At 41.1% G+C, this 57,671-nt stretch carries 53 protein-coding genes and 2 pseudogenes (2 of these 55 running past the window's edge); 17 read left to right on the top strand and 38 right to left on the bottom strand.

What is annotated here, in order from left to right; translation table 11 throughout:
* From gmd to cpxR, 23 genes are all read right to left on the bottom strand, one after another.
* A protein-coding gene (gene gmd, locus AAC852_RS13590; RefSeq protein WP_340621467.1) for a GDP-mannose 4,6-dehydratase crosses the window boundary here: on the bottom strand, positions 1–805 show its 5' portion. It extends 314 nt beyond the left edge of the window; 805 of the gene's 1,119 nt are visible here — the first part of the coding sequence; the start codon lies at positions 803–805; the stop codon falls past the left edge of the window.
* A 22-nt stretch (positions 806–827) separates the two neighbouring features.
* On the bottom strand, positions 828–1,817 hold the full coding sequence (locus AAC852_RS13585; RefSeq protein ID WP_340621466.1) for a WaaS/CpsH family glycosyltransferase: 990 nt from the start codon (positions 1,815–1,817) through the stop codon (positions 828–830).
* Between the two features lie 6 nt (positions 1,818–1,823).
* Complete coding sequence (locus AAC852_RS13580) at positions 1,824–2,957, bottom strand: NAD-dependent epimerase/dehydratase family protein (RefSeq protein WP_340621465.1); 1,134 nt, start codon at positions 2,955–2,957, stop codon at positions 1,824–1,826.
* A 22-nt stretch (positions 2,958–2,979) separates the two neighbouring features.
* Entirely contained in the window at positions 2,980–3,540 is a 561-nt protein-coding gene (locus AAC852_RS13575; RefSeq protein ID WP_340621464.1) for an acyltransferase, read from the bottom strand.
* Entirely contained in the window at positions 3,537–3,854 is a 318-nt protein-coding gene (locus AAC852_RS13570) for a glycosyltransferase (RefSeq protein WP_340621483.1), read from the bottom strand. The genes AAC852_RS13575 and AAC852_RS13570 overlap by 4 nt, the downstream gene beginning before the upstream one ends.
* On the bottom strand, positions 3,839–4,645 hold the full coding sequence (locus AAC852_RS13565) for a glycosyltransferase family protein (RefSeq protein ID WP_340621463.1): 807 nt from the start codon (positions 4,643–4,645) through the stop codon (positions 3,839–3,841). The genes AAC852_RS13570 and AAC852_RS13565 overlap by 16 nt, the downstream gene beginning before the upstream one ends.
* 4 nt (positions 4,646–4,649) lie before the next feature.
* Positions 4,650–5,930 (bottom strand): hypothetical protein, encoded by a 1,281-nt coding sequence (locus AAC852_RS13560; RefSeq protein WP_340621462.1) that lies wholly within the window; start codon positions 5,928–5,930, stop codon positions 4,650–4,652.
* Positions 5,915–6,103, bottom strand: coding sequence for a hypothetical protein (locus tag AAC852_RS13555; protein ID WP_340621461.1), 189 nt, complete (start codon positions 6,101–6,103; stop codon positions 5,915–5,917). Before AAC852_RS13555 ends, AAC852_RS13560 begins: the two co-directional genes overlap by 16 nt.
* Positions 6,104–6,126: 23 nt before the next feature.
* A complete protein-coding gene (locus AAC852_RS13550) occupies positions 6,127–6,459 on the bottom strand; it encodes a glycosyltransferase (protein WP_340621460.1) in 333 nt (110 codons plus the stop codon).
* Between the two features lie 323 nt (positions 6,460–6,782).
* Entirely contained in the window at positions 6,783–7,736 is a 954-nt protein-coding gene (locus AAC852_RS13545; RefSeq protein ID WP_340621459.1) for a glycosyltransferase family 2 protein, read from the bottom strand.
* A gap of 284 nt (positions 7,737–8,020) precedes the next feature.
* Positions 8,021–9,031, bottom strand: coding sequence for an MATE family efflux transporter (locus AAC852_RS13540; protein ID WP_340621458.1), 1,011 nt, complete (start codon positions 9,029–9,031; stop codon positions 8,021–8,023).
* Positions 9,032–9,353: 322 nt separating this feature from the next.
* A complete protein-coding gene (locus AAC852_RS13535) occupies positions 9,354–10,316 on the bottom strand; it encodes a GDP-mannose 4,6-dehydratase (protein ID WP_340621457.1) in 963 nt (320 codons plus the stop codon).
* Positions 10,313–11,170: an NAD-dependent epimerase/dehydratase family protein gene (locus AAC852_RS13530; protein WP_340621456.1), complete on the bottom strand. Its 858-nt coding sequence runs from the start codon at positions 11,168–11,170 to the stop codon at positions 10,313–10,315. Before AAC852_RS13530 ends, AAC852_RS13535 begins: the two co-directional genes overlap by 4 nt.
* Before the next feature lie 31 nt (positions 11,171–11,201).
* On the bottom strand, positions 11,202–12,515 hold the full coding sequence (gene rfbH / locus AAC852_RS13525) for a lipopolysaccharide biosynthesis protein RfbH (RefSeq protein WP_340621455.1): 1,314 nt from the start codon (positions 12,513–12,515) through the stop codon (positions 11,202–11,204).
* Positions 12,516–12,656: 141 nt separating this feature from the next.
* Positions 12,657–13,709 (bottom strand): CDP-glucose 4,6-dehydratase, encoded by a 1,053-nt coding sequence (rfbG, locus tag AAC852_RS13520; protein ID WP_340621482.1) that lies wholly within the window; start codon positions 13,707–13,709, stop codon positions 12,657–12,659.
* 5 nt (positions 13,710–13,714) lie between these two features.
* Positions 13,715–14,488: a glucose-1-phosphate cytidylyltransferase gene (gene rfbF, locus AAC852_RS13515; protein ID WP_187649995.1), complete on the bottom strand. Its 774-nt coding sequence runs from the start codon at positions 14,486–14,488 to the stop codon at positions 13,715–13,717.
* A gap of 11 nt (positions 14,489–14,499) precedes the next feature.
* Positions 14,500–15,477, bottom strand: coding sequence for an FAD-binding oxidoreductase (locus AAC852_RS13510; protein WP_340621454.1), 978 nt, complete (start codon positions 15,475–15,477; stop codon positions 14,500–14,502).
* A gap of 2 nt (positions 15,478–15,479) precedes the next feature.
* Entirely contained in the window at positions 15,480–16,028 is a 549-nt protein-coding gene (gene rfbC / locus AAC852_RS13505; RefSeq protein WP_340621453.1) for a dTDP-4-dehydrorhamnose 3,5-epimerase, read from the bottom strand.
* Between the two features lie 44 nt (positions 16,029–16,072).
* The gene (rfbA, locus tag AAC852_RS13500; protein ID WP_047682694.1) at positions 16,073–16,963 is read right to left on the bottom strand and encodes a glucose-1-phosphate thymidylyltransferase RfbA; all 891 of its coding nucleotides are present in this window, start codon (positions 16,961–16,963) and stop codon (positions 16,073–16,075) included.
* A 47-nt stretch (positions 16,964–17,010) separates the two neighbouring features.
* On the bottom strand, positions 17,011–17,901 hold the full coding sequence (gene rfbD, locus AAC852_RS13495; protein WP_340621452.1) for a dTDP-4-dehydrorhamnose reductase: 891 nt from the start codon (positions 17,899–17,901) through the stop codon (positions 17,011–17,013).
* Positions 17,901–18,989, bottom strand: a complete 1,089-nt coding sequence (gene rfbB / locus AAC852_RS13490; RefSeq protein WP_340621451.1) for a dTDP-glucose 4,6-dehydratase — start codon at positions 18,987–18,989, stop codon at positions 17,901–17,903. Before rfbB ends, rfbD begins: the two co-directional genes overlap by 1 nt.
* A 298-nt stretch (positions 18,990–19,287) precedes the next feature.
* Positions 19,288–20,658 (bottom strand): envelope stress sensor histidine kinase CpxA, encoded by a 1,371-nt coding sequence (gene cpxA, locus AAC852_RS13485; protein WP_340621450.1) that lies wholly within the window; start codon positions 20,656–20,658, stop codon positions 19,288–19,290.
* Positions 20,655–21,347 carry an envelope stress response regulator transcription factor CpxR gene (cpxR, locus tag AAC852_RS13480; RefSeq protein ID WP_047682683.1) on the bottom strand — a complete coding sequence of 231 codons (693 nt, stop codon included), beginning with the start codon at positions 21,345–21,347 and terminating at the stop codon, positions 20,655–20,657. Before cpxR ends, cpxA begins: the two co-directional genes overlap by 4 nt.
* Before the next feature lie 152 nt (positions 21,348–21,499).
* On the opposite strand from cpxR, the gene AAC852_RS13475 reads away from it, so the two are divergent.
* The 5 genes from AAC852_RS13475 to AAC852_RS13455 all read left to right on the top strand — a co-directional run bounded on the left by AAC852_RS13475 (position 21,500) and on the right by AAC852_RS13455 (position 26,578).
* Positions 21,500–21,985, top strand: coding sequence for a Spy/CpxP family protein refolding chaperone (locus AAC852_RS13475; protein WP_340621449.1), 486 nt, complete (start codon positions 21,500–21,502; stop codon positions 21,983–21,985).
* A 361-nt stretch (positions 21,986–22,346) separates the two neighbouring features.
* A complete protein-coding gene (locus tag AAC852_RS13470) occupies positions 22,347–22,988 on the top strand; it encodes a lysophospholipid acyltransferase family protein (RefSeq protein WP_340621448.1) in 642 nt (213 codons plus the stop codon).
* Positions 22,988–23,929, top strand: coding sequence for a phosphatidate cytidylyltransferase (locus AAC852_RS13465; RefSeq protein WP_422824299.1), 942 nt, complete (start codon positions 22,988–22,990; stop codon positions 23,927–23,929). The genes AAC852_RS13470 and AAC852_RS13465 overlap by 1 nt, the downstream gene beginning before the upstream one ends.
* 419 nt (positions 23,930–24,348) lie before the next feature.
* Positions 24,349–25,326 (top strand): 6-phosphofructokinase, encoded by a 978-nt coding sequence (pfkA, locus tag AAC852_RS13460; RefSeq protein WP_340621481.1) that lies wholly within the window; start codon positions 24,349–24,351, stop codon positions 25,324–25,326.
* A 268-nt stretch (positions 25,327–25,594) separates the two neighbouring features.
* Positions 25,595–26,578 (top strand): sulfate ABC transporter substrate-binding protein, encoded by a 984-nt coding sequence (locus AAC852_RS13455; RefSeq protein ID WP_340621480.1) that lies wholly within the window; start codon positions 25,595–25,597, stop codon positions 26,576–26,578.
* An 83-nt stretch (positions 26,579–26,661) separates the two neighbouring features.
* Here AAC852_RS13455 and tpiA read toward each other — a convergent pair whose 3' ends face one another.
* Both tpiA and AAC852_RS13445 read right to left on the bottom strand, forming a co-directional pair.
* Entirely contained in the window at positions 26,662–27,429 is a 768-nt protein-coding gene (tpiA, locus tag AAC852_RS13450; RefSeq protein WP_340621446.1) for a triose-phosphate isomerase, read from the bottom strand.
* A gap of 132 nt (positions 27,430–27,561) precedes the next feature.
* On the bottom strand, positions 27,562–28,182 hold the full coding sequence (locus tag AAC852_RS13445) for a DUF1454 family protein (protein ID WP_340621445.1): 621 nt from the start codon (positions 28,180–28,182) through the stop codon (positions 27,562–27,564).
* A gap of 86 nt (positions 28,183–28,268) precedes the next feature.
* On the opposite strand from AAC852_RS13445, the gene AAC852_RS13440 reads away from it, so the two are divergent.
* Complete coding sequence (locus AAC852_RS13440; protein ID WP_340621444.1) at positions 28,269–28,715, top strand: DUF805 domain-containing protein; 447 nt, start codon at positions 28,269–28,271, stop codon at positions 28,713–28,715.
* Between the two features lie 123 nt (positions 28,716–28,838).
* Here AAC852_RS13440 and fpr read toward each other — a convergent pair whose 3' ends face one another.
* Positions 28,839–29,585: a ferredoxin--NADP(+) reductase gene (gene fpr / locus AAC852_RS13435; RefSeq protein WP_340621443.1), complete on the bottom strand. Its 747-nt coding sequence runs from the start codon at positions 29,583–29,585 to the stop codon at positions 28,839–28,841.
* A gap of 394 nt (positions 29,586–29,979) precedes the next feature.
* Here fpr and emrD point away from each other — a divergent pair, with 394 nt between their 5' ends.
* A complete protein-coding gene (gene emrD, locus AAC852_RS13430; RefSeq protein WP_340621442.1) occupies positions 29,980–31,167 on the top strand; it encodes a multidrug efflux MFS transporter EmrD in 1,188 nt (395 codons plus the stop codon).
* Between the two features lie 139 nt (positions 31,168–31,306).
* Here the strand turns inward: emrD and glpK are convergent.
* A pseudogene (glpK, locus tag AAC852_RS13425) lies at positions 31,307–32,829 on the bottom strand (glycerol kinase GlpK).
* A gap of 70 nt (positions 32,830–32,899) precedes the next feature.
* Positions 32,900–33,697: an MIP/aquaporin family protein gene (locus AAC852_RS13420; protein ID WP_340621441.1), complete on the bottom strand. Its 798-nt coding sequence runs from the start codon at positions 33,695–33,697 to the stop codon at positions 32,900–32,902.
* A gap of 325 nt (positions 33,698–34,022) precedes the next feature.
* On the opposite strand from AAC852_RS13420, the gene zapB reads away from it, so the two are divergent.
* Positions 34,023–34,265, top strand: a complete 243-nt coding sequence (gene zapB, locus AAC852_RS13415; protein ID WP_340621440.1) for a cell division protein ZapB — start codon at positions 34,023–34,025, stop codon at positions 34,263–34,265.
* Positions 34,266–34,363: 98 nt separating this feature from the next.
* Here the strand turns inward: zapB and rraA are convergent, their stop codons facing one another.
* From rraA to priA, 7 genes are all read right to left on the bottom strand, one after another.
* Positions 34,364–34,870, bottom strand: a complete 507-nt coding sequence (rraA, locus tag AAC852_RS13410) for a ribonuclease E activity regulator RraA (RefSeq protein WP_340621439.1) — start codon at positions 34,868–34,870, stop codon at positions 34,364–34,366.
* Between the two features lie 108 nt (positions 34,871–34,978).
* A complete protein-coding gene (locus AAC852_RS13405; protein WP_340621438.1) occupies positions 34,979–35,896 on the bottom strand; it encodes a 1,4-dihydroxy-2-naphthoate polyprenyltransferase in 918 nt (305 codons plus the stop codon).
* 109 nt (positions 35,897–36,005) lie between these two features.
* Positions 36,006–37,337: an HslU--HslV peptidase ATPase subunit gene (hslU, locus tag AAC852_RS13400; RefSeq protein WP_340621437.1), complete on the bottom strand. Its 1,332-nt coding sequence runs from the start codon at positions 37,335–37,337 to the stop codon at positions 36,006–36,008.
* An 11-nt stretch (positions 37,338–37,348) separates the two neighbouring features.
* The gene (hslV, locus tag AAC852_RS13395; protein ID WP_047682640.1) at positions 37,349–37,879 is read right to left on the bottom strand and encodes an ATP-dependent protease subunit HslV; all 531 of its coding nucleotides are present in this window, start codon (positions 37,877–37,879) and stop codon (positions 37,349–37,351) included.
* Positions 37,880–38,007: 128 nt separating this feature from the next.
* Positions 38,008–38,871 (bottom strand): cell division protein FtsN, encoded by an 864-nt coding sequence (gene ftsN, locus AAC852_RS13390; protein ID WP_340621436.1) that lies wholly within the window; start codon positions 38,869–38,871, stop codon positions 38,008–38,010.
* Between the two features lie 74 nt (positions 38,872–38,945).
* Positions 38,946–39,971, bottom strand: a complete 1,026-nt coding sequence (cytR, locus tag AAC852_RS13385) for a DNA-binding transcriptional regulator CytR (protein WP_340621435.1) — start codon at positions 39,969–39,971, stop codon at positions 38,946–38,948.
* 307 nt (positions 39,972–40,278) lie between these two features.
* On the bottom strand, positions 40,279–42,477 hold the full coding sequence (priA, locus tag AAC852_RS13380) for a primosomal protein N' (protein ID WP_340621434.1): 2,199 nt from the start codon (positions 42,475–42,477) through the stop codon (positions 40,279–40,281).
* Positions 42,478–42,699: 222 nt separating this feature from the next.
* Between priA and rpmE the strand changes: the two genes are divergently transcribed.
* Positions 42,700–42,915, top strand: a complete 216-nt coding sequence (rpmE, locus tag AAC852_RS13375; RefSeq protein ID WP_340621479.1) for a 50S ribosomal protein L31 — start codon at positions 42,700–42,702, stop codon at positions 42,913–42,915.
* A 112-nt stretch (positions 42,916–43,027) separates the two neighbouring features.
* On the opposite strand, the gene metJ is transcribed toward rpmE, so the two are convergent.
* The gene (metJ, locus tag AAC852_RS13370) at positions 43,028–43,345 is read right to left on the bottom strand and encodes a met regulon transcriptional regulator MetJ (RefSeq protein WP_340621433.1); all 318 of its coding nucleotides are present in this window, start codon (positions 43,343–43,345) and stop codon (positions 43,028–43,030) included.
* Between the two features lie 297 nt (positions 43,346–43,642).
* Here metJ and metB point away from each other — a divergent pair, with 297 nt between their 5' ends.
* The 3 genes from metB (at position 43,643) to ppc (ending at position 50,053) form a co-directional block, all read left to right on the top strand.
* The gene (gene metB / locus AAC852_RS13365) at positions 43,643–44,803 is read left to right on the top strand and encodes a cystathionine gamma-synthase (protein WP_047682625.1); all 1,161 of its coding nucleotides are present in this window, start codon (positions 43,643–43,645) and stop codon (positions 44,801–44,803) included.
* 2 nt (positions 44,804–44,805) lie between these two features.
* Positions 44,806–47,244: a bifunctional aspartate kinase/homoserine dehydrogenase II gene (locus tag AAC852_RS13360; RefSeq protein WP_340621432.1), complete on the top strand. Its 2,439-nt coding sequence runs from the start codon at positions 44,806–44,808 to the stop codon at positions 47,242–47,244.
* 172 nt (positions 47,245–47,416) lie between these two features.
* Entirely contained in the window at positions 47,417–50,053 is a 2,637-nt protein-coding gene (ppc, locus tag AAC852_RS13355) for a phosphoenolpyruvate carboxylase (protein WP_340621431.1), read from the top strand.
* 147 nt (positions 50,054–50,200) lie between these two features.
* Here the strand turns inward: ppc and metF are convergent.
* Positions 50,201–51,087: pseudogene (gene metF / locus AAC852_RS13350) on the bottom strand (methylenetetrahydrofolate reductase).
* Positions 51,088–51,428: 341 nt separating this feature from the next.
* Here metF and AAC852_RS13345 point away from each other — a divergent pair.
* Positions 51,429–52,238, top strand: a complete 810-nt coding sequence (locus tag AAC852_RS13345) for a DUF3800 domain-containing protein (protein ID WP_340621430.1) — start codon at positions 51,429–51,431, stop codon at positions 52,236–52,238.
* 147 nt (positions 52,239–52,385) lie between these two features.
* Here the strand turns inward: AAC852_RS13345 and argE are convergent, their stop codons facing one another.
* Positions 52,386–53,543, bottom strand: coding sequence for an acetylornithine deacetylase (gene argE / locus AAC852_RS13340; RefSeq protein ID WP_340621429.1), 1,158 nt, complete (start codon positions 53,541–53,543; stop codon positions 52,386–52,388).
* A gap of 129 nt (positions 53,544–53,672) precedes the next feature.
* On the opposite strand from argE, the gene argC reads away from it, so the two are divergent.
* The 4 genes from argC to argH all read left to right on the top strand — a co-directional run.
* A complete protein-coding gene (argC, locus tag AAC852_RS13335; RefSeq protein WP_340621428.1) occupies positions 53,673–54,677 on the top strand; it encodes an N-acetyl-gamma-glutamyl-phosphate reductase in 1,005 nt (334 codons plus the stop codon).
* A gap of 39 nt (positions 54,678–54,716) precedes the next feature.
* Entirely contained in the window at positions 54,717–55,490 is a 774-nt protein-coding gene (gene argB, locus AAC852_RS13330; RefSeq protein WP_340621427.1) for an acetylglutamate kinase, read from the top strand.
* 64 nt (positions 55,491–55,554) lie between these two features.
* The gene (locus AAC852_RS13325; RefSeq protein ID WP_340621426.1) at positions 55,555–56,781 is read left to right on the top strand and encodes an argininosuccinate synthase; all 1,227 of its coding nucleotides are present in this window, start codon (positions 55,555–55,557) and stop codon (positions 56,779–56,781) included.
* A 34-nt stretch (positions 56,782–56,815) separates the two neighbouring features.
* Positions 56,816–57,671, top strand: the 5' portion of a protein-coding gene (gene argH / locus AAC852_RS13320; RefSeq protein WP_340621425.1) for an argininosuccinate lyase. Its footprint extends 524 nt past the window's final position; only the first 856 of its 1,380 coding nucleotides appear in the window; it begins with the start codon at positions 56,816–56,818; the stop codon falls past the right edge of the window.

Genomic DNA, 57,671 nt, shown 5'->3' with positions numbered 1-57,671 from the left:
TTTCATTAGCAGACATTCTTACAAATTCACGTACTGAAATTTGTTTACCAGTTGCGATAACAAAGTCTTCTGGTTGTTCCTGTTGTAGCATTAACCACTGCATGCGAACATAATCTTTAGCATGTCCCCAGTCACGAAGTGCATCCATATTACCTAAATACAAACATTTTTCTAAGCCTTGTGCAATATTAGCAAGTGCACGAGTAATTTTACGAGTTACAAAGGTCTCGCCACGACGTGGAGATTCATGATTAAAGAGAATGCCATTACAAGCATACATATTATAGGATTCTCTATAGTTAATTGTAATCCAATAAGCATACATTTTAGCCACAGCATAGGGGGAGCGTGGATAAAAAGGAGTTGTCTCACGCTGAGGTACTTCTTGCACTAACCCATATAATTCAGAAGTAGAAGCTTGGTAAAAACGAGTTTTTTTTTCTAAGCCACATATTCGAATCGCTTCTAGTAAACGTAAAGTGCCTATGGCATCTACATCAGCAGTATATTCAGGCGATTCGAACGAAACAGCCACATGCGATTGAGCAGCAAGATTATAAATTTCATCAGGTTGGATTTCTTGGACTAAACGAATCAAATTTGATGTATCTGTTAAGTCACCATAGTGTAGGAATAAACGTGGATTGTCGTCATGGCGATCCTGATAGATGTGATCAACTCTCCCAGTGTTAAATAATGAGGATCGTCTTTTGATCCCATGTACTTCATATCCTTTTTCGAGTAAGAATTCTGTAAGATAGGAGCCATCTTGGCCTGTAATACCTGTGATTAATGCTTTTTTCATATTTGTAATGCACCATTGCTAATCATAGATTGGAGTATACGACTTCATTTAACCAAGTTGCCACTGAATAACGAGCTATAACTTTTTGCTCAATTGGATTTGGTGATTTTTTGAAAAAATCAAGAGGGATTTGAGGTTTTTTCCTATTTATCACAAATACATTTCCAGAATGAAACAGATCATACTCCCTAATACTTGGGTTTGTTGTGATCAGTTTTTTCCCAGAAGAAAGAACTTCCAATGTCCGTATTGTTAAGCCTCTTTGCCGTGGTCGTTCGATGTCAAGAATACAGTTAGAGTGACTAAATATTGAATACACATCTCTATTATCAAGAGGAATAAACTGAAACTCATTTATTTTACTAAATAAGTATCTAATATTTAACAATTTCCTACAATAAAACATTGCCTTATCCGTAACGTAACTATACCAATAACAACGGATATCTGCTGGTAATTGTTTTTTTATCTTATTGATAACAGTATATCGGTCACTATGGATAGTTCCAACAAAAGATAAATCATAGATACATGATAACTGTTTTATGGAGTTTCCTTTTGGAATGAAATTATCTATGAAAAACAAAGGCCTAAAAATTAAAGAATGATTATACGCATCTTGTTTATCAAAAGTATATATTTTATCGTAGGAGTGTTGGCACTCTAAAAATGTTGGAACAGATTCAATAGCATCCCATTGATAATTTATAAACTTTGCGGCAGGAAATTTATTTCTTAGTATAGAGAGCACATCTTTAGTTACTCCTTCCCCTTTTATTATTAAAACAAGATCGGGAATGAAGTCGCACAGTTCTGCTAATTGGTTAAGAAAAAATTTTGAGCATTTTTTTTTCACAAGAGATGGTGAAAGTCGGAGAATTACTTTATGAAAAAAAGATTCTGATGGTCTATCAGTTATAAAATATGTGTTATGTCCATCATTTTTCATTAATTCTACTAATCTATGAGAGTAACCAAAAAATTTTGGCCCAATTACAAGAATATTAGCCATAAATAGTCACTTAAATAAACCACGCGAAGACATTTCCATAACACTTTTTTCATAAATATCTTCCTGAATTGGTTGTTTCAAAACCCAAGAGCAGAAACTTTTTACACCAGATGAAAAATCAATTTTTGCTTTAAATTCAATTTCACGAGATGCTTTTTTTATGCATGCAAAATTGTGACGGATATCACCTAATCGATATCGACCAGAAATATTACACTCTACATTCATATTGTAGTTTTTCATTAACTCATGAAAAACGGTAAGTACAGGAATAGCTATACCGGTACCAACATTATATATTCCCGTTTTTGATTGATCTGATAAAACCGAATTTACTGTTGCATCAACAACATCGTCAATAAAAATGAAATCTCTACTTTCCATTCCATCTTCATAAATCTCTACTGAATTTCCATTCAAAATTCTTGTAGAGAATATAGATAAGATTCCAGTATATGGATTAGATAGAGATTGCCCAGGACCATATACATTTTGATATCGAAGTGCAATAGGGGATATCCCAATAGTGGGGCAAACGGTTATGACCATTTGTTCCTGTGTTTGCTTAGTGATACCATAAATAGAACTTGGATGAATTTTGGAGTCTTCATCTGTGGCGGTTATATGAAATGCATTTCCATTTTCTCTATCATAAAGTTCAAAGCGGCCAGCTCGAAGATCTGAACCTAAACGCGCAGAAGGATATACAGCTTCCCTATTATCATTAAGATATTTCCCTTCACCATATATAGCTCTTGAGGATGCAACGACAAATTTACGAACATTATTTTTATTATTAGCTAATATATCTAAAATTATTGCCGTCCCATTTACATTTACATCGACATACTTTTCAATTTCATACATAGATTGCCCTGTACCGGTTTCAGCAGCTAGATGAATAATTGCATCTTGCTCGAAAAGTAATTTTTCTAAACTAGATCTATCGCGAATATCCCCTAATACAAATATTGCTCGCTTATCTAAACTTTGAAAAAGAGGTGAAGTAATTAGTGGATTCTTCCCATGAATTTGCGGTGATAAATTATCAAAAACAGTAACTTGATGTCCTAATGCACAAAGTTTATTTGTCAGGTTAGAACCTATAAATCCTGCACCACCAGTGATAAATATTTTCATTTAAATAGTACCTATTATAAAATCAGGAATAAACTTTAACCCAAGATTTTGAATTAAAATCATAATGCATTATGATTTTTGCTGGCATACCACCGATTACTACATAATCAGGAAAAATGCCACGGACAACAGAGTTAGCAGCAATAACACATCCTTTTCCTAGATGAGTACCTGCTAATATTTTTGCTCCTGCACCTATAAATACATTCTCGTCAATAAATGTAGGTTTTGTATATATAGGTGTTTCTGAGACACTAAAGCCAATTTGTTTAGTGTCGTGGTCTATATCAGTTATTAACACATATGATGATATGAGACATCCACTAGAAATAATAATATTCTCTCCAGCAGATATATGAACACCATTACCAATAGAAACGTTATCCAAAATTTCTAGCTTTCCATTTTTATGAGATTCCATTCTTGCTCCAGGCATAATTCTCACATAATTTCCGATGTTGAATTTTTTTGTGCCTGATAGGTATGTAGCTGGTGCCACGTATGAAAACCAACCAATTTTTTTAAAAAAAAATCTATAAAAAAAAGTAGAAATAAGCCAATATAAGCGAAAAATATATTTCATTTTAGCATCATCTTCAAAAGGTCATCCCAGGAATTATAACAAGTATGATTAATGTTATTAATTTTACTTCCATCTGGAGCAACTCCATCTAACCACTTTTTAATAGCATTAATTAGAGATGAGGTTTCTTGAGGGTTAAACCAATATACATTTTCATAGTCACCGACTGTTTCGTGAGCATATGGTAAATCAGCTGCAAAAATTGGTTTTCTATATTTTTTAAACTCACTAATAGGTAGACCCCATGTTTCCATTAATGAAGGGAATACTAATGCATCACATGTTTCATAATAGGTACTTACCTCAGATTTAATCGCCCCAAAAATTGAAGGCCTTTCGTTTCTTGGTTATTATTTTTGATAGAGTGTTTAATTATATTAGATTCATTAACATTAATTGTGAGAAAAAATTCACAGTATGAAGCTAAATGTTTAGCTGATTTAATCAGAATATCATGATTCTTAAAATACCTAGGAAACGCAGGGTAAAATATTTTTCTTCTTTTAGATTTGTTATAGGGATTAGAACCTATATATAGGTCATTCTTGATGTTGTTTTTTGTAATAATTGGCTTTGCAATAATTACATTTGAAAGATCAAATAAAGTTTGGAACTCATTAGCAATCCAGTTTTGTTGAACAATGACGTTGTCATTCTTTCTAATATTAATCTTATAAAAGAATTTGTAAAATAGGCAAAATAGAAACTGTTTTTTATCTTTTAGGAAGTCCTTAATAGGGAATTTAATGAAAATAGATGGATTATGGCAATAAACATACCTTTTTTTTGAAAAAACGTTAGGGGTAATATCATGAAGTGAAAACCAAACAAATGGTTTTAATAACAGTGAGATAAAAAACAAATGGATGTATTCATAATATAATCTAAAGAACCATGATTTCTTAGAGAGTGGGTAATAAATGAACTTAATATTATTTGATTTATCTAAGCTTATTCCTTTTAATACGTTTTTTTTTGAAAGTAAAAAAATGAAATCATATTCATGATATTTTTCAGATGAGATCGCATTAATTAATTGATGTAAAATGGTTAATGCTCCTCCATCTACAATGTTTATTGCTGAGACTACTATTTTTTTTCTCATAAAATTAAGTTTTCCGATTTTTTAATTCAGTAAATATATATAATTGTATGGCGATAAAAAATATACTGTTAAAAGAAAAATAACCATAACCACGAAATAAAAGCTCAATAAAAAAAGAGCACGATAATACAAATGATAATTTCAATTTATGTATTCCATCACTATTATTAATAGGAATAGAATGGAGTTTGAATTTAGATATATAAAATTTTAATTTGATAAGTTGCTTAATAAAATAAATAAAAAAAACCATACCAACAAAACCAAGTTCAGATATGAACTTAGAAAAAATAAAACCCCCGTCATGTAAGTTAAGATAACCTCCTGCGAGTTTATATATTTTCTCAGAAATTGCTAGCGGGGCGTTTTCGCCCATTCGTTGAAACCCCAAGCCTAAACCATTAGTGGAAATTAGCGAATGCCATATTTCTTGCCACCCTTGTATATATACTAAAGTGGAAATATTTGTACTGCTTTCTGAAAAATTTGATAGCCTGAACTTGACATAGTCAAAATATGAAAAATTATCATTAATAAGACTAATGAATAATATTGCTGTGCTGGAAATACCAAATAATATAAATTTATCTAATTTTTTTTTATTTTCATCTAAGAGAAAACATAGAACAACTACAGCCATTAAAGTTAGATTTGGTAATGCAATTGCAAGTGCGGATAAATTGATAATAATAAAAAATTTAATTTTTCTAGATTCCATCATAAAAACTGATGGAGCAAAAAAAGCTATAGCTAAAGCATAATGGCTTGGTTCATAAAATGGAAACACTCCATGGAGCAACAAATTGTAAACTGGTATAATATCGTAAAAAATAATACTAAGCCATCCTAATAAGATGTTCAAATAGATAAATTTTCGCATAATGCTTAGAAGATATGCAAAAGGTAAATGTTTAAATGCGTTATAATAAATTATTATATATAATAACGATAAGAACAAAAGTAGAAATGATAATATGGCTTTTATAGATAGTGATTGATTTAATATATATGCGATACAAGATTGTATAATTAATATCCCTAAAAAAAATGATAGTGGGACAATTAATAGCCTATTTATTTTTAAATAATTGCCTAGATAGAGAAATAGCAATGGTATAAAAATAAGCAAGACTGCAAATATTCCTGTCGATGGAGATGTTTGATTTAGAAGAACAAAGGTGAGATGAGGAACATAGATTATAGCTAAAGAAATACATGCTAGGTATCCTGTTACATGTTTATTTGAATTGACGTTTTTTAATTTTATTGCTATTTCACTGTCCATTTTTTTTGTTTTCCTATGCAAATTCTATAAGCATCAGCAAAAATATAAACTATTTTTTTAGGTAATACTTTGCTAAATAATAATTTAAAAAATGTTTTTGTGATTTCATATAGAAAAATAGATATTGGAGGCTTGATTCCAAGCATTTCATTCATTTTTTTTGTCTCTAGCATAATTTTTTCAGCTGAACCAAGATTTATTCTGATGCTAACAATAGAGTATCATTGGAAAAAAAATTATCTCCAGCACCAATAAATATAATCCAGTCTCCACTTACCATCTTTAATGCCTTATTCCAAGCATTATAGATCCCATCGTCTTTCTCACTTATCCAATGTTTTATTATATCTTGGTTGTTAATTATGAGATCTTTTGTTCCATCACCAGAGGCATTATCAACAATTATCCATTCAAAATTTTTGAATTTTTGGTTTCTAATTGATTTTATTGTTACTGGAAGTAACTCTACAGCTTGATATGTTGATGTTACTATTGAAATTAACGGCTTATTGAGTTCCGTGATGTTCATTATCTTTTGCTCTTTATTTACTGTTTACATTAAGGTTAATGTACAAGATCATATTTGTGCTTAAAAAATACTCAAGACCGGAAATGATATTTTTGGAGTCCATATCTAACTGGCCGTACAGAGGATCTCACCATGATTAATACGAGCGAATAGCTGCGGTTACTCGTTTAGCATCATTTGCTAACGGTTAATATAAAAAACTAATTAAATTATTTTAATATTAATGTAGTCATACAAGAAATATAGAATAAGCGATTGAAAATATATACATATTTAAATATTGAATAAATTACAAATTCATATATCTTATTGATAATATTATGTTAACGATTTGACTTTGCCAAGTTAATTTTATTCATTATATTTTTGATAACTAGATAAAAGGATAACTTTAATGATGGGAGTGGGACATATTCACCATATAATTTTTGCATTAATTTTCGGTTACTCCAATGTTTAGTGATACACATTCGTTGAATCCATGTTAAGGACGAAAGCTGTTTGATAGTATGTGGTGTTTGATATTTTTTGGCAAACCACATTCTTGCTTGTTGATATCTATCAAATAGATCAATTTTTCTCATAGTAATAGAAATAGATTCGCTATGATCTCTAAAGAATACTAGAGGTTTATCAATAAAAGTAATTTTAGGGTAATGTATGGCTGTTTTTAAAAACAATAATAAATCAGGTCCTGCACCATGGGAGCAAAAATCTGAAAAAGTTGGTGATTCAATATCGTTGACTAAATTTTTCTTAAGATCTGAAAGTCTAAATAAAGCACATCCAGGGGAAACAGGCACATTTCTATTAAACAACAAATCATCTATAAATTTTAAAGACGGATAATGGTTAGAATTGCCATAGCGATAGAATGCTTTCTCTTTTTCATCGTACTTTTTACCTATGATAACTGATGAAAATACAAAAGCTGTTTCTTCAGAAAAAACATTTATAGATTCTTCAATATAGGTTGGTGAAATTAAATCATCAGACCAGAGTATTTTGGCATATTCTCCTTGTGCATACTCGAAACATTTTTTCCAGTTATTCACTGGCCCTAAATTATAACTATTTCTATATGTTTTTACCCGATTGTCTTTAGCCGAGTGTTTATTGCAAATGTCCCAGGTGTGATCTTCACTGGCATTATCTACAATTATAATTTCAATATTTGGGTAACTTTGGTTTAGTGCACTATTAATGGTTTCGCTAATATATTTTTCTCTGTTATATACAGGTATAAGAATACTAACCAATGGTTTTGAATTACACATATCTTAATTCCTTCACTTTCTTTCTATAGAAAATTGGTAGAAAAATAACAACAGTTAATATAAAAGAAATTATTAGTCCAATTAGTATGCCATAAATCTTGAATTTGCCTGCTAAATACCACTGTAGTCCAAAGCTTAAGGTTGCTTGAAATGGTACAATTAACCAGAGTGGTTTTAATTCGTTCATGCTTTGTAACAACATTGCATATGTATCACTCCATACACGGATAGAAAAGTATGCAGCAAATAATAAAAAAATACTAAGAGGTATGTCTGAAGAGATATTATTTGCTATTAATTATGGGTTCTCTGAATGTATATAGGGATACAGTAGATACTAAAACTAATAAGATACCAGATAATATATATATATTTACAAGCTTATTTAGTGAGTCCCACTTTTTCATAACTCTTAATTCGACACAGACCGGCCAAACAGCTTGTAAAAGGGCTGTATATATGAAGGAGATTAATCCGAATAATTTCATAATTATGACATATATCACTATATCCTGAGATGATAATTTTTGTGACATAACAATAGAATCGGCCTGAAGAACTATGGTAGCAATGGTTGTGAAAAACCAAAAATGTAATGATCTTCGTATAATGGCCCTTTTTATTGATGAATCTAATTTTGTTTCTTTTTCCTTAGTAAAGGTGCTATGCATTATCCTTATCAGAAAGAAACAGCTTGATATAACAGCTAAAGGTCCAAAAAAAACAATTATCAACCAATCTACTCGATACTTAATGCCATATTTATTAAATAAAAACACAAATAGTAAACCTAATATAGATGATAGTGTAATGATTATATTCGCATACCATCCTTTTTGCTCCGCGTACCAAATTTTAAAAATAATTGAACCGAAGCTTGTCAATAAAAAAATCATAATAGCGATAAAAAATAAATATGGCTTGCTATGTCCTCCATGAGATATATAATTTTGTAGATACAAAGGCGCTAAATTATCAGATAACGGAATGCTTATTACTATAAAGAATAGTAGAAATATTATGCTAGATATTCCACAATATTTAATAAAGCTATCATAGTTGAGGCCAACAGCTCTTTTTTCTGAAATATAATTTTGCAAGGAATTACCTATACCAAAATCAAATAATGCAGTCCATGCTATCAGAGCGGATAAAAGAGAGAAGGTTGCATATCCATTTTCACCTAAGGAATTTATAATAAATTTGATACAAATGATCTGCACTACTGCAGATATTATTCTAGATAACCATGCCGAACCTGCAACTAAAATATGAGATGGAATTTTAATCAGCATTTAAATGTTCCATATTAATGTAATTATCTCAATAGTATTTACTTTTAGATAATATAAAAATAATCAAAAGAAAGCATCGCTTTGAAGTTGATTACTTACGTTATTCCTAATAAATTAAGTTTCAGTAGTACTGTTTATCCAGAAACATACTCTTTCAACTACTCAGTTACTATAAGAAATTTATTGACTATGGAGCAATGCAGCAATCCTTCTTTTTTATCTTATATCTTGAGATGGTAAGACTAATTTGTTACTTAGTATCATATAAGAACTCATTTCTCCTTTGGTTACAGTGTACTACCTAATTATTATTGATAAATAGTCATATCGTTTCGCACCATTCAATCATATTTTTAATTCCCTCTGTTTTTTGAACAGAAGGTTGCCATTGAATGATTTTTTTTATTTTTGTGATATCAGAGACAAAGATTTTTTGATCACTTTCTCTTACAGGAAGATTAGTATATTGTAATTTTACGCCTGTATTCTTCTCCAGTAGAATAAATAATTCTAAAAGTGATATTTTGTAAAGTGCTGAAAAATATAAATCAATCATATCCTCTGCATGAAGAACATCGCGAACTTGTTTGCCATTCCCAGAAATAGTAAATGGTTTTTTAGTGCCTCTCTTAGTTTCCAGAGCTTTTTGGCAAAACCAGCCTATCCATCCTTGATCATAAGTTGCAAATTGGCGACCACCGTACATGGATGAGTGTCGAAACACTGCCGTTTTCAATCCAAAAATTCGTGCATAATCCAGCATGTATTGGTCAGCAGCCCCTTTAGAGCAGCCATAGGGAGAGTGAAAGTTTAATTGAATTGATTCATCAAATCCATCTGGTTTTTCTACACATTCATAGCGGGTCTTAGTTTCACGATATGTGTATTGTTCCAAATCACCATAAACTTTATTTGTGGAGGAGTAGATAATTCCACAATTAGGATTATACAACCGAATAGTTTCTAATAAGTTAAATGTTCCACCAACATTAACTTCAAAATCCATTTGAGGATTATTTATTGAAGTTGTCATGGCAACTTGACCAGCTAGGTGAAAGATGCTGTCGGGTAAATAATTTTTGATAACATGGGAGACATCATTTTTATTGCGTATATCACCATGTACAAATGTTAATTTACCTTGGGACAATAGCCAGTTAAGGTTATCAATTGAACCATACCGTGATAAATTATCAAAAACTATTACGTTCATGCCTAATTTAAGCGCGTGGGAAGCTAGATTACTACCCAAGAAACCACAGCCACCTGTGATTAACAATTTCATATTATTTCCTTTTTGAGCATATCTTTAACTGCTTCTTCTAGTGAAAATAAAGGATACCATCCTAGCGAAGATAAAGTTCCTATATTTGCACAACTATGCATCAACTCATTATCCCGCATAGGAAGAGAACCAAATTCAATCTTAGACTTGCTGCCTATCTTTGTTGCAATGGTTTCTACAAATGTTCTTATTGGAATTGCTAAACCAGATCCTATATCTAGGTTCTGGTTTTTTTCAATTTTATCCATATTGGATACCAAAACCTGAAAAGCACGTATCAAATCTTTGATATAAATAAAATCTCTTAATTGAGTACCTTCTGTCAATTTGAGAGGGAGATTATATATACATTGATAAAAAACATAAGTCGTAAATTTAGTAATATCATCAGATGGACCAAAGAAGTGCTCCAGTCGGACATTAATAAATTTACATGAACCTGAAGAGGTGAAGTTTTTTGCTAAATCAACAAATTGATTTTTTGTCAATGCATATGTACTTACTTCTGGAGGAAGAGATGTACCACAGTTAATGAACGTATATGGTCTTTCCTTTCCTAGACATTCGAGCAACATTATCGGAAATGTGATATTTGCATTAACAATATCTTGAAATGACTCATTTTTACGACCATAAAGTGCGGCTGTATGAATTATAACTTCAGGATTAAAATCTTGGATGGCATCACGCCATTGCTCATTATCAAGATTGATTAGCTGTACTTGATCAGCATAGGAGAGTCGAGCTAGAGAAGAGTCTGTTCGAATAGTGCCTGCTACTTCGTGCTCGGAAATAAAGGCATTAGCCAGTTGGCTACCTAAATAGCCACTAATTCCAGTAATTAATATGCGCATGAACAAACGGGGGAAGAGCCCCCGCCTCAATTTAGAAGCTAACCCCAAAGAATTCTTCAAACTTAGCAATGACATAATCCAAGTGATCTTTAGTCAAGCCAGGATAAATACCAATCCAGAATGTTTGGTGCATGATACGGTCGGTATTAGTCAACTCACCAACCACACGATACTCGCGGTTAGCAAAATAAGGTTGACGAGTCAAATTTCCGGCAAACAACAAACGAGTACCGATTTTGGCTTCATCAAAGAACTTGAGCAGTTCAACACGGTTAATTCCACTGGTTTCTTTTAATGTGATAGGGAAACCAAACCAAGAAGGTTCTGAATTTTCGGTTGCTTCAGGTAATTCAAGGAACTCGGTGCAGTTTGCCAGCCCTGCTTTCAGATAGGCAAAGTTAGCCTTACGCTGTTCAACAAATTCTTCAACGCGCTCCAATTGAGCCAGCCCACAGGCAGCCTGCATGTCGGTGATCTTCAAGTTGTAACCGAGATGAGAATAGGTGTACTTGTGATCATAACCATGAGGCAATGACCCCAGTTGCTGCCCAAAACGTTTGCCACAGGTATTATCGCAGCCGGGTGCACAATAACAATCACGTCCCCAATCACGGAAAGATTCAATAATCGTTTTCAGTTTAGCTGACTTAGTGAACACAGCACCACCTTCACCCATAGTAATATGGTGCGCAGGATAGAAGCTAACGGTGCCAATATCACCGAATGTTCCAACCATTTTTCCATCATAACGAGTGCCGAGAGCATCACAGCAGTCTTCAATAAGCCATAATTTGTATTTATCAGCTATGCGGCGTACTTCAGCCAAATTAAATGGGTTACCCAATGTGTGGGCGACCATGATAGCTTTAGTTTTTTCAGTGACGGCAGCTTCAATTAGTGTTGAGTCAATGTTGTAAGTTGGAATATCTACATCGACAAAGACAGGAATAAGGCCGTTTTGAATAGATGGGTTAACAGTCGTTGGAAAGCCGGCTGCTACAGTGATGACTTCATCCCCTGGTTTCAGCGCACGTTCTCCCAATTTGTGAGATGTCAAAGCCGTTAATGCTAACAGGTTAGCAGATGAACCTGATGTTGTGGTTAGCACATGGGGTACGCCAATATACTCACCTAGTTTTTTCTCAAAGGCATCATTAAAACGCCCGGTAGTCAGCCAACCATCTAGTGATGCTTCAACCATTAGTTGCAGTTCTCGGGAGCCGATTACTTTACCAGAAGGTGGTACTACGCTAGTACCTGCTACAAAAGGTTTAGGCGCCATTGCCTCCTCTGCATACTGAGCAACCAGTGAGGAGATCTGTTCACGCAATGCTTGAGCACTCATTAATTCATTTCCTGTCAATCGATGGTATTACTTGTTCTTGTCAGCAATATAAAAGGGGGAAATATGTTACGGCTACATAGGTTAAAAGCCATATATACCCTATCTCCTGAAATCTGTAGGTATAACCGTAACAAAGTTACCTTATTGTGCCGCCATATAATCGCGGATTTCACGAAGTGAAACTTCACGCATATCTTCACCGGACAACCATGCTTTATGCCAGTTGACGATACGTTCTAGCGTATTAACTAAATCCCAGCGCGGATGCCAATTCATTCTTACTTTAGCTTTGGAGCAATCTAGCTTGAGGTAATGAGCTTCATGTGGATGTTCTGTACCATCAAGTTGCCAAGTAGCACTTTCTCCCCATAATTGGATCATGGTTTCAACGATAAACTGAACTGGTTTGGCATCATTGTCATTGGGGCCAAAGTTCCATCCCTCGGCAAAGTTACAGCCATCTTTATAAAGATGTTGAGCTAGCAGTAGATAGCCGGAAAGTGGTTCTAGAACGTGTTGCCATGGACGAATCGAGTATGGATTGCGAATAACTACAGGTTCGTTATTCTGGAAAGAACGTAAAATATCTGGGATCAGTCGATCTTTAGCCCAATCACCACCGCCGATAACATTACCAGCACGAACTGAGGCCAAAGCAACTCCATGATGTGCGTAATCTTTGGGACTAAAGAAAGAGCTACGGTAGGCCGAAGCTACTAGTTCTGCACATCCTTTACTATTGGAGTAAGGATCGTAGCCACCCATTGCTTCATTTTCACGATATCCCCAAACCCATTCTTTATTTTCGTAGCATTTATCACTGGTGATATTTACAACAGCTTTAACTCCCTCAATCTGTTTGATGGTTTCTAGTAGATAGACAGTACCCATTACATTGGTGGAATAGGTTTCAACTGGGTTATCGTAGGAGAGCCTTACTAAAGGCTGAGCAGCCATATGAAAGACTATTTCGGGTTTGAAGTCAGCCATGGCTTGACGTAGATGGAAGAAATCGAGTAATCCTTTGTAAACACTTGCTGTTTCAAATAGGCTGGGCTCAGTTGGGGCAGGGAGTGAATAGCCACGAACAGTTGCCCCCATCTCTTCAAGCCAGAGGGAAAGCCAACCACCTTTAAAACCGGTATGACCAGTAAGGAAAACACGCTTTCCGCTCCAGAAGTTCACATCAATCACAGTGTTTACTCCCAAATTTTCCAAGGGGCCTGTTCTTTTAACCATAACTCTTCAAGATGATGCTTGTCGCGTAGAGTATCCATCGGTTGCCAGAATCCTGTATGTTCATATGCCATCAATTCCCCTTGTTCTGCCAAAGTCATCAAAGGTTCCTGTTCCCAGATAGTGGCATCGTTATTGATAAGATTAATTACCTTAGGATTGAGTACAAAGAAACCGCCATTAATCATGGCCCCATCTCCTTTGGGTTTCTCTTTGAAGGAACGGATCTGTTTATTTTGGATATCAAGTGCTCCAAATCGTCCAGGAGGGAAAGTTGCGGTAAGGGTAGCTAATTTCCCATGGCTACGATGAAAATCTATAGTACCCTGGATATCCACGTCGGCAACACCATCTCCATAGGTAAATAGAAAAGCATCATCGTTTTTTACATATTCTGCTACTCGTTTTAGACGACCACCAGTCATAGAGGCATCTCCGGTATCAACTAACGTTACATTCCAAGGCTCTGCTCGTTTTTCGTGAACTTCCATTCGATTTTCTGTCATACGGAATGTTACGTCAGACATATGCAGGAAATAGTTGGCAAAATATTCCTTGATAACATATCCCTTGTAGCCACAGCAGATAATAAAGTCATTGATGCCATGAGCAGAATACATTTTCATGATATGCCACAAGATAGGCTTGCCACCAATTTCTACCATTGGTTTCGGTTTTACGATAGTTTCTTCGCTTAGGCGAGTACCCAGCCCACCGGCAAGAATTACAGCCTTCATTATTTCCTCATTTATTTAGATACGGTAAATGCATCAGAGAAGAAGTGTTTGCCAGACAGTTCTTTTTTTACAAAATCAGCTCTTGCAGCTTCAATCATCATTGGGGAACCACAAGCATACACGGCAAATGTTGAGAGGCTATGAAAATCCTCTATTACTGCTTTATGTACGAATCCTTTTCTTCCTGACCATTGAGAATCTTCACCAGATATGACTGGTACATAACGTATATTTTCGTGTTTATCTGCCCATTCTATTGGGAGATTCGAGTAGAAATCAGAGCTATTGTTCATTCCCCAATAGATGTGAATATCGCGTTTGGAATCTTGTTGAATAAGTTTTTCAACCATAGACTTAACTGGAGCAAATCCTGTGCCGCCAGCAAGAAAAATAATGGGGCGTACATCGTCTCTGACAAAGAAAGTTCCCATTGGCCCTTCTAACCTCAATAAGGTATTTATAGCCAAGTTATTAAACAAGAGGCCACTCATAGCACCATTATTGACTCGGCGAATATGTAACTCAATTCCATCTTGAATATTAGCGTTAGCGATGGAGTAACTACGTACTATCCCTTGATAATGTAGATTGATGTATTGACCAGGTAGGAATGCAAAAGATGCAGTGGGTGGCAGCCTAAATTTAATGATTATATATTCATCCGCTATTATATTAGTTGAACTAACTTTGCAGGGAACAATCTTTTGTGTTATCTCAGCAAGTTCCGGGTAATATTCAGCTTCTATAGTAACCTCGTCAGAGGTAGGCTTGCATTGACAAGTTAGAAAACGATCGCCAGTTTTGTAGACATTCTCTTGTTTATCGGATACTTCCCCAGCAATCAAAACGGATTCACACATACCACACGAACCATTCTTGCAGCTATACTCTAGTACCACGCCAGATTCTAGAGCGGACTCCAGAACTGTCTTACTTTTTATTGCCCTGAATGTGATTTGAGAAGGAGATAGTTTAACTGTTGTGGTCATATTTACTCAAAACATTGTGCGTTTTTAAATGCTGGAGCTGTTTGGTCTTTAGCTGAAAGTTGAGGGGTTATCTCTAAAGGCCATTCAATCGCAAGTTTTTCATCATTCCACATTATACTGCCTTCATATTGTGGCGCATAATAATTAGTTGTTTTATAAAGAAACTCAGCTGTGTCACTGAGTGTTAAAAATCCATGAGCAAATCCCTCAGGAATCCAAAAATGGCGTTTATTGTCAGCACTCAGATTAACCCCAATCCATTGCCCAAATGTGGGAGAATTCTTGCGAATATCAACAGCTACATCAAAAACTTCGCCTGATATACAGCGCACCAGTTTCCCTTGAGTGTAAGGTTCTAACTGATAATGAAGCCCACGTAATACTCCTTTACTGGATTTAGAGTGATTATCTTGAACAAATGTTACGGAGCGTCCAACAGCTTCTTCAAAGACTTTCTGATTGAAACTTTCGAAGAAAAAACCGCGCTCGTCTCCAAATACCTTAGGTTCGAATATTAATACATCAGGGATTGCTGTTTTAATTACATTCATCGGGGGAAATCTCTGGATATGAGGATTGAGAAGGGTCTTACCTACTAATTTGATTGCTGATCTCTTTCCACTATTTTTAGCAGATATTGACCATAGTCGTTCTTAGCCAGCGGAGTAGCCAGTTTTTTGAGCTGAGAAGCATTAATAAACTTTTTACGGTAGGCAATTTCTTCAGGACAGGCAACTTTTAGTCCCTGACGTATTTCAATAGTTTGGATAAAATTACTTGCTTCTATCAGGCTTTGATGAGTACCAGTGTCTAGCCAGGCATAACCACGTCCCATCATAGCTACCGATAATTCGTTTTGTTCAAGGTAGAGACGGTTAATATCGGTGATTTCTAGTTCACCTCGTTCGGAAGGAGTGAGACTTTTAGCCATTTCTACCACGCGGTTGTCGTAGAAATAGAGCCCAGTCACTGCATAGTTACTTTTAGGTTTCAGCGGCTTTTCTTCCAGAGAGATGGCTTTTCCTTCTTTATTAAACTCTACTACACCATAACGTTCAGGATCATGTACATGGTATGCAAAAACTGTTGCGCCGTTGGTTTTTTCAGAGGCCTGTTCCAGCTGCTTTTGTAGATCATGACCGTAGAAGATATTATCTCCTAAAACTAGAGCGCAATTGTCTTCACCAATAAATTCTTCAGCAAGGATAAATGCCTGAGCCAAGCCGTCGGGGCTTGGCTGCACTTTGTATTGAAGATTAAGTCCCCATTGATTGCCATTCCCCAGCAATTGTTCAAATCGGGAAGTATCCTGAGGTGTACTGATAATAAGAATGTCCCTAATCCCAGCTAGCATCAATGTGCTTAAGGGATAGTAGATCATAGGCTTATCATAGATAGGCAGTAGTTGCTTACTTACTGACATCGTGACAGGATAAAGACGGGTGCCAGATCCTCCTGCCAGAATAATACCTCGGCGTGTTGTCATATTGTTTAACTTACTATTATAAAATGAAAATATTGCAGTGCTTTAACTTATTGTCCCAGAATTTCGGTTAGCATGCGATCTACTCCTATCTTCCAATCAGGAAGTATTAGATCAAAAGATTGCTGAAATTTGTCGGTATTGAGTCGAGAATTCTGTGGACGTTGTGCTGGGGTAGGGAATGCGGAAGCTGATATTGGCTTAATTTCTTTAATAGCTAGTTTAGCACCAGCTTCTTGTGCCCTTTCAAATATGTATTGAGCATATTTAAACCAGGTGGTCTCACCTGACGCAATTAAATGATAGAGTCCTGCTAATTCTGGCTTTTGCTGCGTTACTCGGATCGCATGGGCTGAGCAATCAGCTAGTAACTCAGCCCCTGTTGGTGCTCCGAATTGGTCATTGATGATAGAAAGAGTTTCTCGTTCTTTGCCTAGTTTTAGCATTGTCTTAGCAAAGTTAGTCCCACGAGCTGCATAAACCCAACTGGTGCGGAAGATAAGATGTTTTTCACAATGAGTTTGTACTGCAATTTCACCGGCTAGCTTAGTCTCTCCATAAACATTGAGGGGAGCAGGAATATCATTTTCATGCCAAGGTTTCTCTCCGCTACCATCAAATACATAGTCAGTGGAGTAATGTACTAACCAAGTTCCTAGTTTTTGAGCTTCTTTGGCAATAGCTTCTACACTGCGAAAATTTAACAGTTCGGCTAGTTCTCGCTCTGATTCTGCCTTATCCACTGCCGTATGTGCAGCTGCGTTTACGATTATATCAGGCTTGAGTGACTGGACAGCTTTTGCAACGCCCTCTGGATTGCTGAAATCACCGCAGTAATCATTCGAAGTGAAGTCAAGTGCTGTAACCTTTCCCAAAGGTGCCAATGCACGTTGCAACTCCCATCCTACCTGTCCATTTTTACCAAATAGTAGTATATGCATTATTGGTTTTCTCCATAATGCTGGCTAACCCAAGACTGGTAAGTACCACTTTTCACGTTTTGGACCCAAGCCTGATTATCTAAATACCACTGGATGGTTTTACGGATACCTTCTTCAAAGGTTTCTTGTGGCAGCCAACCTAAATCATCATTAATTTTACTGGCATCAATAGTATAACGACGGTCATGACCGGGGCGATCGGCTACGTAAGTAATTTGCTCCTGATAGGAACCTTGAGATTTTGGCTGAAGTTGATCAAGGAGTTTACAAATGGTTTGTACTACCTCAAGGTTTTTCTTTTCGTTATGGCCGCCAATATTGTAGGTTTCACCAACTTTTCCCATAGTAACTACTTTGTAGAGAGCTTTGGCGTGGTCTTCAACATACAACCAGTCTCGAATTTGGTCACCTTTACCATAGATAGGCAATGGTTTTCCTTCTAATGCATTCAGGATAACGAGGGGAATTAACTTTTCTGGAAAATGGTAAGGTCCATAATTGTTGGAGCAGTTGGTAACTATTGTTGGTAACCCATAAGTTCTGTGCCACGCTCTAACTAAATGATCGCTGGAGGCTTTCGACGCTGAGTATGGGCTACTTGGAGCGTAGGCTGTATTTTCAGTAAATAAAGGAAGGGAAGAATGTTCTGGAAATTCGTCTGGGTGAGGCAAATCACCATATACTTCATCTGTTGAAATATGGTGAAAAATAAATTTATTTTTTTTGCTTTCGGGTAGTTTTTGCCAGTAATTTCGAGTGGCTTCCAGAAGAGTGTAAGTACCAATAATATTAGTTTCAATAAAATCACTAGGGCCACTGATTGATCGATCAACATGGCTTTCCGCAGCTAAATGCATAATAGCATCGGGCTGATATTGCTCTAATATTTTATCTAATTTGTTTCTATCGCAAATATCAGCTTTTTCAAAAGAATAGCGCGGACTATGATTAATTTCTTTAAGTGATTCTAAATTGCCCGCATAAGTAAGTTTATCAACATTAATAACATTATCATTAGTATTCTTAATAATATGTCGAACTAAGGCAGAACCAATAAAACCTGCCCCACCAGTTGCTAGGATTTTCATTTTTAAATTTTTCGGCTGATTTTAAGATGATGCAGAATTGGAAAGGGAATATATATTTCTATATCTGATTAAAGCTACCGCACTAGGTTACGGCTCCCAGAATGCCTATCATTAATCGCGCATTTTTATCTTATTGATATATAAAAACTTTTATCTAAATATAAATAACTATATGAGTGATTTTCATTAATCCGCGACGAGAGTAGACTCTCAATGTCTTAAGGTCAAGCATAATAGTCTTTTTTTTTAAATTATTACATAGTGTTATTAACTAAATTTCGGTCAGGACGCCATCTACCTACCGCCCATGCAACGGCAGCCAAATCACCAACCGTAGCCCCCCTAAAGGGCTATCTTCTGCTTTAACCCAACCTCGATGCTGTTCTACCGCAGTTTGTACTATCGCTAACCCCAATCCAGTTCCGCCTGATTCTCTATCCCTCGCTTCGTCTGTCCGGTAAAACGGGCGGAAGATATGTTCACGGTCTTCAGGGTTGACCCCAGGGCCATCATCATCAACTGTAATCGTCACGCCATGATTATCAGCTTTAAATGCAACAGCGATATGGCTGCTGGAATAGCGAAGGGCGTTGCGGACGATGTTTTCTAGCGCACTGCCAAGTACTGCCGGGTTGCAGTAAATAGTCCATGAACCAGGGGGAGAAACGATATCCAGCGTTTTGTTCATCTGTTCGACTTCAAATTTGGCATTTTCCAATATGTCATTCCATATCTCACTGGCTTTGACATTTTCACGCAGTAACTCGTTCTTATGTTGGTTGCGGGAAAGTATTAAAAGGTCATTAATCATGCCATCCAGACGCTGAGTTTCTGTTTCAATGCGCTCCAGTTCTTTGCTTTCTCCGTGGCGGCGGCGTAGCAATGCTGTTGCAAGTTGTAAGCGGGTAAGGGGAGTGCGTAATTCGTGCGAAATATCGGATATCAGCCGTTGTTGGGCGGTTACCATTCTTTCTAATGCACTGATCATCTGGTTGAAACTGCTGCCAGCAGCCAGAAATTCTTGTGGGCCTGATTCCAGTTCGGGATGTTGTCTTAGGTTACCTTTTGCCACTTCATCTGCCGCGTTTTTTAACTTACGGGCAGGTTTTGCTAAACTCCATGCCAGCCATAGGAGTAGTGGTGCACTGATTAACATGGTTGCCGCAGGCAGCAGGAAAGGGCGATCAAACATCAAATTAATAAAATCTGATTGTGGGCTGCCTGCCGGCCGAAGCTGGTAGAGATGATAGTAATCTCCACCATCACGTATTGAAAATGGCCCAAGTATTTCTATGCGACCATATTTTTTCTTTTTAGGATGGTCTGTATTGTCAGATTGGCCGAGGAAATTGCGAACAACCTGCATAAAATTTTTCTCATGACCAACGACACGCCCTTCAGCAGTAGCAAGATATAAGAATTGATCTGGTGGTGCCCATTGGGCAATGGCGCGATCTAGCCTGAGCCACCAGAATAGATCATTGGGTGGATAACGAGTTAATTCTTCTCCAATATGTTTGGCTATCTGGTTGCCTTGCTGATATTCACTGTCTAATAGTGGGGTTAATTGCCTTGAGTCCAGTTTGGGCACCATTAGCGCGACCATCAAAACGAGCGCCAGCGTTAGCCAGAAAATGGCAAATATGCGGGCTGTTAGGCTATTGATCATTTCGCTGAAACCATTAAATATCCGCGTCCACGTAACGTTTTAAACCAAGGTAATTCATCAGTACGGTTGGGTAATTTACGACGAAGGTTAGAAATATGCATGTCTATGGCTCTGTCAAAAGGTGTTAGTCGTTTTCCTAATACTTCTTGACTTAAATGTTCACGGGAAACAACTTGCCCCAAATGTTGAGCCAATAAGTAGAGAAGTGTGAATTCTGTTCCAGTTAAATCCAGAATATTGCCATCAAAGCTGGCTTCCTGGCGTCCTGGGTTGAGTTGCAGTTTATCGACTTCGAGCACAGGTGTACCGTTGTCAGCTTGTTGTTCGTTCCAGTTAGAACGACGTAAAATCGCACGTATACGGGCTACCAGTTCACGATCGTTAAAAGGCTTAGGTAAGTAATCATCTGCCCCCAGTTCTAGCCCAAGAACGCGGTCTAAATCGCTTCCTCGAGCCGTTAACATAATAACGGGAGTTTGGTGGTATTGACGTAGTTCCTTCAATGTCTCGATGCCGTTTTTGCGCGGCATCATGATATCCAGTAGTAATAGGTCAATTGACGAATCGATAAATTGTAATGCCTGCTCACCATCATGGGCGATCACTACACTGAATCCTTCCATTTCTAGTAATTCTTTTAATAAAGATGTTAGTTCGCGGTCATCATCAACTAATAATATCTTATGCATTCATTCTTCCTCCAAGAGCAAAATACGATAACAAATTTTGCTATTCCATGACTTTACGTACTTTTACATGCTCTGACGCTAGTTTGCAGCCATAAGGCTATATTACCTGCACTGAATCGAATAGTGCTATTCGATAAAGCGAGGAATTTTAAATGCGTAAAATAGCAACATTAGCTTTAGCGTCAATGTCTGTGTTTGGAACAGCAATGGCCTTAGCTGAAATTGCTGATGCGTATAATGCCTCCGAGGCTGATTCCTCACTGTTTTGTCTGCCATACGACAAGGGTGATTCTGGTTATTACCAACGTAACTATAACTATAGTTGTGTCTTTGGGGGAATTACATTAACTGAACAGCAACGACAGCAGATGTGGGATTTAGTGAAAAAACGGCATCTGCATGAGCAAGTAAGGGCGGATATACAGGCAGAACGTTGGAAGATGTATAATCTTCTGACTGCAAAGAATTTTGATGAAGCTGCGGTAAAAACGCAGCTTGAAAAAGTAGCAAAGCAGAATATTGATCTCAGTGTAGAAATTGCGCGTATTCGTCATCAGATGTATCAATTGCTGACATCGGAGCAAGAACAACAGCTCCGAAAGTGTTATAAGGCGCGAATAATTCGGGAATTGAACTGATTCTGCTATACCTATATGACGTGAAGTAACATCAATAACAATTTTCCTTGCCATAGACACCATCCCTGTCTTTCAGCCCCCTTGAGGGGCATTTTTTTTGTCCTCACATAGGGTATATCATAAGTTGTTTTCCTACTGATAATTTATGAGAAATAGCTTGCGGATTACTGGATTTAATTGAATTTATTAGCTGTTTACACATCATGTATAGGCTATCTGAAGCTTTGTCATATCTGAATAAACCATAGGCCTGTTGTTATCTCAAACAATCTTGATTATCTTACCTTCTTACAAGCTATTAATTAAAAAAATCTTATCACTGTACTCTACATAAAAATAAATAGGGATAGGGATACCCTGTATGAAAAAAACTCATAAAATTAGCTTCCTGTCAAAATGCATGGGGGCGATGTTATCGGGCCTATGTCGTATCTTGACTGGTGTGCGGGTGCGGTGGATAGGCTGTCAGCCTTCGACCAAAAGTCGTATTTATTATGCTAATCACACCAGCCACCTTGACGGATTAGTGATTTGGTCCGGGCTCCCTTCTGCGTTGCGTCATCTGGTTCATCCCGTTGCGGCCCGTGATTATTGGGATAAAACCCGTCTACGTCGTTATCTCATGCATAAGATATTTTGTGCAGTTTTAATCGAGCGCCAAGGAGAGAATACACACAAAGAAGAAGTTCTTGCGCCGTTGACGGGGATTCTGGAGCGAAAAGAATCTTTAATTTTCTTTCCAGAAGGGACTCGCGGAGATGGTGAAAAAATCAATCCATTCAAGAGTGGCCTGTATTATTTGGCTCGTAAGTATCCTGATGCTGAACTCGTTCCGGTTTATCTGGAAAATTTAAATCGCGTTTTACCAAAGGGAAAGATATTGCTGGTGCCAATTATTTGTTCGGCCAGATTCGGTCAACCATTGGATAAATTGGCTGAGAATGAAAGTAAAGCCGCATTCTTGCAACGTGCCCAGTCTGCATTGGAGGAGTTAATGTTATGATGGGAATAGGCCATAATTTAATGCTGTTGTTTGGTGGTATATTTGGTGCATTAATTATTGCTAGCGTGATTGGTGGGGTTTTGTCATTCCGTTATGCGGGAGAAAAGCGTAACGCGACTATTGATAACCTGAATGCCCGCATTCGGGGCTGGTGGATGATGTGTATCATCTGTGTACTGGCTGTGGTTGTTGGGCCTGTCGGGTCAGTTATATTGTTTGCTGTTATGTCTTTTTTTGCCCTGCGCGAATTTATCACTTTAACTCCGACTCGCCGTGGTGACCATGAGGCTTTATTCTGGTGCTTTTTCTGCTTTATACCTGTGCAGTATGTTTTGGTGGGCATGCAGTGGTATGAGTTGTTTTCGATATATATTCCTGTTTACGTATTTCTGTTTTTACCTGCCCGCATTGCTTTGGTTGGTGATACTACTCGTTTTCTGGAACGCACCGCAAAAATTCAGTGGGGTATGTTGGTAACCGTGTTTGCCCTTAGTCATGCGCCCGCTTTATTGATGTTGGATATTCCTGGGTATGAAGGTCAAAATATTGAGTTATTGTTGTTCCTGATGATTGTGGTGCAGATGTCTGATGTTTGGCAGTACGTGTTTGGGAAATTATTTGGTAAGCGTCCCATTGTGCCGAAATTAAGCCCCAAAAAAACGGTTGAAGGGTTTATTGGCGGCATCTTGGCTTCGGTATTGCTCGGTATGTCACTGTATTGGGTGACACCATTTTCTCCGTGGGAAGCCGGACTGATATCATTGGCTATTACACTGATGGGGTTTATCGGCGGGTTATGTATGTCTGCAATTAAGCGTGACAGCGGAGTGAAAGACTTTGGTGAAATTATTGAAGGTCACGGCGGCATGCTGGATAGAATCGATTCTCTTTGTTTCTCTGCTCCTATCTTTTTCCATCTAACACGCTATTTTTATACCTGAAATAGACCATCCTGAATAATCCTAAGGGCTGTCGCCGATAAACATAAATTTTGATTGATGGTTCAGTATTGCTGCATTGGCTGTGACAGTACTGGGCTGTGTATTGTTGATTGAAAAAATTTTTGCGTAATAAGTGTTTCAGTGCCGATATTATTTATTCACTAAGATCCTTGCCTATTGTGCCAGTGGCACGTAAAAATTGTAGGAATTGATGGGAGAATTTATTCATAATCAAAAAATCGTCAAAAAGTAAACAAAATATTAATGCAGACTGAGTATTTTTCCGTATCATGGGCACTGTTGAATCAATTCAGCTAATGAAGTGACAATCAGGTTTGGCAAAATCTGCTGTAAATCTTCCTGTCAGGGAAGGCAGTCAGCAGATTGGCAAATATTACATCTATAAGTCAGAGGTCATCATGATCAACAAGATTAAAAGAATCGGAGTCTTAACGAGTGGCGGAGATGCGCCGGGTATGAACGCCGCTATTCGTGGAGTTGTTCGTGCCGCTTTAACCGAAGGGTTAGAAGTTTATGGTATTTATGATGGCTATCTGGGGTTGTATGAAAACAGGATGAAGAAGCTCGATCGCTTTAGCGTTTCCGATATGATTAATCGTGGTGGAACGTTTTTAGGATCAGCGCGTTTTCCTGAGTTCAGAGATGATAAGGTGCGGGAAATCGCTATTGAAAATATGCGCAAAAGTGAAATTGATGCGCTGGTGGTGATTGGTGGTGATGGCTCTTATCTGGGAGCGAAAAAGCTGACTGAGGCAGGTTTCCCATGTATCGGTCTGCCCGGTACGATCGATAATGATGTGGCGGGAACTGATTATACAATCGGTTATTTTACGGCACTGGAGACGGTTGTTGAAGCGATTGATCGTCTGCGCGATACCTCAACTTCCCACAAACGTATCTCTATTGTTGAGGTAATGGGACGTTATTGTGGTGATCTGACTCTATCCGCAGCGATTGCCGGTGGATGTGAGTTTATTGTCCTGCCTGAACGTGAAATTCCTTTTGATCGTGAAGAACTATTAGCAGAAATTAAAGCTGGTATCCAGAAAGGTAAACGTCATGCCATCGTCGCTATTACTGAACATGTTTGTGATGTAGATGAGCTGGCAAAATATATTGAAACAGAAACACGCCATGAAACTCGTGCAACGGTATTAGGCCATATTCAGCGTGGCGGTGCGCCGGTGGCTTATGACCGCATTCTGGCATCACGCATGGGGGCTTATTCTGTCCAGTTGCTACTGGAAGGTCATGGTGGCCGCTGTGTTGGTATCCAGAATGAGAAACTTATCCATCATGATATTATTGATGCGGTGCAAAATATGCAGCGTTTCTTTAAGAAAGATTGGTTGGAAACAGCGAAAAAACTCTACTGATTCTGTTCTGGTTACTCCTCTTCCCTACTAGTAAGTTCATTTTTCAGATACAGCCATATGATATATATGGCTGTTCTTTTTTGTTCGTCATATTCCTGTTGTGAATAAGTGGAAATTTTAAATTATTTCTGCGTCAGAACGCTTTCTGTCAGTTTTTATGGAGAAAATCATAAATAATTTAGGAGAGCATTTTACGATGGTTACGCAATGGGAGGTTAAGCAATGGAAGATAATGAACTGGAGCACGACAAGGTATTCTGCTCTGATAATGTTATTCTTGGTCATATTGACAGGAGGAAAGGTATGGGCGAAAGATGTGCAACTCTTGAATGTTTCTTATGATCCGACGCGTGAGTTGTATCAACAATATAATCAGGCATTCAGTCAATATTGGCAGCAGAAAACCGGAGAACGGGTAACGATCCGACAATCGCATGGTGGTTCAGGCAAGCAGGCAACTTCAGTGATTAATGGCCTTCAGGCAGATGTCGTAACATTGGCGTTGGCATATGATGTGGATGCGATTGCAGAGCGTGGTAGTATTGCTAAAAACTGGCTCCAGCGTTTACCGGATAATTCCGCGCCTTATACATCAACGATTGTTTTTCTGGTGAGAAAAGGGAATCCCAAACAGATTAAAGATTGGTCAGATTTGATCCGTCCTGATGTTTCTGTTGTAACACCAAATCCCAAAACATCTGGTGGTGCACGTTGGAACTATCTGGCTGCCTGGGGATATAGTTTGGTGCACAACAATCAGGATCAAGCTAAGGCAAAAGCATTTGTGAAGGCGCTGTATAAAAATGTTGAAGTATTGGATTCTGGTGCTCGTGGAGCAACCAATACTTTTGTTGAACGCGGGATCGGCGATGTACTGATTGCATGGGAAAATGAAGCATTGCTGGCGATTAATGCTTTAGATAAGGAAGGTGAAGGAAAATTCGAAATTGTCACTCCAGGCATTTCTATTCTGGCAGAACCAACGGTGGCTATTGTCGATAAAGTCGTTGATAAACGAGGTACACGCGAATTGGCAACCGAATATCTGAAATACCTTTATTCACCGATTGGGCAGGAAATTGCTGCAAAAAATTATTATCGTCCCCGTGATAAAGCCATTGCAGAAAAGTACCGTGCTATTTTCCCTGAGTTGAAATTATTTACAATTGATGAGGTATTTGGTGGCTGGAAAAAAGCACAGAAGGAACACTTTGCTACTGGTGGCATATTTGATGAGATTATTCGGCGCTAATAATGGCTAGAAGAAATAAGAATTAGAAAAATAACCGCGACCAGATAACTTGGTGGCGGTTATTTTGTAACTGATTGGGCATTTTATGCTTTTTTCGCTTCCGCAGCCGCTTTCACGATAACAGCAAAAGCGTCAGCTTTCAGTGATGCACCACCAACCAGAGCGCCGTCGATATCTGGTTGGGTAAACAATTCAGCCGCGTTACCGGCGTTAACAGAGCCACCGTATTGGATGATAACTTGCTCAGCAATGGCTGCATCTTGTTTAGCGATGTGGTCACGAATGAATTTATGGACAGCCTGGGCTTGCGCAGGGGTTGCTGATTTGCCGGTGCCGATTGCCCAAACTGGCTCGTAAGCAATGATTGCACCTTTGAAGGCTTCTGCTCCCAATGTGTTAAGAACAGCATCGATTTGGCGTGCACATACTGCTTCTGTCTGGCCCGCTTCGTTTTCCTGTTCGGTTTCACCAATGCACAGAACCGGGATAAGACCTTGTTCTTTCAGGACAGCAAATTTTTTTGCAATGAACTCATCGCTTTCTTTGTGGTAAGTGCGGCGTTCAGAGTGGCCGATGATAATATATCTTGCGCCCACATCTTTCAGCATTTCTGCCGATGTTTCACCTGTGAATGCACCAGAAAGGTTAACGCCAACATCTTGTGCACCCAGAGCGATACGGCTGCCAGCCAGTGCACTTTTTGCCAGAGAAACATACACAGTTGGTGGTGCGATAGCGACGTCACAGCCGTCAATGTTGCTCAGTTCTTTACGCAGGCCTGCGATCAGGTCGTTAACCATGTGGGTACTGCCATTGAGTTTCCAGTTACCCATAACTAATGGATGTCGCATATTTTTCCCTCCAACCAGAAAATAATTAAATTGCGAACTGAATTAATATTCTTCAATGAATGGCTTCATGTCATTTAAGTGGAAGGCCGACAGTATAAAGATCATCGGCCAGAATAGCTCTGCGCTATGTCACTAATTTTCATTTGCTGGTACGTCAGATAGCGATAGCTTAATCGGTTCAATAGCGAAGGTCATTATATTTTCGCTGCTGTTTACGATGATATAGCGTATTGCTCCCATTTTCTGGCTGTAAAATGACTGCTTTTCTGCCGTCTTAAGGAGTTTCTCCGTTTTCTCTTTAATTTGTTCTGGGGAAAGTGTTGGTTCAAATTGGCCGATCAAGGCAACGATATACTGTTTGGTCAGCAAAAGGTTCTGTTCTTTTTCCAGCTCATTTTGGGAAGGCAGTAAAGTAATTTGCAGGCTTTTAATTTTCTCGCTGCCTCTCTCCAGTACGGCTGAAGAGTAGATTTTTTCGTTGATCTTACTGGCGGCGCGGATAAAAGGCAGTGAGATATCTTTGCTCGCAATCACCTTATATTCATGCAGAATAGTTTCAGGGTGTTTTTTGTTGTATTTTTCCCGGAATGTCGGGATGGTATCTTCAAAAGCTGGGGAATCTGGCAAGAGATACATGAGTTGCGGGTGTATATCTGATGTGACAGAAGGCTCACCCGCAGAAGTTGAGAATGGTAAACCGATGCTAAAAGCGATTAATATTGTCACCAGAAGTTTATTTATGCCTGTTTTCATGTTGTTACTCGCCGAGTGTCAAGCGCAGAAATAAAGTGTAAATAGTAAATAGTAGAAAAACAGCATCTACAATTGGAAAAGAATACATGACATTACAACAATGGGGATTCTCATTCAAAGGTCGCATTGGGCGGCGGGAATTTTGGGTCGGAATCGGTATCTGTTTCGCCCTGATTTTTATGCTCTTGACTCTGCATGGAATGAATGTTCTCCCCATGAATTATGCAGCGGTAAGTTCGGCCTTGATATTGTATCCGACAACAGCAATTTTTTCGAAACGCCTGCATGACCGTAATAAACGTGGTGGATGGACGTTACTGCTGGCATTGGCCTGGGTGTTGCTTTCCCTTGATTGGAGCGCAATGGCACCGATATGGCAATGGGGTATTGGTCGTTTTATTCCGACACTGATTTTTGTCATGATTATGCTGGATTGCGGTGTATTTCGTGGAACAGAAGGGCCAAACCGTTTTGGCAAATCGGCAGAAAGGGTTGATCACATTTCTGCTGATAATTCGATACAAAAACGTTGATTAACTGTATATACCTAATAGATTTATATACTCAGCAGATTCCAAGATACCGCCAGTAAAGCGGTGTCTTGAAAGATGAAGATCATTGAAGAGGGGATAAGAAGTAAAAGTCATGGTTGATCGTTACCAGTATTGTTCGCTGGTAACATGGCCCGGTTTACGGCGCAGGTGTTTTTCCATGCCGCGCTGTTCTTTCAGTAGTTGCCGGGTATCTCTGACCATCTGAGGGTTTCCGCACAGCATCACGTGGCTGTTTTCTGCCTGCATAGATAAACCGACGGCTGCTTCCATTTCACCATTTTCAATGAGTGCCGGGATCCGCCCCATCAATGAATTCTGACATTTTTCCCGACTGACGATAGTTTGGATCCGCAGTTTTCCCTGAAAAGATTTCTCTAATTGCTGCATGAGTGATAAATAACTTAAATCCTGCTCCAGCCTGACGGCATGCACCAGAACGATATTTTCAAATCGTTCCAAATCACTCCCTTGCTGAAGAATGGAAAGGTAAGGCCCGATGGCTGTCCCGGTTGAGAGCATCCACAGGTTTTGACAGTCAGGAATTTCATCAAGGATAAAAAAACCTGCCGCTTGTTCTGTGACCAGTAATTCATCACCTTTCTGCAAGGTCGCAAGTCGCGGACTGAGCTTTCCTTCCGGCACGGTGACTAAATAAAACTCAAGATTATCGTCATTGGGAGAATTAACGTAAGAATAAGCTCGTTGGATGCGCTCCCCTTCAACTTCGAGAGCAAGTTTTGCAAATTGACCAGCAGTGAATTTTTCTATTGGTGCACATAGCTTGATACTGAATAGTGAGTCTGTCCAATTGATTATATCTGTGACTTTTCCTGTAACCCAGTTTGCCATTGCATTTAGCCTCTCTACACGATACTGAGTGAGTAACAATACGGAGTAAATAGATGGGAGTGGATTGGCGCTCCTTTGACGAGATTTTACGCGATTGAGAGAAATAGCCTTATCGATTACGTGTCACAGTCTCATTGACTATATTTTTGCTATTTTTATGGGGTATATGTACATTTTTATTGACATTTGTGGGGAATATGACTGCCATTTTTTCTATGTGTGAAATTGTATACTGCTAAGAAAAAATATAAATTTGACCGGGAAAATTCAATCTAATGAAGTCAGTACGTCAGGTTTGTTTATTAACAACCTGGGGGCTTTGTTATTGCTGTTATTCCTTAAATGAAACTGAGTACACGTGTATTTTGTTTAAATAACATTGTATGTGAATGCGATGAGAAAAATAGTGCATTTCAATTTATTGCTGATGTTAATTGCGTTGGCTGCTGTCGGGCAGATGACCCAGACAATTTATGTTCCAGTGATTGCAGATATGGCGAATTACTTTGGGAAACCTGCGGGTGAAGTACAGCGTGTCATGGCGGCGTACTTATTCTCTTATGGACTCTCACAGCTCTTTTATGGGCCATTATCGGATAAAATTGGCCGTCGTCCCGTTATTTTGACAGGAATGTCAATTTTTCTGGTTGCCACAACTTGTGCACTGTTTTCTTCTAGTTTGTTAGTGCTGGTAATAGCCAGTGTATTTCAAGGCTTGGGCACGGGGGTCGGAGGAGTAATGGTGCGTACTACGCCAAGAGATTTATATACGGGAGCAGAGTTGCGTTATGCCAATAGTCTGTTGAATATGGCGATATTGGTCAGCCCTTTATTAGCACCGATGGTAGGCGGTATCGTAGGTCATTATTTTGGTTGGCGTGCTTGCTATTTGTTTTTATTGCTGTTGGGAGCAATTGTAACTTTGTTTTTATTCCGGCATTTGCCGGAAACCCGCCCGGAGCAAACAAAACAGAGCACGATGCTGATCTCTTTCCACCAATTGTTATCCAATGGAGTTTTTGTTTCTTACCTGATTATGTTGGTAGGTAGTCTGGCGGGTGTGGCTGTTTTTGAGGCTAGCAGTGGGGTTTTGATGGGGGCTGTTTTAGGATTGGACAGTTTAACTGTCAGTATTCTGTTTATTCTGCCGATCCCTGCGGCATTTCTGGGCTCATGGTATGCAGGACGTGAAAACAAAACGTTTTATCAATTAATGTGGAATTCCGTCATCTGTTGTTTGTTAGCAGGAGCGTTGATGTGGTTGCCAGGATGGTTGGGGATTATCAATATCTGGACGCTGTTGATCCCGGCTGCATTGTTCTTTTTTGGCGCTGGTATGCTGTTCCCGCTGGCAACGACGGGTGCTATGGAGCCATTTCCTTATTTGGCTGGTGCAGCAGGGGCACTGGTGGGAGGATTACAGAATATAGGATCTGGCGTGGCTACATGGTTATCGGCGATGTTGCCACAAAATAGCCAGTTCAGCGTTGGTATGCTGATGTTCTTTATGGCTCTGCTTATTTTATTGTGCTGGCTGCCAATTTCTCAGCGGATCCAGCATCAGGAACATACCGTCGGATAAAGACAGGCAATATCGGTAGTAGGCAACAATATCGAAGTTAGAAAGCTCTGACAGAGCAGTACTGCCATGTCAGAAGTACGGTAATGTCAGAGCTTCGTATTTCAATGCGGGATTTATTTCACCTTGAAGGCTTGTTTTTTCAAGCGCGGTCTTCCCATTCTTGAGCGCGGGCAACCGCTTTTTTCCAACCGTTGTATCTGTGATTACGTTCTGTCGTTTCAATACTTGGACGGAATTCTTTTTCGATAGTTGCTTTACTCTTCACTTCGTCAAGATCTTTCCAGAAACCGACAGCTAAACCAGCAAGGAAGGCGGCACCTAATGCTGTGCTTTCGCGTACTTCAGGGCGCTCGACACGTGTGCCGAGAATGTCAGACTGGAATTGCATCAAGAAATTATTGGCAACCGCACCACCATCTACGCGCAGTGCTTGCAGGCGTGTACCAGAATCGGCTTGCATTGCATCCAATACATCACGGGTTTGGTAAGCGATGGATTCGAGTGTTGCACGAATAATATGGTTGCTGTTTGCACCACGAGTCAGGCCGAAAATGGCGCCACGGGCGTAAGGATCCCAGTAAGGAGCTCCAAGACCAGTAAAGGCCGGAACGACATAAACGCCATTGCTGTCTTTTACTTTTTTGGCGAAGTATTCGGAGTCTGCTGCATCTGCAATAAGTTTCAGTTCATCACGCAGCCATTGAATAGACGCACCACCAACAAATACGGCGCCTTCCAGCGCATAGTTGACTTCACCTCGTGGCCCACAGGCGATGGTAGTTAGCAGCCCATGATTGGAACGTACGGCATCAGTTCCGTATTCATCAGCAGGAAACAGCCTGTGCCATAAGTATTTTTTGCCATGCCAGGATGGACACATAACTGACCATAGAGCGCCGCTTGTTGATCCCCTGCAATTCCTGCGATAGGAATACGAGTACCGCCTTTACCACCGATGTTGGTTTGACCATAAATTTCAGAAGATGCAGCAACTTTTGGCAACATAACGCGAGGAATACCCAACTCATCAAGGATTTTCTGATCCCAGTCGAGATTATGGATGTTGAACAGCATGGTACGGGAAGCGTTGGTGTAATCGGTAACATGCACGCGCCCTTGTGTCATTTTCCAAACCAACCAGGTATCAACTGTGCCGAATAACAGTTCGCCATTTTCAGCACGCAGGCGGACATCCTCGATATTGTCCAAGATCCATTTTATTTTTGTGCCGGAAAAATAGGGATCAATCACCAGACCAGTGTTATGACGGATATATTCTTCCAGACCTTCTTTTTTCTTCAGTTTGGTACAAATATCTGCTGTCCGGCGACATTGCCATACAATGGCATTGTAAACAGGTTTACCTGTTTCTTTTTCCCAGATGATAGTTGTTTCTCGTTGATTAGTGATACCAATACTGGCAATTTGATCTGTGCGGATATCTGCTTTTGCCAGCACTTCGACCAATGTTGAGCTTTGGCTGGCCCAGATTTCCATTGGATCGTGCTCTACCCAGCCTGGCTTAGGATATATTTGTGGAAATTCACGTTGTGAAATACAGACAATATTAGCGTCGTGATCAAGTATTACTGCTCGTGAACTGGTCGTCCCCTGATCCAAAGCAACGATATATTTTTTATCCGTCATATTTTCTGTTGTCATAACTATAACCTGGTCTTATTCAATAATTTTTTTATTTTTTATCTGTTATCATCTGTTAAGGGTAGCAAAACTAAGCTCCACGGGGTAAATGGCGGGTAATCAGTTTGCGGTAACCAAATGCACCCAGAATTGCACCAACAATAGGGGCGACCAACGGAACAAGGAAATAAGGAATGTCCCGGCCACCAGTCAGAGCAATATTTCCCCATCCGGCTAAATAAGCAACTAATTTAGGGCCGAAATCACGAGCGGGATTTAGGGCAAATCCGGTCAGGGGGCCAAAAGATCCACCGATAACAGCAATTAAGATACCGATAATCAGTGGTGCCAAAGGACCACGTGGAATGCCATTGCCATCATCTGTTAGTGCCAGAATCAGGCAAAGCAAAACAGCCGCGATGATAACTTCAATAATAAATGCATGGAATACGGAAATTTGTGATGCAGGGTAAGTGGAAAATACTCCAGCCGTGAAAAGACTTTCTTGTGATCCACGAACAATGTTGTGAACTTGCTCATAATCAAGGAAAAGGTTGTAATACATCATATAGACGATAGCTGCGGCGACAAAACCGCCTAACATTTGGGCAATGATGTAAGGAAGTACTTTTTTTCTGTCAAAACTGGCAAATAGGCATAGCGCAATGGTTACTGCTGGATTCAGGTGTGCACCAGAGATTCCGGCAGTAAGGTAAACAGCTAGGGCAACACCAAAGCCCCAGATGATGCTGATTTCCCATAGACCCAGTTGTGCTCCTGCAAGACGGGCAGCAGCAACACAGCCTAAGCCGAAGAAAACAAGTAATGCAGTACCCAGAAATTCTGAAATGCATTGACCTGATAATGTTGGAGTGGTGGTCTGACTCATTTCTATATCCTATAAAAAGTACAGAGAGAGGAGATTAATTATTAGTCCTTTCTTGCTGCGTTCTGGTTACGCAGAGAAAGGCGATGTGAATTTATCGTTAATGAGCGGAAACGAGAAATAGCGAAATTGAAATCTGCGTGTTGCGTCAACAAAATGAGCGGATTCGCATTTAATTGTGGTTTTATTGGTCGTTGAAATGTGATCTTATCTCCATTTAGGATTAGTCACTATATTTCTCGTTATGCCACACATTGGAAGTATGAAACTAGACAGTTGTTAACAGGCTAAATACAATCAAGGCATTGCTTATAAGAGGGGCTCGAGAATGTCATTTGAAGTTTTTGAAAAGCTAGAATCTAAAGTTCAGCAGGCAATTGATACCATCACTTTGCTGCAAATGGAAATTGAAGAATTAAAAGAAAAGAACGTAGCGTTATCTCAGGATGTCCAAAATGTGACAGATAGCCGTGATTCGCTGGTACGTGAAAATGAACAGCTCAAACAAGAACAATCAGCATGGCAAGATCGCTTACGTACCTTGTTGGGTAAGATGGAAGATGTTCAGTAAGGTATTCGATAGTTTTGCGAAAAAAGGGCGATAACTGCGCCCTTTTTTATGTATCGTGGCGATTGATGATAGGGTTAGGGTATAGGTTTATCCAAATATTACATTTCATCATCGCTATCGTCATCCATCACCAGCGGAACTTCTGATAGGATCATCCCTGTATTATCTGCATAAAGATAATCACCGGAAAAGAAAGTTACGCCACCAAAATTCACCCTGATATCACTTTCTCCGATACCTTCGTTGTTGGAGCCAGCAGGAATAGCAGCCATTGCCTGAATGCCAATATCAAGTTCAGCAAGGTGATCTACCTGACGCACAGCACCGTAGACGACGATACCTTCCCATTCATTATTGACAGCAAGTTGAGCCAGCTCGGCATCGACAAGAGCCTTGCGTACCGATCCACCACCATCGACGAGCAAAATGTGTCCACGTCCATGTTCTTCCAGTAAATCATAAAGCAATCCATTGTCTTCGAAGCATTTCACTGTGATGATTTGACCACCAAATGAAGTACGCCCACCAAAGTTGGAGAATAATGGCTCTACCACGTTTACATCTTCTTGATAGATATCACAAAGTTCGGAAGTATCATATTTCATGGGATTTACGTCTGGTTTATGCAAGGAACGAACAGTATATCCTTTTAAGGCCAGTGTTGGCAAAATCATCAATCTTAAAACGTGTGTATAAAATTGATATGTATTCGCTTAATTAAGTATCAATCCAATGGAAAACAGAGTGTTAGTCAATAATGCAGCCTTGACCATTTGTACCAGCTTGGGGCGCATACCTTTGGCTGTTGGATCGCGCAGTACCTGTAACATATGCTGCAATAACAAGGGAAAAGACAGTAAAAATAACCAATTATACCAGTTGATTAGATATAAGAGGGTAAAGATGACAAAGCAGAGCATAGCACCTGTAAGCAGTGTTGCATGGTAGTAGCGGGCTTTTTTTCCACCTAGCCTGACCGCTAGTGTATTTTTGCCATTTTGGCGATCTGTTTCGATATCACGCAAGTTATTAATATTCAACACCGCCACTGAGAGTAATCCACAGGCTGTTGCAGGCAGAACAGTATCCAGAGAAAAAGTATTGGCTTGCAGATAGTAAGTACCAAGGACACTGAACCAACCAAAGAAAATAAGGACAGAAAGGTCACCCAATCCCATATAACCATACGGTTTAGCGCCTACCGTATAAGTAATCGCAGCGATGATCGCCAGTAACCCCAGGCCCAGAAAACCGATAATATCGCTTGGGCTATGACAGGCAACGATGATGAGAGAAATTCCTGAGAGACAAGAGAGCAACACGGTAATTTTCAATGCGGTTTGCATTTGTTGTGCTGTGATCAAGCCCTTTTGCATACCGCGCATTGGGCCGATGCGTTTTTCTGTATCACTACCTTTGGTGACATCACCATAATCATTGGCAAGATTGGACAGAATTTGTAGCAGGGAAGCAGTTAATAAGGCCAGCAACGTTACCGACCATTTGAAATGACCCGCCCATGAAGCGAGGGCAGATCCGGTCATAATGGCTGCTACAGCAAGTGGAAGCGTTTTGAGGCGTAAGCTTTCCAGCCATGCCTGTATCTGATTACCCGTTGTTATTGAACTCATATTGCTATCAAACATTTCAGTGTAATAGATTTTGGTTTAAGAAAAAGAAAAATGGGAGGTAAGCCTCCCATTCCATTTTTTGCTGCTGTTGCATCAGGCTCTAAACCGATTATAAGATAAAACGGCTCAGATCTTCATCAGCTACCAGCTCATCTAAGTGTGTTTTGACATAGTCAGCATTGATTTCAACAGATTGACCCTGACATTCGCTGGCTTCGAAAGAGATGTCTTCCATCATGCGCTCAAGCACAGTGTGCAAACGACGGGCACCAATATTTTCAGTTGTCTCATTAACTTGCCATGCAGCTTCTGCAATTCTGCGAATACCGTCAGCGGTGAACTCAATATTCATGCCTTCAGTGGCCATCAGTGCCTTGTATTGTTCTGTCAGTGAAGCATTCGGCTCAGTCAAGATGCGCTCAAAGTCTTCAGTTGTCAGTGCCTGCAATTCAACACGGATAGGCAGACGTCCTTGTAACTCTGGGATCAAATCAGAAGGGCTGGCAACCTGGAATGCGCCTGAAGCGATAAATAGAATGTGGTCGGTTTTTACCATACCGTGTTTGGTGGAAACGGTACAACCTTCAACCAATGGCAATAGGTCACGCTGAACGCCTTCGCGGGAAACATCCGGGCCGGAGCTTTGACCACGTTTACAAATTTTATCGATTTCATCAATAAAGACGATACCGTGCTGTTCAACTGCATCAATCGCCTGCTGTTTCAACTCTTCAGGGTTAACCAGCTTCGCAGCTTCTTCTTCCACCAGCAGTTTGAACGCATCTTTGATCTTCAGCTTACGACTTTTTTGACGCTGGCCAGCCAGGTTTTGGAACATGGACTGTAATTGATTGGTCATCTCTTCCATTCCCGGAGGTGCCATGATTTCAACACCAACAGGAGCAGCCGCAACTTCGATCTCGATTTCTTTGTCATCCAATTGGCCTTCACGCAGTTTCTTGCGGAATGTCTGGCGGGTTGAGGACTGCTCTGGTTGAACTTCAGGCTGCCCCCAGTTATTTTTTGCTGGTGGCAACAGAACGTCCAGAATACGCTCTTCAGCCAGTTCTTCGGCACGGTGGCGGTTTTTCTCAATGGATTGCAGGCGAACCATTTTCACGGCAGCGTCGGTCAGATCACGAATAATGGAATCAACTTCTTTACCGACATAACCGACTTCAGTGAATTTTGTTGCTTCAACTTTGATAAAAGGTGCATTGGCCAGTTTTGCCAAACGACGGGCGATTTCGGTCTTACCAACACCGGTTGGGCCAATCATCAGAATATTTTTCGGAGTTACTTCGTAACGCAGTGATTCATCCAACTGCATACGACGCCAGCGGTTACGCAGCGCAATGGCAACAGCACGCTTTGCTTTATCCTGACCGATGATATGATTGTCAAGTTCGCTGACAATTTCGCGAGGAGTCATTTCAGACATACTATCTATCCTTACGCTTTTGAGGGTAATTCTTCGAAGTTATGATTTTGGTTGGTGTAGATACAGATATCGCCAGCGATAGTCAGGGCGCGTTCTGCGATTTCCCGAGCACTGAGTTCGGTGGTTTCTAGCATTGCGCGGGCTGCTGCTTGTGCATATGAGCCACCGGAGCCAATAGCGATAAGATCATTTTCTGGCTGAATCACATCACCATTACCTGTAATAATCAGAGACGTATTTTCATCTGCAACGGCAAGCAGGGCTTCCAGTTTGCGGAGCATTCTGTCTGTCCGCCAATCTTTAGCTAGTTCAACTGCTGCTTTAGTCAAATGCCCTTGATGCATTTCGAGCTTACGTTCAAACAGCTCAAACAGGGTGAAGGCATCTGCAGTACCGCCAGCAAAACCCGCTATGACTTTGTCATTGTAAAGGCGGCGTACTTTACGGACATTGCCTTTCATAACGGTATGACCCATTGTTGCTTGTCCATCACCACCGATGACAACTTGGCCATTACGGCGAACACTTACGATTGTAGTCACGAGTTAGCCCCTGGTTAAAAAAATAGAAGATGGCACACACGGTACTTTGGCTGACAATGCCACGATTATTTATCAAAAGCACCGTATGTTCGTTATTGGAGATCAAGATGGGGGAATTTTTTGATTTTTCAACCCCCAGCAGGGCGGAGAATACAGTTGGAAATCCCCGTATTGGCAATGCGAATGCGCATTTTTTCCGCACTATCTTTGCTTTTATACGGTCCCACTACAACCCGATTCCAACTGTCTTTTGTTGTAATCTTACTCTCAATACCGACCAACGCGAGGCTGGCACGGACGGACTCTGCCTGCTCTATAGTACGGAATGAGCCACATTGTAGCATTAATCTGGATTCATTTAGCGTTGTCTTTGGCTTACTGGTCTCATTGGATGTTTGAGACCGAGGTATTTGAGTCTGAGGCATTTGAGTTTGAGGTAATTGAAATTGCACCGATGGCTTATTCTCCTGTTGAAGCACAGGATTTTGCTGTGGAGTATATTCTGGAGATGGTTTTTGTACCGGTGGATTCACAAGAACACGTGAGCGAGGAACTGGCTCACTGTTATAGGGTACTTCAGCCAATTGTGTTGGAGGCTGGCGCATATCTGCCTGCATTTGTTCAAGTAACTGGCGCTGTTCTGGCGTCAGTTCCGTTGGCCTGTTGTTCTGTTGATTAGGTGTTAAAGAGGGTTCCTGTATTGATGGCAGACCAACAGGTCGATTTTCCAGCTCCTTGATATAACTCCAGCGTTCTTCTGGTATTGGTGGCAAACCATGGCCTTTAGGCTGGTGAGTGATTGGTGGTGTATTTTGTACACTTTCATTTTTAGTATGTACGATGAAATAAAGTCCACCAATGAATGTGACCACCAAAGCGACGGCGATAGCTAATGTCGTTTTAGGTAGTCCTTGGGTCTGATTTTTTTTCTTACCAGTACCTTTCCGACGGGGATTGGAATGCCCGCGACTCACATAATCTCGTTGTGCCACTGTGTTTAATTCGCTGAGTTATTTAAAAAATTAAGGAGTAGATACCTAATGTTACTGAACATGTAGTTATTTGCCTAGCTTTTAGGCGAACAAGTACTCTCACGAATAAGCAATTCTGCATCTAATAATCGTGAACCTTTCGAAACCATACGGCCTTGGAGCTGCTCCAGCAACAAAAGCATTGAGTTATACCCAATTTCATAACATGGCTGTGCCACAGTTGTTAGAGGCGGTTCGCTGTATTGCGCCATGTTGATATTATCAAAACCAACAATGGACAGGTCTTCTGGTAATTTTAATCCCATTTTTTTAGCTTGCCACATTGCACCAATTGCCATGACATCACTATGGCAGAAAATAGCGCTGGGAGGTTCCGGCAGGGTAAGCAGGATTTCTGCTGATTCAGCGCCACTTTCATGAGTGAAATCACCTCTGACTATATATTCATCACGGATAGGGATGCCGGTACGACGTAATGCCTGAATATACCCTTGAAGCCGATATTGGCACAGTGGCATTGTATCTGGTCCAGTGATACAGGCGATGCGTTTGTGCCCGATTTTTTGCAGGTGATGGGTAGCATTGAAAGCGGAGGTCAGATTATCAATATGGACAGTAGGAAGCTCTAGTTCAGGCGCAAATTCATTAGCCATTACCATGGGAGGCATATTTTTCTGTTCTTCTTTAGAGACATCGAAAGGAACATTTGAGCCCAGTAAGATCATGCCATCAATGCGTTTGGTAATGAGTAGATTGATAAAAGCATGTTCTTGCTGTTGCTGGTGTTTACAGTCACCAATCAGAACCAGATAACCATGTTTTGCCGCAGTTTCTTCAATGCCGCGGATACTTTCATTGAAGAAAGGATCGCTGATATTGGGAACGATAACCAGAATGGCTCTGGACTCATTTCTCCTCAAATTCTTGGCGAGATTATGCGGATAGTAACCCACTTCCAGTACAGCATTTTCGACTTTCTGACGGGTGTGAACAGAAACTTTATCAGGATTCATAAGTGTTCTTGATACAGTTGCGGTAGAAACCCCCGCTACTTTGGCGACATCTTTCATTGTCGCTAATGCGCAATTCTTTTTTTCCATAGTCCACTCCTTATGTTCTACAGGTAGCGAAACGATTGCTATCCGAAATGAAAGTAAAAAAAATCGAAAGTAAAAAAACGCCAGTTATTCCTGTGGGGGAAGCACTGGCGGCTCGTTTTCTACAGTCATATTAATAAATTCATTTTAAACCGATTAACAGTTCAACCCGTTACTTTGTTTACATAAAAAATGTGATATGCATCATTTCTTAGAGCTACTTCGCAAATTAAGGAAATAATTGCCACTGTTTTTTCATAGACTTCTGCTCAATTTGGAGTTTTTACTGCAATAATCCATTGTTTTTTTATTAACCTTCTGTGGGATCAACATCAATATTCCATTTTACTTTCCGTGCTTGCGGCAACGCTGTGATGTGTGGATGGAGCTCTGCCATCATTTTCTGTAGAAAAATGCGCGATGGGTGTTGCACCAGTAATTGCCAGCGATATCGGCCACCCCGTTTGGCCTGTAATGCGGGAACCGGTCCCATAATCCATACGTGTTCATCATATCGTGGATGATGTTCAAACAGTTGGCGCATTTGTTGTAAAAAAGCAGGAGCCTGCTGATTATCGTGATCTTCCGACCGTAGCATGATATGGCTGACAAAAGGGGGCAGAAGTACTTGCTGGCGCTCTTCCATTGCTTGCTGAGCAAATGCGTCATAGCCTTTCTCCAGCAACACCTGTAAAAGTGGATGTTCTGGATGGTGAGTTTGAAGTACAACTTCTCCGCGTTTGCCTGCTCGTCCTGCTCGACCGGAAACTTGAGTATACAATTGCGCAAACCGTTCAGCCGCGCGGAAATCAGCAGAAAACAGGGCACCATCGACATCCAATAAAGCGACTAATGTGACATCAGGAAAATGGTGGCCTTTTGCCAACATTTGAGTGCCAATCAAAATACGGGCACCACCCTGATGAATATCGGCAAGTTGTTGTTCCAGTGCTCCTTTGCGGCTGGTGGTGTCTCTGTCGATACGGGTAACCGGAACGTTGGGAAACAGTTGAGTGATACCATCTTCAAGTTGCTCAGTACCTAGCCCTACAGGAATGAGATGTGTCGTTCCGCATTGGGGGCATTGACGAGGAATGGGTCGTTGGCTATCACAGTGATGGCAGCGCAGATAGCGATGATTCTGATGCAGGGTATAGTAGTGATCACAACGCTGGCATTCTGCTATCCAGCCACACTCATGGCACAGCAGGGCAGGGGAATAACCACGGCGGTTCAGAAAGAGGATGACCTGATTATCTGCTTGCAAATGTTCGCCAATGCGGTTAATGAGAGGTTGAGATAAACCGACGGTCAGCGGCAATCCTTTCATATCCAGCAGGTGTTGGGTGGCTGGCAGGGCATGACCGGCTCGTTTCGTCAAAGTAAGTTGTTTGTATTTTCCATGTCTTACATTAAATAGTGTTTCCAGTGCCGGTGTTGCTGTTCCCAGAATGATAGGAATTTTCTCTTTTTTGGCGCGGAAGACCGCCAGATCACGAGCGTGATAGCGCCATCCATCTTGTTGTTTATAAGAATTATCATGCTCCTCATCAATGATGATGACACCTAAGTGAGCGAAGGGAGTGAACAGGGCTGAACGAGTACCGATGACAATGGCGTTTTCCCCTCGTTTTGCTCTTAACCATACCGATAACCGTTCACTGTCATTTAAGGCTGAATGCAGAACATCAACGGGCGCGTTGAAACGCTCTCTGAACCTGCGGATAGTCTGGGGAGTCAGACCAATTTCGGGAACTAAGATCAGTGCTTGTTTTCCCTGTGTCAAAATGTTTTCCAGAACACTCAGGTATACTTCGGTTTTACCTGAGCCAGTGATGCCGGCAAGTAACCAGGGAGAAAAAGTGTGATCTTCTGCGCGAACGGCTCCAACTGCGGTGGCTTGCTCTGTATTGAGTTTTAGCCGTTCCCCGATGATGCGAAAATGTTCATGCCAATTTTCAGTTTCCGGTTGTACCGGGTGTAAATCAATCAAGCCCTTTTTTTTCAGTGATTGCAGTGCGCTTTCACTCAATTCCAATTCAGCGACTTGATGGCGATAAATGGATGTTTGGCGCAATTTAGCTAAAGCTTGTTGCTGTTTGGCGGAACGTTTAAGTTGTTCAAGAGGTAATTCACGGCCTGTCTCTGTCACTTGCCATTGCCAGAGAGGTGAGAATTCTGCGGCTTTACCTTGCCGCAGCAAAACAGGCATGGCATGAAAAAGGACTTCGCCAAGTGGATAGTGATAATAGCAGGCAGACCACTGGAGTAACTGCCAAAGATCCTCAGAAAAAAGCGGGGATTCATCAAGCAGTTCGGTAATTGGTTTGAGTTGCTCAAGGGGGAAATCGCTGTTGTCTGTAATCGCTGTCACTACACCTATTGCATTGCGTTTGCCAAATGGCACACGTACCCGGATCCCAAGGGCGGGGATCGGCAATCTTTCAGGTAACAGATAATCAAAAGAGCGAGCTAAAGGGACAGGTAAAGCAACCTGAACAACTGTCATAAGGCGATTTCCGAATGATGATTAATGGCAAGACTAAAGCAACATATAATGTCAAAGAGTATCATAGCAAATCAGCGGATTTTATTGCGCAATAAAACGATATTCTGTATGATTCGCCGCCTTTGGTATGAAAATTACCGAACTTATTTTAATCAACACGACGTGTGGTGTCTGGCGGTGATAGGGCTGGATAGCGACGCGGCCTTAACAGAGGTTTTCCCCATGAAACAAGGTATTCATCCTAAATACGAAGAAATTACTGCATCTTGCTCTTGTGGTAATGTTATCAAAATCAAATCTACCGTAGGTCACGACCTGAACCTGGACGTTTGTGGTTCATGCCATCCGTTCTATACCGGTAAACAGCGTGATGTTGCGACTGGTGGTCGTGTTGATCGCTTTAACAAACGTTTCAGCGTTCCAGGTTTCAAGAAGTAATTCTTGCTTCCAACAAAAATGCCCGATGTTTTCCATCGGGCATTTTTGTTATATCTGATTGATTTCAAGTCGCAGTACAGCATACAAACAACGACTTGAGATAAAAGAGATATCAATATTCCCAAGTTTCGGGATCGATCCCATGTTCACGCATTATGACTTTTGCAGCTTCAGGGATTTCATCATGACGTTCTTTACGTAAATCATCATCGTCAGGCAAAGGTTGTCCCGTGAACGCATGGAGAAATGCTTCACACAGCAATTCGCTATTTGTTGCATGACGCAGATTGTTTACCTGACGACGAGTACGCTCATCTGTCAGTATTTTCAATACCTTTAATGGAATTGAGACCGTAATCTTTTTGACCTGTTCACTTTTTTTGCCATGTTCAGCATAAGGGCTGACATACTCACCATTCCACTCAGCCATGAGATACCTTAAATAGTTTTAAATCAAGCAACTGAAATCAGAAACAAGAGGAATTATTTCTGAGCTATGTTCGTGTCGATAATTCGGCATTTTAGCATATTTCCCCTATCGACTATATCGCTATGGTTAATCAATTCACAAAATATGCCCTAATCTGGCATAAAAAATGGGGGTAATGATTGGGTTGTGTTATTAAACCGCAAATTATTTTGGATGTCTAGATGTATTGACGTCTATCTTTCTGGAGGGTATTCTTTTGTGACTCCGAAAACAAGATAACGATAACAGGTAAAGATTATGGGGTGTAAACAAGCTACGGTCGCAGTACAAAGCGGTACAAATATTGATGAACAATATGGTTGTGTTGTCCCGCCTATCTATCTTTCCAGCACATACAATTTCACAGGGTTTAATGAACCGAGAGCGCATGATTACTCTCGGCGTGGTAATCCCGGTCGTGATGTTGTCCAGCAAGTTTTGGCTGAACTGGAGGGCGGAGCCGGTGCTGTGATGACCAGCAGTGGTATGTCAGCCATCCACCTGTTGTGTACCGTTTTCTTGCAACCGGGAGATTTATTGGTAGCACCTCATGATTGTTATGGTGGAAGTTACCGCCTGTTTGATAGCTTAAGCCGCCGTGGCGCTTATGATGTTATTTTCGTTGATCAGGCGGATGATTTGGCGCTGAAACAGGCAATTGCGCAAAAGCCTAAATTGGTCTTGATTGAAACACCAAGTAATCCATTGCTGCGTATTGTGGACATTAGATACATCTGTGGTCTGGCCCGTGAAGCAGGTGCTTTGACGGTAGTTGATAACACGTTTTTAAGCCCTGTGCTGCAAAAGCCATTGGATTTGGGTGCAGATTTAGTTGTCCATTCCTGCACAAAATACCTGAATGGACATTCTGATTTGATTGCTGGTGCAATTATTGCCAAAGATCCTACTCTGGCTGAGGACTTGGCATGGTGGGCGAATAATATCGGTGTGACCGGGGGAGCTTTCGACAGTTACTTGTTGTTGCGGGGCATTCGTACTTTGTCTGCGCGGGTACTTCTACAGCAAAGCAACACGGCTGCCATAGTGGAATATTTACAGCAACAGCCACAAGTGAAAAAACTCTATTATCCAGCACTGAAAGATCATCCAGGGCATGAAATAGCTCTTCAACAGCAAACAGGTTTTGGCGCGATGTTGAGTTTTGAACTTGATGGTGATGAACAAACAATGCGTCGCTTTTTATCTGCATTAAAATTATTTACTCTGGCGGAATCGTTGGGTGGTGTGGAGTCATTGATTTCTCATACAGCTACGATGACACATGCTGGTATGTCGGCAGAAGCAAGGAAACAGGCAGGGATTACGGACTCACTTCTTCGTGTCTCTGTGGGAATAGAAGATAGTCAGGATTTAATTGCTGATTTGAATAATGCATTTCAGGCAGCGGTAACGAGGTAATCATGATTGAACTGGCAACAGCAGGGGCGGAATCTGGCCGCCAGTTACATAAATTTGGCGGCAGCAGCCTTGCAGATGTGAAATGTTATAAGCGGGTTGCGGATATTATGGCGAATTATAGCCAGCCAGGTGACTTGATGGTGGTATCAGCAGCAGGCAGTACGACTAATCAACTGATTGATTGGTTGAAATTGAGTCAGAGTGACCGTATTTCAGCTCATCAAGTTCAGCAATCCTTACGGCGCTACCAACAAGAGTTGATCCGCGGATTATTGCCAGAAACCGTTGCTGAAACTCTTATCACACATTTTATTGCTGATTTGGAAAGGTTGAGTGCGCTGTTGGATAAACCAATTAGTGACATTACCTATGCTGAAGTTGTTGGTCATGGCGAAATATGGTCTGCTCGCTTGATGGCCGCTTTGCTTGAATCACAAGGTATTCCTAGCACCTGGCTGGATGCACGCCAATTCCTGCGCGCAGAACGGGCAGCACAGCCACAAGTTGATGTTAATCTTTCTCAGCCTTTGCTGAGTCAGTTATTAGTCCAGAATTCCAATAAGCGCTTAGTGGTGACAGGTTTTATTTCCAGTAATCAGAAGGGTGAAACTGTACTATTGGGGCGCAATGGCAGTGATTATTCTGCAACACAGGTTGGTGCATTAGCTGGCGCTAAAAAAGTGACAATCTGGAGTGATGTGGCTGGAGTTTACAGTGCAGATCCGCGCAAAGTTAAGGATGCGTGTCTCCTGCCATTATTGCGTCTGGATGAGGCCAGCGAACTGGCTCGCTTGGCGGCTCCTGTACTTCATACCCGTACATTACAGCCAGTTTCTGTCAGTGATATCGATTTACAATTACGTTGTAGTTATCAGCCTGAGCAAGGCTCTACTCGTATTGAACGAGTTTTAGCGACAGGAACAGGAGCTAAAATCGTTACCAGCCACGATGATGTTTGCTTGATTGAGTTGCACTTTTCTTCTGCCCATAACTTTAAACAAATTTATAAAGATATCGATTCGTTGTTAAAGCGTGCTCAAATCCGTCCTTTGGCGACGGGGCTACATGCTGATTGCAATCTGATCCAGCTTTGTTATACCTCTGAAGTTGTTAATAGTGCCCTTGATGTTTTGCAGGATGCATCTTTGCCAGGAAAACTTTCCTTGCGTGAAGGATTATCATTGGTGGCTTTGGTGGGAGCAGGCGTATGCAAAAATCCGCTACATAGCCACCGTTTTTATCAGCAATTGAAAGACCAACCGGTTGAATTTATCTGGCATGCAGAAGATGACATCAGTCTGGTTGCTGTATTGCGTCTGAACCAGACATCACATTTGATTCAGGGATTGCATCAGAGCCTGTTTCGGGCAGAAAAACGTATTGGGTTGGTTCTGTTTGGTAAAGGGAATATCGGGTCACGTTGGCTGGAATTGTTTGCACGTGAACAGAAAAATATCTCTGCCCGCAGTGATTTTGAATTCATTTTAGCGGGAATTGTCGATAGCCGCCGGAGCCTGCTGAACTATCAGGGCATTGACGCAAGTCGGGCATTGGCATTCTTTAATGATGAAGCCACCCTACATGAAGGTGATGAACTGTTTTTATGGATGCGGGCACATCCTTATGATGATTTGGTGGTGTTGGATATAACGGCAAGTGAAGAATTGGCGAGTAACTACATAGATTTTGCCAGCTATGGTTTTCATGTGATTAGTGCCAATAAAGCCGCTGGTTCATCTAACAGTAACACTTACCGCATGATCCGGGATGCTTTTACAAAAACAGGACGTCATTGGCTATACAATGCGACCGTTGGTGCCGGGTTGCCGATTAACTATTCCGTCAGGGACTTGCGAGAAAGTGGGGATACTATCCTGTCTATCAGTGGCATTTTCTCCGGTACTTTATCGTGGTTATTCCTACAGTTTGATGGCACAGTGCCTTTCAGTGATCTGGTAGAACAGGCATGGCAACAAGGGTTGACGGAGCCTGATCCTCGTATTGACCTTTCCGGTCAGGACGTGATGCGTAAATTGGTTATCCTGGCTCGTGAGGCAGGTTATGAGATAGAAGCGGATCAGGTCCGGGTAGAATCACTTGTACCGGCAGAAGCCAGTGTTGGTTCTATTGAAGAGTTCTTCGAAAACAGTTCTGCTATTAATGAGCAGATGCTGAAACGGTTAGAAGCTGCGCGTGAAATGGGAATGGTACTGCGTTATGTTGCGCGTTTTGATGCTAATAAAGGTAAGGCGAAAGTCGGCGTGGAAGCTGTGCATTTAGAACATCCTTTAGCTTCGTTATTACCGGGGGATAATATTTTCGCCATAGAAAGCCGTTGGTATCGTGACAATCCATTAGTTATCCGTGGTCCGGGAGCCGGGCGAGATGTGACTGCCGGGGCAATCCAATCAGATCTGAACCGTTTATCACAACTCTTATAAAATACAACGTCTTCGGTCGGGATATTGCGTTTTCTGTCCCGACTAATCCTCCCAATTTGTTTGTTTTCTGATATGACCAAATTGTTTGTTTTCTGGTATGAATAGTGAACTTAGAAATAATGTGTTAGAAACAAACAAAACACGCATACAGCAACACAAGGTCAGGAATCACATGAATCAGCAATATTCGGCAATGCGCAGTAATGTCAGTATGCTTGGTAAGATACTGGGCGACACGATCAAAGAGGTTCAGGGAAAAGATATTCTTGATAAAGTTGAAACAATAAGGAAGTTATCTAAATCCTCTCGTGCTGGAAATGAAGCTAATCGCCAGCAACTTTTATCAACACTACAGAATTTATCTAATGATGAATTGCTGCCCGTTGCCAGAGCGTTTAATCAGTTCCTTAATCTGGCCAACGTTGCTGAACAATATCACAGTATTTCGCCACATGGTGAAGCTGCCAGCAATCCTGTGGCATTGGCTGCACTATTTGATCGACTGAAAAGTAAAAATTTTCATAATGATGATCTGGTTAAGGCAGTTAATGAGCTTTCCATTGAGCTGGTGCTGACAGCACATCCAACCGAAATTGCCCGCCGTACTCTGATCCATAAACTGGTTGAAGTGAATACATGTTTGGCGCAGCTCGATCATGATGATTTAGCCGATTATGAGCGTAATAATATTACGCGTCGTTTACGTCAGCTTATTGCTCAGTCATGGCATACCGATGAAATCCGCAAAATTCGGCCTACACCGATTGATGAAGCCAAATGGGGTTTTGCGGTGGTGGAAAATAGCTTGTGGGAAGGCGTTCCTGCATTTTTGCGTGAATTTAATGAGCAAGTAGAAGAATCTATTGGTTACCGTCTGCCAGCAGAAGCTGCTCCTGTCCGTTTTACTTCTTGGATGGGGGGAGATCGGGATGGAAATCCTAATGTTACAGCAGAAATCACCCGCCATGTGTTGTTGCTCAGTCGCTGGAAAGCGGCGGATCTGTTCTTGAAAGATATTCAGATTTTGGTATCAGAGCTTTCCATGTCGAAATGTACGCCAGAACTGCGTCAGATAGCAGGAGGCGATGATGTTATAGAGCCTTACCGTGAAATTGCTAAGCAGTTGCGGGCACAATTAAATAGTACACTGGTATATCTGGAAAAACGCCTGAAAGGTGAGCAAGTTATTCCCCCCGCGGATTTATTGTTGCATAACGAGCAATTGTGGCAACCACTCTATGCTTGTTATCAATCGTTGAAAGCCTGTGGTATGGAAATTATCGCTAACGGCCAATTATTGGATACTTTGCGCCGTATTCGTTGTTTCGGCCTGTCATTGGTGCGTATTGATATCCGGCAGGAAAGTACCCGTCATACAGATGCCATTGCAGAACTGACCCAATATCTGGAAATGGGGAATTATGCGAGCTGGTCAGAAACAGAAAAACAGGCATTTTTATTGCGTGAACTGAACTCCAAACGCCCGTTGATCCCCCATGATTGGCAACCAAGTGCCGAGACGCAAGAAGTTTTAGAAACTTGTAAAGTGATTGCAGAAACACCACAAGATGCGATTGCGGCATATGTCATTTCCATGGCAAAAATGCCTTCAGACGTACTGGCAGTGAAGTTATTGCTGAAAGCAGCAGGCTGCCCGTTATTATTACCTGTTGCGCCATTGTTCGAAACCCTTGATGACTTGAATAATGCAGAACGGGTGATCCAGCAATTGCTCCATATCGAATGGTATCGTGAACTGATTCAGGATAAGCAAATGGTCATGATTGGCTATTCTGACTCAGCAAAAGATGCGGGAGTCATGGCTGCATCTTGGGCTCAATACCGGGCTCAGGATGCGCTTATCAGATTGTGTGAAAAAGAGGGAGTGAAGCTAACACTGTTTCACGGACGGGGAGGCACCATTGGTCGTGGTGGCGCTCCGGCGCATTCGGCATTACTTTCTCAACCACCAGGAAGCCTGAAAGGAGGATTGCGTGTAACGGAACAGGGCGAAATGATCCGCTTTAAGTTTGGCTTACCGCAAGTGACAATCAGCAGCCTGGCGATGTACGCCAGTGCTATTCTGGAAGCCAACTTACTGCCGCCACCGGAACCCAAAGCTGAATGGAAACACGTCATGGATACACTCTCTGATGTTTCCTGCGACATGTACCGTGATTACGTTCGTGAACAGCCGGAGTTTGTGCCTTATTTCCGCTCGGCGACACCTGAGCCGGAACTGGCGAAATTACCGTTAGGTTCGCGTCCTGCTAAACGTCGTCCTACAGGCGGTGTTGAAAGCCTGCGGGCAATCCCGTGGATCTTCGCGTGGACACAAAACCGTCTGATGCTTCCGGCATGGTTGGGAGCAGGTGCAGCACTGCAACACGTAATAGATGTGGGAAAACAGGATATTTTGTCAGAAATGTCCCGTGATTGGCCTTTCTTCACTACTCGTATTGCCATGTTGGAGATGGTTTTTGCCAAAGCAGACTTATGGCTAGCGGAATATTATGATCAACGTTTGGTTGATAAGAAACTGTGGTCATTGGGGATTAAACTTCGCAATCAACTTGTAGCGGACATAGAAACGGTTCTGACGATCTCACAGGATGAGCAGTTGATGGCAGATTTGCCGTGGATAGCCGAATCTATCGCATTACGTAATGTGTATACCGATCCATTGAACGTCCTACAGGCAGAATTATTACAACGCTCCCGTCAGCAGGAACAACCCGATCCTCGTGTGGAACAGGCGCTGATGGTAACAATAGCAGGCGTTGCGGCAGGAATGCGTAACACCGGTTAGCTTTTTGTTTGCTTGATAATTAAAGGCCGAATGGGAAACTGTTCGGCTTTTATTATCGGTGGATATGGTGATGAGTTATCAAACTGGGTGGGGGGTATATAACCACGCCGAACTACTATCTAGTCCGGCTTTTTTTAAGGATAAAAATCAACAAGGACGAACACCTAATGTATGGCAAATAGCGTAACTCAGTTCCGCGCGATTCAGTGTATAAAAATGAAAATCCTTCACTCCTTCACGACTCAGAATTTTCACCATATCCATCGCAATAGATGCGCCAACTAAATTGCGGCTTTCAGGGTCATCATCCAAGCCCTCGAACATTCTGGTCATCCAGCTTGGGATGCGAACATTCGTGATGGCGGCAAATCGCTGTAACTGACGGAAATTCGAGACAGGCAAAATCCCCGGCACAATTTCCACATCAATCCCTGTCGATACACAGCGATCACGAAAACGCAAATAACTTTCCACATCAAAAAAGAATTGGGTAATAGCGCGATTTGCTCCCGCATCAATTTTTCTTTTCAGGTTAATAAGGTCAGACTGTGCGCTTTTTGCCTCTGGATGCACTTCCGGATAAGCCGCGACGGAAATATCAAAATCTGCCTCTTTCTTTAAGAGCTCTACTAAATCAGTGCCATACATTTCTGGTTTGCAGCTACCATTGGGTAAATCGCCACGCAAAGCCACAATATGACGAATACCGTTTTTCCAGTAATCGCGAGCGATATCACGTAATTCTTCACGGCTGGCATCAATGCAAGTTAAGTGCGGAGCGGCATCAAGACCCGTTTTGTCCTTGATTCCTTTGATAATGCTATGAGTACGGTTACGTTCGCCAGAATTGGCGCCGTAAGTCACGGAAACAAAATTAGGTTTCAGTTTGCTCAGTCGGTCAATGGATTTCCACAGAGTTTGTTCCATTTCAGTGGTTCTGGGGGAAAGAATTCAAAGGAAACACGGATCTGGCCTTCAAGTTCAGCCAGATTCTGATTTAGTGCCTCTTGATGATTTGCATGAAAAAAACTCATATCCTGCGCCCTCCTGAACAAACGGAACCTATATCCGCCTATGTTTAGATGTTTAAGTGTTTATATGTCTATCCATTTAGATGTCCAAATAGAATGAGCGAAGCAGGATTTTTAGTCAATTAGGAAATGGCTTATTTCCGATGAGGAATATTCAAAGTGATCAGGAAAGAAATTCATGTTAGGGGATTGAATGAAAAACAATCTCTGGTGTATTGAGTGTTATTTATACTAATATATAACGCTATAGTAAATGGGAATAAATTTTATTTCCAGGAGGTGATTTATGATGTTTTGTCTTGGCTGAGAAGTAGTTAAAAGAAAGTTAAAGCAAGGAAAAAAGTATGGATAGTACTGAGAATCAATTAGTTATTAAAAAAGAATTAACTATAGATGGGCAAAGAAGCTTTAGCGATTTTGTCGTATACGTTGATGAAAGTGGTGATCATGGTCTAATACAGCTTGATAAAGATTATCCTGTCTTCGTTTTAGCTTTTTGTATTTTTTACAAAGAACATTATCTTTCAAAAGTAGTGCCAGAGTTACAACGACTTAAATTTGACTATTTTGGTCATGATCTTGTAATCCTCCATAAGCATGAAATCCGTAAAGAAAAAGGAGATTTTACTATTTTTAGGACACGTGAAGCAAAGAATCACTTTCTAAAACGACTCAATATAATAATCAATGAAAGTAATTTCATATTGTCGGCATGTGTAATTGAAAAGCACAAAATGAACATTAACAAAGATGAGGTTCAGAACCCATATCATATCGCATTACGTTATTGTTTAGAGACATTATATGATTTTGTAGCAGAAAAAGGTCAGCAGGAACGAGAAACTCACGTTATTGTGGAACAGCGAGGTTCCAAAGAAGATAAAGAACTTGAACTAGAATTTCTTCGAATTTGTAATGGAGAAAATAAGTATCACAGGAATTTGCCTTTTAAGATTAGAATGGCAGCAAAAACAAGTAATTCTTCTGGTTTACAACTTGCTGATCTGGTTGCTAGACCTATTGGTAGACATATTTTGAAACCAGAGCAGGCTAATCAAGCATTTGCTATATTGGAGAAGAAATTTTTTTGTGAAGGAGGGAGAAACAAGGTGGGGGAGGGTTATCAGCAGTGGGGATTAAAAGTTTTTCCTTAGTTCCAAATAGCGAAAAACCCCGATGTACTCACCGAGGTTATAACGCCGACCGGGCACTCCCAATCCATTTATGGTAACAATTGTTGCCACTTTTTGATGTAAAGTCAAGTAAGCTACTTGATAGAAAAGGTTGTTGATTTACCACCTTTAATCCGCGTTCAAACAAAAATGCTCCACAATCTGAGAAATCAATTTTTTCGTCGGTTCAATCATCGATACGTCTAAATATTCATCAGGCTGATGAGCCTGTTTAATTGAGCCCGGTCCCAAAACCAATGTTGGGCATAATTCTTGAATAAAAGGGGCTTCGGTACAGTAATTGACAGTTTCTGCTTTTGTTCCCAACAGTTTTTCGATGACATCCACCAGCTTGTGATTAGTCGGACACTCATAACCCGGAATGGGAGGATGAAGCGCTGTAACATTTAGGCGTCCCGGCCAGCGTTGTTTGACAGGCTCCAGTACCTCATTGAGTGCTTCATTTAAATCCTGCAAAGTGAGTCCGGGGAGCGGGCGGATATCCATATGCAGTTCGCAACAGGCACAGATACGGTTTACCGCATCTCCACCGTGGATATGACCAAAATTCATCGTGGGATAGGGAATAGCGAAAGCCGGATTGTGGTAACGTTCTTGCAATGTATTGCGTAATTTCATCAACTGAGTGATGGATTCGTGCATCAAGTCAATGGCATTGACGCCTTGGGCAGGATCGCTGGAGTGTCCGGATTTACCTTCAATGCGGATAGCGTGGGCAACATGCCCTTTGTGGGCGCGGATAGGTTGTAATGACGTAGGTTCGCCAATGATGGCAAAATCAGGCCGGAGAGTAGAATTGGCCGCAAAATAGCGAGCTCCCGCCATTGATGTTTCCTCATCTGCGGTAGCCAGAATATAAAGAGGAGAAGACAGTTTGCTGGTATCGATATTCCGCAATGCATCAATAATAAAGGCAAAGAAGCCTTTCATATCAGCAGTGCCCAGTCCATATAATTTTCCGTCACGTTCGATCAGTGTGAATGGATCTTGAGTCCAGCGCCCGTCGTCAAATGGTACGGTATCTGTATGACCACATAATAGTAAACCTCTGGAACCGCTTCCCAACGTTGCTAGCATATTGAATTTACGGTGGGTTTCCGGAACAGGTTGGATCTCAATTTCAAAACCAATCTCTTTCAGCCAACCAGCCAGTAGATTGATAACCACTTCATTGCTTTGATCCAATTCCTCATCTACTGCACTGATAGAAGGTGCAGCAATAAGCTGGTGATATAACTCAATAAATGTTGGTAATTTAATATTCACTGTTGACAGCCCTTATTCAAGATAGTATCAATATTAATGCAATATTATTGAATATAAATTCAATTGTATATTTGGGTTACTACATTGGGTTAATACATACATCGGGTTAATACAAGGTGAATAAATCCCATGCTTAATACGCTGATAGTTGGTGCCAGTGGTTATACCGGAGCAGAGTTAGCAGCATATCTGCAACGACATCCTCATGTCCATCTTTCCGGTCTGATGGTTTCTTCTCAAAGTACTGATGCAGGGAAATGTTTTTCAGAGCTTTATCCACAATATAAAGGGTTTCTGGATTTGCCCTTACAGCCAATGGTGGATGTTGCCGAAGCTGCGGATGGTATTGATGTCGTTTTTCTTGCTACGGCTCATGAAGTCAGCCATGACATTGCACCGATGTTTTTGCAGGCGGGTTGTATCGTATTTGATTTATCTGGTGCTTATCGCGTACAAAATACGCACTTTTATTCAAAATACTATGGATTTGAGCATAAAAATACAAACTGGCTTGAGCAGGCGGTATATGGATTGGTGGAATGGCAGGCGGAAGCAATCAAGACTGCCCGGCTTATCGCGGTTCCAGGCTGTTATCCCACGGTTTCACAGCTTTCGCTGAAACCTTTGTTGGAAGAAGGTTTGCTGGATACAGAACAGTGGCCTGTGATTAATGCTGTCAGTGGTGTAAGTGGTGCTGGGCGTAAGGCTTCATTGAATAACAGTTTCTGTGAAGTTAGTTTGCAGCCTTATGGGGTTTTTAATCACCGTCATCAACCTGAAATCGCGGCACATTTAGGTACAGAGGTAATCTTCACACCCCATTTAGGCAATTTTGCGCGGGGGATCCTTGCCACAATTGCCTGTAAGCTGAAATCAGGCGTGACAGAGCAACAAATCTGGCAGGCATATCGGCAGGCTTATCACAATAAGCCACTGATCCGGTTATATGAAAAAGGCCTCCCTGCGTTGAAGGCCGTTGTCGGATTGCCATTCTGTGATATTGGTTTTGCTGTACAAGGGCAGCATCTGATCATTGTCGGGGCTGAGGACAATTTGCTGAAAGGTGCAGCAGCACAGGCTGTTCAGTGTATGAATATCCGGTTCGGATTCGAAGAAACTCAAGCATTGCTTTAATTCAACAATCTCATTTTATACCGACAGAGGATAAATCTGATGGAGCCGTTAGTTATCAAGTTGGGTGGTGTGTTATTAGATAGTCACGAAGCGCTGGTGCGGTTATTTTCTACATTACAGTCATATCGAAAAACGCATAAGCGCCCACTGGTAATTGTACACGGAGGGGGTTGCTTGGTTGATGACCTGATGCAGAAATTACAGCTACCGATTATGAAGAAACAAGGTCTGCGTGTAACGCCAGCAGATCAGATCGACATTATTACTGGAACACTGGCAGGTACAGCCAATAAAACTTTGCTTGCCTGGGCGACAAAGTACCGTTTGCCTGCCGTTGGTTTGTGTTTAGGGGATGGCGGTGTTGTGAAAGTTTCTCAGCTTGATGAGGAGCTTGGTCACACTGGCAAGGCTTATCCCGGTAATCCGGATTTACTGAAACTTTTACTGGATCTCGGTTATATCCCCATTATCAGTTCTATTGGTATTACTGAAAATGGCGAGTTAATGAATGTCAATGCAGATCAGGCTGCTACAGCTATTGCGCAGGTGTTGCATGCAGATCTGGTTTTATTGTCGGATGTCAGTGGCATTCTGGATGGAAAGGGTCAAAGAATTGCTGAAGTGACGGAAGGAAAAATAAAGCAGCTTATTGAGCAAGGAGTCATTACCGACGGCATGATTGTGAAAGTTCATGCAGCATTGGAAGCCGCAAAAACATTAGGGCACCCGGTAGATATTGCGAGTTGGCGTTATGCTGACCAACTGATTGCGCTATTTAATGGTATACCCGTTGGCACTCGTATTCTGGCATAACAAGATAGAACAGATTTGGTTTAGCGTTTAGCTGAGATGAATAAAAAAGTAAAAGGCTATCTCTATGACAATTACCTCAACGAAAAGCAGTATTAAAAAAATTGTTCTGGCATATTCTGGCGGTTTGGATACCTCTGCCATCATTCCATGGTTAAAAGAAAACTATGGCAATTGTGAAGTTATCGCATTTGTTGCGGATGTTGGTCAGAGTCGTGAAGACTTGGATGGTATAGAACAAAAAGCGTTACTTTCTGGCGCTTCAGAATGTCATATCGTCGATCTACGTGAAGAATTTATCAAGGATTATGTTTATCCGGTGCTGAAAACGGGGGCATTGTACGAAGGCAGTTATTTGCTCGGTACTTCAATGGCACGTCCTATCATTGCTAAAGCACAAGTTGAATTAGCACTGAAAGTGGGAGCTGATGCTCTTGCTCATGGTGCAACAGGTAAAGGTAATGATCAGGTTCGTTTTGAGAGTACTTATACCGCGTTGGCTCCACACCTGAAAGTAGTTGCCCCATGGCGGGAATGGGATTTGCGTTCCCGTGAAGCTTTACTGGATTATCTAAAAGTTCGTGATATTCCCACAACCGCAACGCTGGAAAAAATCTACAGTCGTGATGAAAACGCATGGCATATTTCGACCGAAGGTGGCGTATTGGAAAGCACGTGGAATGCGGCCAATAAAGATTGTTGGGCATGGACTGTGGATCCAGAAGATGCACCTGATGAACCGGAATATGTTTCTGTCACTGTTGAAAAAGGGGAAGTGGTTGGAGTAAATGGTAAGGCATTGTCGCCATATCAATGCCTTAATGAGTTGAATACACTGGGGGCAAAATACGGTATCGGCCGGATCGATATTGTGGAAAACCGTTTGGTGGGAATGAAATCCCGTGGTTGCTACGAAACTCCGGGAGGAACCATCATGATGGCTGCACTGCGTGGAATTGAACAGCTAGTGCTGGATCGCGATAGTTTCAAATGGCGCCAGCAATTGGGGCTTGAGATGTCTTATGTTGTCTATGATGGTCGTTGGTTTGTACCATTGCGCCAGTCTATTCAGGCTGCGGCGGAAACACTTGCTGAGAATGTCAGTGGTGAAGTGATCTTGAAACTGTATAAAGGACAGGTAACAGCAATACAGAAACAATCGTCTCATAGCCTCTATTCTGAAGAGTTCGCCACTTTCGGAGAAGATGAAGTTTATGATCATAGGCATGCGGAAGGATTTATTCGCCTCCATTCGCTTTCTTCCCGTATCCGTGCGTTGAACAGTAAAAAATAATTTCCGGGCAATCAAAGAAAAGAGGTACGCAATTATGGCACTTTGGGGTGGGCGTTTCAGTCAGGAAGCCGATCAGCGGTTCAAGCAATTTAATGATTCTCTGCGTTTTGACTATCGCTTGGCGGAGCAGGATATTATCGGCTCTGTTGCGTGGTCAAAGGCGTTGGTTACAGTCGGTGTTTTGACGCCAGAAGAACAACAAAAGCTGAATGCGGCGCTAAATGAGTTACTGGATGAAGTACGAGCCAACCCCAAGGCTATTTTGCAAAGTGATGCGGAGGATATTCATAGCTGGGTGGAAGGGCAACTAATTGCAAAAGTGGGGGATCTGGGCAAAAAACTGCATACAGGACGCAGCCGTAACGATCAGGTTGCTACAGATCTGAAACTATGGTGCAAGGATCAGATAGCGGATATTCATCAAGCGCTTCTAGAGTTACAACAAGCACTGGTGATTACCGCTGAAAATAATCAGGATGCAGTCATGCCGGGTTATACCCATTTGCAACGGGCGCAACCAGTTACTTTCGCACATTGGTGTCTTGCTTATGCAGAAATGCTTAGTCGTGATGAGACTCGTTTGCAAGATACTCTGAAACGGTTGGATGTCAGCCCATTGGGATGTGGTGCGCTGGCAGGAACGGCGTACGATATTGATCGGGAACAATTGGCGTCATGGCTTGGTTTTGCTTCTGCAACCCGTAATAGTTTGGATAGTGTTTCAGACCGTGACCATGTTCTGGAACTGCTATCCGATGCCAGTATCAGCATGATCCATCTTTCACGTTTTGCTGAAGACCTGATTTTCTTCAACAGTGGAGAAGCTGGCTTTATAGAATTATCGGATCGGGTAACTTCTGGCTCATCCCTGATGCCCCAAAAGAAAAATC

This window comes from Xenorhabdus siamensis (assembly GCF_037996745.1).
GTDB lineage: Bacteria > Pseudomonadota > Gammaproteobacteria > Enterobacterales > Enterobacteriaceae > Xenorhabdus > Xenorhabdus indica.
Note: the sequence above shows the minus strand (reverse complement) of the source record. Positions and strands in the feature narration are given on the sequence as shown.

Excerpts from the sequence above, each read along its gene's own strand:
- AAC852_RS13585 (WP_340621466.1), bottom strand. The coding sequence starts at position 1,817 with ATGGCTAATATTCTTGTAATTGGGCCAAAATTTTTTGGTTACTCTCAT.
- AAC852_RS13580 (WP_340621465.1), bottom strand. The coding sequence starts at position 2,957 with ATGAAAATATTTATCACTGGTGGTGCAGGATTTATAGGTTCTAACCTG.
- AAC852_RS13575 (WP_340621464.1), bottom strand. The coding sequence starts at position 3,540 with ATGAAATATATTTTTCGCTTATATTGGCTTATTTCTACTTTTTTTTAT.
- AAC852_RS13565 (WP_340621463.1), bottom strand. The coding sequence starts at position 4,645 with ATGAGAAAAAAAATAGTAGTCTCAGCAATAAACATTGTAGATGGAGGA.
- AAC852_RS13560 (WP_340621462.1), bottom strand. The coding sequence starts at position 5,930 with ATGGACAGTGAAATAGCAATAAAATTAAAAAACGTCAATTCAAATAAA.
- AAC852_RS13555 (WP_340621461.1), bottom strand. The coding sequence starts at position 6,103 with ATGCTAGAGACAAAAAAAATGAATGAAATGCTTGGAATCAAGCCTCCA.
- AAC852_RS13550 (WP_340621460.1), bottom strand. The coding sequence starts at position 6,459 with ATGAACATCACGGAACTCAATAAGCCGTTAATTTCAATAGTAACATCA.
- AAC852_RS13545 (WP_340621459.1), bottom strand. The coding sequence starts at position 7,736 with ATGTGTAATTCAAAACCATTGGTTAGTATTCTTATACCTGTATATAAC.
- AAC852_RS13540 (WP_340621458.1), bottom strand. The coding sequence starts at position 9,031 with ATGCTGATTAAAATTCCATCTCATATTTTAGTTGCAGGTTCGGCATGG.
- AAC852_RS13535 (WP_340621457.1), bottom strand. The coding sequence starts at position 10,316 with ATGAAATTGTTAATCACAGGTGGCTGTGGTTTCTTGGGTAGTAATCTA.
- AAC852_RS13530 (WP_340621456.1), bottom strand. The coding sequence starts at position 11,170 with ATGCGCATATTAATTACTGGAATTAGTGGCTATTTAGGTAGCCAACTG.
- rfbH (WP_340621455.1), bottom strand. The coding sequence starts at position 12,515 with ATGAGTGCTCAAGCATTGCGTGAACAGATCTCCTCACTGGTTGCTCAG.
- rfbF (WP_187649995.1), bottom strand. The coding sequence starts at position 14,488 with ATGAAGGCTGTAATTCTTGCCGGTGGGCTGGGTACTCGCCTAAGCGAA.
- AAC852_RS13510 (WP_340621454.1), bottom strand. The coding sequence starts at position 15,477 with ATGACCACAACAGTTAAACTATCTCCTTCTCAAATCACATTCAGGGCA.
- rfbC (WP_340621453.1), bottom strand. The coding sequence starts at position 16,028 with ATGAATGTAATTAAAACAGCAATCCCTGATGTATTAATATTCGAACCT.
- rfbA (WP_047682694.1), bottom strand. The coding sequence starts at position 16,963 with ATGACAACACGCCGAGGTATTATTCTGGCAGGAGGATCTGGCACCCGT.
- rfbD (WP_340621452.1), bottom strand. The coding sequence starts at position 17,901 with ATGCATATACTACTATTTGGTAAAAATGGACAGGTAGGATGGGAGTTG.
- rfbB (WP_340621451.1), bottom strand. The coding sequence starts at position 18,989 with ATGAAAATCCTAGCAACTGGTGGGGCAGGTTTTATTGGTTCTGCCTTA.
- cpxA (WP_340621450.1), bottom strand. The coding sequence starts at position 20,658 with ATGATCAATAGCCTAACAGCCCGCATATTTGCCATTTTCTGGCTAACG.
- cpxR (WP_047682683.1), bottom strand. The coding sequence starts at position 21,347 with ATGCATAAGATATTATTAGTTGATGATGACCGCGAACTAACATCTTTA.
- AAC852_RS13475 (WP_340621449.1), top strand. The coding sequence starts at position 21,500 with ATGCGTAAAATAGCAACATTAGCTTTAGCGTCAATGTCTGTGTTTGGA.
- AAC852_RS13470 (WP_340621448.1), top strand. The coding sequence starts at position 22,347 with ATGAAAAAAACTCATAAAATTAGCTTCCTGTCAAAATGCATGGGGGCG.
- AAC852_RS13465 (WP_422824299.1), top strand. The coding sequence starts at position 22,988 with ATGGGAATAGGCCATAATTTAATGCTGTTGTTTGGTGGTATATTTGGT.
- pfkA (WP_340621481.1), top strand. The coding sequence starts at position 24,349 with ATGATCAACAAGATTAAAAGAATCGGAGTCTTAACGAGTGGCGGAGAT.
- AAC852_RS13455 (WP_340621480.1), top strand. The coding sequence starts at position 25,595 with ATGTTATTCTTGGTCATATTGACAGGAGGAAAGGTATGGGCGAAAGAT.
- tpiA (WP_340621446.1), bottom strand. The coding sequence starts at position 27,429 with ATGCGACATCCATTAGTTATGGGTAACTGGAAACTCAATGGCAGTACC.
- AAC852_RS13445 (WP_340621445.1), bottom strand. The coding sequence starts at position 28,182 with ATGAAAACAGGCATAAATAAACTTCTGGTGACAATATTAATCGCTTTT.
- AAC852_RS13440 (WP_340621444.1), top strand. The coding sequence starts at position 28,269 with ATGACATTACAACAATGGGGATTCTCATTCAAAGGTCGCATTGGGCGG.
- fpr (WP_340621443.1), bottom strand. The coding sequence starts at position 29,585 with ATGGCAAACTGGGTTACAGGAAAAGTCACAGATATAATCAATTGGACA.
- emrD (WP_340621442.1), top strand. The coding sequence starts at position 29,980 with ATGAGAAAAATAGTGCATTTCAATTTATTGCTGATGTTAATTGCGTTG.
- AAC852_RS13420 (WP_340621441.1), bottom strand. The coding sequence starts at position 33,697 with ATGAGTCAGACCACCACTCCAACATTATCAGGTCAATGCATTTCAGAA.
- zapB (WP_340621440.1), top strand. The coding sequence starts at position 34,023 with ATGTCATTTGAAGTTTTTGAAAAGCTAGAATCTAAAGTTCAGCAGGCA.
- rraA (WP_340621439.1), bottom strand. The coding sequence starts at position 34,870 with ATGAAATATGATACTTCCGAACTTTGTGATATCTATCAAGAAGATGTA.
- AAC852_RS13405 (WP_340621438.1), bottom strand. The coding sequence starts at position 35,896 with ATGAGTTCAATAACAACGGGTAATCAGATACAGGCATGGCTGGAAAGC.
- hslU (WP_340621437.1), bottom strand. The coding sequence starts at position 37,337 with ATGTCTGAAATGACTCCTCGCGAAATTGTCAGCGAACTTGACAATCAT.
- cytR (WP_340621435.1), bottom strand. The coding sequence starts at position 39,971 with ATGGAAAAAAAGAATTGCGCATTAGCGACAATGAAAGATGTCGCCAAA.
- priA (WP_340621434.1), bottom strand. The coding sequence starts at position 42,477 with ATGACAGTTGTTCAGGTTGCTTTACCTGTCCCTTTAGCTCGCTCTTTT.
- rpmE (WP_340621479.1), top strand. The coding sequence starts at position 42,700 with ATGAAACAAGGTATTCATCCTAAATACGAAGAAATTACTGCATCTTGC.
- metJ (WP_340621433.1), bottom strand. The coding sequence starts at position 43,345 with ATGGCTGAGTGGAATGGTGAGTATGTCAGCCCTTATGCTGAACATGGC.
- metB (WP_047682625.1), top strand. The coding sequence starts at position 43,643 with ATGGGGTGTAAACAAGCTACGGTCGCAGTACAAAGCGGTACAAATATT.
- AAC852_RS13360 (WP_340621432.1), top strand. The coding sequence starts at position 44,806 with ATGATTGAACTGGCAACAGCAGGGGCGGAATCTGGCCGCCAGTTACAT.
- ppc (WP_340621431.1), top strand. The coding sequence starts at position 47,417 with ATGAATCAGCAATATTCGGCAATGCGCAGTAATGTCAGTATGCTTGGT.
- AAC852_RS13345 (WP_340621430.1), top strand. The coding sequence starts at position 51,429 with ATGGATAGTACTGAGAATCAATTAGTTATTAAAAAAGAATTAACTATA.
- argC (WP_340621428.1), top strand. The coding sequence starts at position 53,673 with ATGCTTAATACGCTGATAGTTGGTGCCAGTGGTTATACCGGAGCAGAG.
- argB (WP_340621427.1), top strand. The coding sequence starts at position 54,717 with ATGGAGCCGTTAGTTATCAAGTTGGGTGGTGTGTTATTAGATAGTCAC.
- AAC852_RS13325 (WP_340621426.1), top strand. The coding sequence starts at position 55,555 with ATGACAATTACCTCAACGAAAAGCAGTATTAAAAAAATTGTTCTGGCA.